The organism is Micromonospora sp. RHAY321, assembly GCF_023896955.1.
Taxonomy (GTDB): Bacteria; Actinomycetota; Actinomycetes; order Mycobacteriales; family Micromonosporaceae; genus Micromonospora.
Genome location: NZ_JAMHIW010000014.1, coordinates 113,697 through 165,743, shown reverse-complemented (window position 1 = coordinate 165,743; position 52,047 = coordinate 113,697). Strand labels below are relative to the sequence as shown.

At 72.8% G+C, this 52,047-nt stretch carries 47 protein-coding genes (1 of these 47 cut by a window edge); 21 read left to right on the top strand and 26 right to left on the bottom strand.

Annotation, left to right across the window (positions count from 1 at the left end):
* Positions 1 to 909, bottom strand: a 909-nt coding sequence (locus M8C17_RS24745) for an NUDIX hydrolase (protein ID WP_252418947.1), incomplete at its 3' end; no start/stop codon positions are given.
* A 143-nt stretch (positions 910 to 1,052) separates the two neighbouring features.
* Between M8C17_RS24745 and M8C17_RS24740 the strand changes: the two genes are divergently transcribed.
* Positions 1,053 to 1,418, top strand: coding sequence for a PspC domain-containing protein (locus M8C17_RS24740; RefSeq protein WP_252418946.1), 366 nt, complete (start codon positions 1,053 to 1,055; stop codon positions 1,416 to 1,418).
* A 7-nt stretch (positions 1,419 to 1,425) separates the two neighbouring features.
* Here M8C17_RS24740 and guaA read toward each other — a convergent pair whose 3' ends face one another.
* Positions 1,426 to 2,982, bottom strand: a complete 1,557-nt coding sequence (gene guaA / locus M8C17_RS24735; RefSeq protein ID WP_252418945.1) for a glutamine-hydrolyzing GMP synthase — start codon at positions 2,980 to 2,982, stop codon at positions 1,426 to 1,428.
* 146 nt (positions 2,983 to 3,128) lie between these two features.
* Positions 3,129 to 4,826, bottom strand: a complete 1,698-nt coding sequence (locus M8C17_RS24730; protein WP_252418944.1) for an FAD-dependent oxidoreductase — start codon at positions 4,824 to 4,826, stop codon at positions 3,129 to 3,131.
* Positions 4,827 to 4,969: 143 nt separating this feature from the next.
* Between M8C17_RS24730 and M8C17_RS24725 the strand changes: the two genes are divergently transcribed.
* Positions 4,970 to 6,091, top strand: a complete 1,122-nt coding sequence (locus tag M8C17_RS24725) for an LCP family protein (RefSeq protein ID WP_252418943.1) — start codon at positions 4,970 to 4,972, stop codon at positions 6,089 to 6,091.
* A 7-nt stretch (positions 6,092 to 6,098) separates the two neighbouring features.
* On the opposite strand, the gene M8C17_RS24720 is transcribed toward M8C17_RS24725, so the two are convergent.
* Positions 6,099 to 7,556: a M1 family metallopeptidase gene (locus tag M8C17_RS24720; protein WP_252418942.1), complete on the bottom strand. Its 1,458-nt coding sequence runs from the start codon at positions 7,554 to 7,556 to the stop codon at positions 6,099 to 6,101.
* A 108-nt stretch (positions 7,557 to 7,664) separates the two neighbouring features.
* Positions 7,665 to 9,020 carry a M1 family metallopeptidase gene (locus M8C17_RS24715; protein ID WP_252418956.1) on the bottom strand — a complete coding sequence of 452 codons (1,356 nt, stop codon included), beginning with the start codon at positions 9,018 to 9,020 and terminating at the stop codon, positions 7,665 to 7,667.
* Positions 9,021 to 9,481: 461 nt separating this feature from the next.
* Between M8C17_RS24715 and M8C17_RS24710 the strand changes: the two genes are divergently transcribed.
* On the top strand, positions 9,482 to 10,603 hold the full coding sequence (locus tag M8C17_RS24710) for a sugar phosphate isomerase/epimerase (RefSeq protein ID WP_252418941.1): 1,122 nt from the start codon (positions 9,482 to 9,484) through the stop codon (positions 10,601 to 10,603).
* Between the two features lie 211 nt (positions 10,604 to 10,814).
* A complete protein-coding gene (locus tag M8C17_RS24705) occupies positions 10,815 to 14,132 on the top strand; it encodes a ThuA domain-containing protein (RefSeq protein ID WP_252418940.1) in 3,318 nt (1,105 codons plus the stop codon).
* 68 nt (positions 14,133 to 14,200) lie between these two features.
* On the opposite strand, the gene M8C17_RS24700 is transcribed toward M8C17_RS24705, so the two are convergent.
* Entirely contained in the window at positions 14,201 to 15,319 is a 1,119-nt protein-coding gene (locus tag M8C17_RS24700) for a GuaB3 family IMP dehydrogenase-related protein (RefSeq protein WP_252418939.1), read from the bottom strand.
* Positions 15,320 to 15,346: 27 nt separating this feature from the next.
* On the bottom strand, positions 15,347 to 16,909 hold the full coding sequence (gene guaB, locus M8C17_RS24695; RefSeq protein WP_252418938.1) for an IMP dehydrogenase: 1,563 nt from the start codon (positions 16,907 to 16,909) through the stop codon (positions 15,347 to 15,349).
* Positions 16,910 to 17,094: 185 nt separating this feature from the next.
* Here guaB and M8C17_RS24690 point away from each other — a divergent pair, with 185 nt between their 5' ends.
* Complete coding sequence (locus M8C17_RS24690; RefSeq protein ID WP_252418937.1) at positions 17,095 to 17,508, top strand: DUF5319 family protein; 414 nt, start codon at positions 17,095 to 17,097, stop codon at positions 17,506 to 17,508.
* A gap of 21 nt (positions 17,509 to 17,529) precedes the next feature.
* Here the strand turns inward: M8C17_RS24690 and M8C17_RS24685 are convergent, their stop codons facing one another.
* A complete protein-coding gene (locus M8C17_RS24685; RefSeq protein WP_252418936.1) occupies positions 17,530 to 18,348 on the bottom strand; it encodes a helix-turn-helix transcriptional regulator in 819 nt (272 codons plus the stop codon).
* 252 nt (positions 18,349 to 18,600) lie between these two features.
* Here M8C17_RS24685 and M8C17_RS24680 point away from each other — a divergent pair, with 252 nt between their 5' ends.
* Complete coding sequence (locus M8C17_RS24680; RefSeq protein WP_252418935.1) at positions 18,601 to 18,984, top strand: WhiB family transcriptional regulator; 384 nt, start codon at positions 18,601 to 18,603, stop codon at positions 18,982 to 18,984.
* A gap of 269 nt (positions 18,985 to 19,253) precedes the next feature.
* Here M8C17_RS24680 and M8C17_RS24675 read toward each other — a convergent pair whose 3' ends face one another.
* The 3 genes from M8C17_RS24675 to groES form a co-directional block, all read right to left on the bottom strand.
* Complete coding sequence (locus M8C17_RS24675) at positions 19,254 to 20,837, bottom strand: molybdopterin-dependent oxidoreductase (RefSeq protein ID WP_252418934.1); 1,584 nt, start codon at positions 20,835 to 20,837, stop codon at positions 19,254 to 19,256.
* 126 nt (positions 20,838 to 20,963) lie between these two features.
* On the bottom strand, positions 20,964 to 22,604 hold the full coding sequence (gene groL, locus M8C17_RS24670) for a chaperonin GroEL (protein ID WP_252418933.1): 1,641 nt from the start codon (positions 22,602 to 22,604) through the stop codon (positions 20,964 to 20,966).
* Between the two features lie 70 nt (positions 22,605 to 22,674).
* On the bottom strand, positions 22,675 to 22,989 hold the full coding sequence (groES, locus tag M8C17_RS24665) for a co-chaperone GroES (RefSeq protein ID WP_084757526.1): 315 nt from the start codon (positions 22,987 to 22,989) through the stop codon (positions 22,675 to 22,677).
* Positions 22,990 to 23,343: 354 nt separating this feature from the next.
* Between groES and M8C17_RS24660 the strand changes: the two genes are divergently transcribed.
* The 10 genes from M8C17_RS24660 (at position 23,344) to M8C17_RS24615 (ending at position 31,894) form a co-directional block, all read left to right on the top strand.
* On the top strand, positions 23,344 to 24,123 hold the full coding sequence (locus M8C17_RS24660; protein ID WP_252418932.1) for a helix-turn-helix transcriptional regulator: 780 nt from the start codon (positions 23,344 to 23,346) through the stop codon (positions 24,121 to 24,123).
* Complete coding sequence (locus M8C17_RS24655; RefSeq protein WP_252418931.1) at positions 24,114 to 24,302, top strand: DUF397 domain-containing protein; 189 nt, start codon at positions 24,114 to 24,116, stop codon at positions 24,300 to 24,302. Before M8C17_RS24660 ends, M8C17_RS24655 begins: the two co-directional genes overlap by 10 nt.
* A gap of 43 nt (positions 24,303 to 24,345) precedes the next feature.
* Entirely contained in the window at positions 24,346 to 25,542 is a 1,197-nt protein-coding gene (locus M8C17_RS24650) for a methyltransferase domain-containing protein (RefSeq protein WP_252418930.1), read from the top strand.
* 10 nt (positions 25,543 to 25,552) lie between these two features.
* Positions 25,553 to 26,032, top strand: coding sequence for a Cys-tRNA(Pro) deacylase (gene ybaK / locus M8C17_RS24645; protein WP_252418929.1), 480 nt, complete (start codon positions 25,553 to 25,555; stop codon positions 26,030 to 26,032).
* A 178-nt stretch (positions 26,033 to 26,210) separates the two neighbouring features.
* Positions 26,211 to 27,305, top strand: coding sequence for a sugar ABC transporter substrate-binding protein (locus M8C17_RS24640; RefSeq protein ID WP_252418928.1), 1,095 nt, complete (start codon positions 26,211 to 26,213; stop codon positions 27,303 to 27,305).
* Between the two features lie 112 nt (positions 27,306 to 27,417).
* Positions 27,418 to 28,242 carry an ATP-binding cassette domain-containing protein gene (locus M8C17_RS24635; RefSeq protein ID WP_252418927.1) on the top strand — a complete coding sequence of 275 codons (825 nt, stop codon included), beginning with the start codon at positions 27,418 to 27,420 and terminating at the stop codon, positions 28,240 to 28,242.
* Positions 28,239 to 29,501, top strand: coding sequence for a sugar ABC transporter permease (locus tag M8C17_RS24630; RefSeq protein WP_252418926.1), 1,263 nt, complete (start codon positions 28,239 to 28,241; stop codon positions 29,499 to 29,501). Before M8C17_RS24635 ends, M8C17_RS24630 begins: the two co-directional genes overlap by 4 nt.
* A 20-nt stretch (positions 29,502 to 29,521) precedes the next feature.
* Positions 29,522 to 30,703, top strand: a complete 1,182-nt coding sequence (locus M8C17_RS24625; RefSeq protein ID WP_252418925.1) for an ROK family protein — start codon at positions 29,522 to 29,524, stop codon at positions 30,701 to 30,703.
* 18 nt (positions 30,704 to 30,721) lie between these two features.
* Positions 30,722 to 31,030, top strand: a complete 309-nt coding sequence (locus tag M8C17_RS24620) for a DUF1707 domain-containing protein (RefSeq protein ID WP_252418924.1) — start codon at positions 30,722 to 30,724, stop codon at positions 31,028 to 31,030.
* Between the two features lie 123 nt (positions 31,031 to 31,153).
* Positions 31,154 to 31,894: a DUF4142 domain-containing protein gene (locus tag M8C17_RS24615; protein WP_252418923.1), complete on the top strand. Its 741-nt coding sequence runs from the start codon at positions 31,154 to 31,156 to the stop codon at positions 31,892 to 31,894.
* On the opposite strand, the gene M8C17_RS24610 is transcribed toward M8C17_RS24615, so the two are convergent.
* From M8C17_RS24610 to tsaB, 6 genes are all read right to left on the bottom strand, one after another.
* Entirely contained in the window at positions 31,870 to 33,690 is a 1,821-nt protein-coding gene (locus M8C17_RS24610; protein WP_252418922.1) for an ABC transporter ATP-binding protein, read from the bottom strand. The genes M8C17_RS24615 and M8C17_RS24610 overlap by 25 nt on opposite strands.
* Entirely contained in the window at positions 33,690 to 35,390 is a 1,701-nt protein-coding gene (locus tag M8C17_RS24605) for an ABC transporter ATP-binding protein (RefSeq protein WP_252418921.1), read from the bottom strand. Before M8C17_RS24605 ends, M8C17_RS24610 begins: the two co-directional genes overlap by 1 nt.
* Positions 35,391 to 35,481: 91 nt before the next feature.
* Positions 35,482 to 35,736, bottom strand: a complete 255-nt coding sequence (locus tag M8C17_RS24600; protein WP_074314499.1) for a hypothetical protein — start codon at positions 35,734 to 35,736, stop codon at positions 35,482 to 35,484.
* Between the two features lie 14 nt (positions 35,737 to 35,750).
* Complete coding sequence (gene tsaD / locus M8C17_RS24595) at positions 35,751 to 36,797, bottom strand: tRNA (adenosine(37)-N6)-threonylcarbamoyltransferase complex transferase subunit TsaD (RefSeq protein ID WP_252418920.1); 1,047 nt, start codon at positions 36,795 to 36,797, stop codon at positions 35,751 to 35,753.
* The gene (gene rimI / locus M8C17_RS24590; RefSeq protein ID WP_252418919.1) at positions 36,790 to 37,272 is read right to left on the bottom strand and encodes a ribosomal protein S18-alanine N-acetyltransferase; all 483 of its coding nucleotides are present in this window, start codon (positions 37,270 to 37,272) and stop codon (positions 36,790 to 36,792) included. The genes tsaD and rimI overlap by 8 nt, the downstream gene beginning before the upstream one ends.
* Positions 37,273 to 37,327: 55 nt before the next feature.
* Positions 37,328 to 38,005 carry a tRNA (adenosine(37)-N6)-threonylcarbamoyltransferase complex dimerization subunit type 1 TsaB gene (gene tsaB, locus M8C17_RS24585; protein ID WP_252418918.1) on the bottom strand — a complete coding sequence of 226 codons (678 nt, stop codon included), beginning with the start codon at positions 38,003 to 38,005 and terminating at the stop codon, positions 37,328 to 37,330.
* A gap of 237 nt (positions 38,006 to 38,242) precedes the next feature.
* Between tsaB and M8C17_RS24580 the strand changes: the two genes are divergently transcribed.
* Positions 38,243 to 38,398, top strand: a complete 156-nt coding sequence (locus tag M8C17_RS24580; protein ID WP_252418917.1) for a hypothetical protein — start codon at positions 38,243 to 38,245, stop codon at positions 38,396 to 38,398.
* Positions 38,399 to 38,418: 20 nt separating this feature from the next.
* Here the strand turns inward: M8C17_RS24580 and ung are convergent, their stop codons facing one another.
* From ung to M8C17_RS24550, 6 genes are all read right to left on the bottom strand, one after another.
* Entirely contained in the window at positions 38,419 to 39,120 is a 702-nt protein-coding gene (gene ung, locus M8C17_RS24575) for a uracil-DNA glycosylase (RefSeq protein WP_252418916.1), read from the bottom strand.
* 69 nt (positions 39,121 to 39,189) lie between these two features.
* A complete protein-coding gene (tsaE, locus tag M8C17_RS24570) occupies positions 39,190 to 39,672 on the bottom strand; it encodes a tRNA (adenosine(37)-N6)-threonylcarbamoyltransferase complex ATPase subunit type 1 TsaE (RefSeq protein WP_252418915.1) in 483 nt (160 codons plus the stop codon).
* Positions 39,669 to 40,772: an alpha/beta fold hydrolase gene (locus M8C17_RS24565; RefSeq protein ID WP_252418914.1), complete on the bottom strand. Its 1,104-nt coding sequence runs from the start codon at positions 40,770 to 40,772 to the stop codon at positions 39,669 to 39,671. Before M8C17_RS24565 ends, tsaE begins: the two co-directional genes overlap by 4 nt.
* Complete coding sequence (alr, locus tag M8C17_RS24560; RefSeq protein ID WP_252418913.1) at positions 40,769 to 41,887, bottom strand: alanine racemase; 1,119 nt, start codon at positions 41,885 to 41,887, stop codon at positions 40,769 to 40,771. Before alr ends, M8C17_RS24565 begins: the two co-directional genes overlap by 4 nt.
* An 89-nt stretch (positions 41,888 to 41,976) precedes the next feature.
* Entirely contained in the window at positions 41,977 to 43,446 is a 1,470-nt protein-coding gene (locus tag M8C17_RS24555; protein ID WP_252418912.1) for an NAD(P)H-hydrate dehydratase, read from the bottom strand.
* 52 nt (positions 43,447 to 43,498) lie between these two features.
* On the bottom strand, positions 43,499 to 43,867 hold the full coding sequence (locus M8C17_RS24550; RefSeq protein WP_252418911.1) for a holo-ACP synthase: 369 nt from the start codon (positions 43,865 to 43,867) through the stop codon (positions 43,499 to 43,501).
* Positions 43,868 to 44,040: 173 nt separating this feature from the next.
* On the opposite strand from M8C17_RS24550, the gene M8C17_RS24545 reads away from it, so the two are divergent.
* Complete coding sequence (locus M8C17_RS24545; protein ID WP_252418910.1) at positions 44,041 to 44,337, top strand: type VII secretion target; 297 nt, start codon at positions 44,041 to 44,043, stop codon at positions 44,335 to 44,337.
* Positions 44,334 to 45,926 carry an alpha/beta hydrolase gene (locus M8C17_RS32215; protein WP_252418909.1) on the top strand — a complete coding sequence of 531 codons (1,593 nt, stop codon included), beginning with the start codon at positions 44,334 to 44,336 and terminating at the stop codon, positions 45,924 to 45,926. The genes M8C17_RS24545 and M8C17_RS32215 overlap by 4 nt, the downstream gene beginning before the upstream one ends.
* A gap of 94 nt (positions 45,927 to 46,020) precedes the next feature.
* Here the strand turns inward: M8C17_RS32215 and glmS are convergent, their stop codons facing one another.
* Complete coding sequence (gene glmS / locus M8C17_RS24535; protein WP_252418908.1) at positions 46,021 to 47,934, bottom strand: glutamine--fructose-6-phosphate transaminase (isomerizing); 1,914 nt, start codon at positions 47,932 to 47,934, stop codon at positions 46,021 to 46,023.
* 238 nt (positions 47,935 to 48,172) lie between these two features.
* Between glmS and M8C17_RS24530 the strand changes: the two genes are divergently transcribed.
* Positions 48,173 to 49,036: an MmpS family transport accessory protein gene (locus M8C17_RS24530; RefSeq protein ID WP_252418907.1), complete on the top strand. Its 864-nt coding sequence runs from the start codon at positions 48,173 to 48,175 to the stop codon at positions 49,034 to 49,036.
* A gap of 40 nt (positions 49,037 to 49,076) precedes the next feature.
* A complete protein-coding gene (locus M8C17_RS24525) occupies positions 49,077 to 50,270 on the top strand; it encodes a pyridoxal phosphate-dependent aminotransferase (protein WP_308209586.1) in 1,194 nt (397 codons plus the stop codon).
* 41 nt (positions 50,271 to 50,311) lie between these two features.
* Here the strand turns inward: M8C17_RS24525 and glmM are convergent, their stop codons facing one another.
* On the bottom strand, positions 50,312 to 51,667 hold the full coding sequence (gene glmM / locus M8C17_RS24520) for a phosphoglucosamine mutase (protein ID WP_252418906.1): 1,356 nt from the start codon (positions 51,665 to 51,667) through the stop codon (positions 50,312 to 50,314).
* A gap of 116 nt (positions 51,668 to 51,783) precedes the next feature.
* Positions 51,784 to 52,047, bottom strand: the 3' portion of a protein-coding gene (gene rpsI / locus M8C17_RS24515; protein WP_252418905.1) for a 30S ribosomal protein S9. 222 nt of this gene lie beyond the right edge of the window; only the last 264 of its 486 coding nucleotides appear in the window; its start codon lies beyond the right edge, outside the window; the stop codon is at positions 51,784 to 51,786.

Below are 52,047 nucleotides of genomic sequence, written 5' to 3'. Positions count from 1 at the left end.
GGTGAGGTGGTGGGTGGGGAGGGCGCCCAGTTCCTCGCGGGCGAACCAGCGGGCCTCGCAGGTGGAGCCACCCACGTCGGCCACGGTCAACGGGTCGGGCTTGTCGACCACCACGCGGTAGAAGGCGCGTACGCCGTGCCAGTCGATCGGGTAACCCTCCGGGCCGAGCGAGGCGGCGTCGCGGTGGCTGGCCACCCCGAGCAGCTCCACCAGTCGACCGGTCTGCCCGGTCTCCTCGACCAGTTCCCGGATCAGCGCCGCGCCGGGCTGCTCGCCGTAGTCGGTGCCGCCGCCGGGCAGATGCCAGCAGCCGGCACCCGGATAGCCGTCGGACACGCGGGTGAGCAGCACCCGGCCCGCCGGGTCGGTGCAGACCGCGTACGCGGCGAAGCGCTGCGCCCGGTGCAACCCGTCCGGGCCGGGCACCGCGTAGAAGGACGGGAACTCGGGCGCCTCGTCGGGCACCACGTCGGCCGAGGAGGCGGGCAGCCCCAGGGCACGCGCGGTGAACGAGCGCAGCGGCAGCTCACGCGCCTCGTCGAGCGTGTACCAGCGGGCCAGGTCGGTGGGACGGTCGCCGACCCGGTCGGCCAGCGTGCCGCCGCGCACCGCCACCCGGTAGATCAGCCGGTCGGTGTGGATGGTGATGCCGCGCTCCGGCAGCGCCCGCATGTCGGCGAGCACGTCGGCCAGGCCCGAGACGGCGACCGAGAGGCCCGTCTCGGTGGCGGTCTCCCGGACGACCGTGTGGTTCGGGTCCTCACCGTGGTCGACCGCCCCGCCGGGCAGCGACCACGCGCCGGGTGTGCCGGAGCGCTCCGATGCGCGGACCAGCAGGAACCGGCCATCTGAGTCAGCACAAACTGCGTATGCCGCGATCCTGCGGAGCGGCTCCAGCAAGGTGGTCACGGAAGCAAATTCTCCCCGGACCGGGTTACCGCAACGGAAAAGAGTCGGATTCCTGACTGTCCGACCCCGATCAGGGATCGGTCAGGGTAAGGATCCGGGCGGTCACCGAGGGCGGGCCGGCCACCGGCGCGGACCGTGGAGGCATGACATCGACCACCGCTCCCCGCGCCCCGTACAAGCAGCTCCGGCGACCCACCACCGACCGCATGGTCGCCGGGGTCGCCAGCGGTCTCGGCCGCTACTTCGCCGTCGACCCCACCCTGGTCCGAGTGATCTTCGCGGTCACCGGCCTGCTCACCGGCGGGCTCGCGCTGTTCGCGTACCCGATCATGTGGTTCCTGATGCCCGAGGAGCCCACCGGCGCGCCGGCGTGGCCGCACCCGGCGGGCGCCGCGCCGCAGGGGCCGCCGCCCACCGCCGGGCCCGCGCCCGGCGTGCCCGAGCCGGGGTACGCCCCGACCCCGCCCTACCCGCCGACGACCCCGTCCAGCACGCCGCCGGTCGGCTGAGGGGCGCTCACTCCCACTCGATGGTGCCCGGCGGCTTGCTGGTGACGTCCAGCACCACCCGGTTGACCTCGGCCACCTCGTTGGTGATCCGGGTGGAGATGCGGGCCACCACCTCGTAGGGCAGCCGTGACCAGTCGGCGGTCATCGCGTCCTCGCTGGAGACCGGGCGCAGCACCACGGGATGCCCGTAGCTGCGCCCGTCGCCCTGCACGCCGACGCTGCGCACGTCGGCCAGCAGCACCACCGGGAACTGCCAGACGCCCCGGTCCAGGCCGGCGGCGGTCAGCTCCTCCCGGGCGATCAGGTCGGCCTGGCGCAGCAGGTCGAGCCGCTCCTGGTCGACCGCCCCGATGATCCGGATGGCCAGGCCGGGCCCCGGGAACGGGTGCCGCCAGATCATCGCCTCGGGCAGGCCCAGCTCCAGGCCGAGCGCCCGGACCTCGTCCTTGAACAGCGTGCGCAGCGGCTCGACCAGCGCGAACTTCAGGTCCTCCGGCAGGCCGCCGACGTTGTGGTGGCTCTTGATGTTGGCGGTGCCGGTGCCGCCGCCGGACTCCACCACATCCGGGTAGAGGGTGCCCTGGACCAGGAACTCCACGTCGCCGTGCGAGGCGACCTCACGGGCGGCGGCCTCGAAGACCCGGATGAACTCCCGCCCGATGATCTTGCGCTTCTGCTCCGGGTCGGTGACCCCGGCCAGCGCGCCGAGGAACCGCTCCGCCGCGTCGACCACCTTCAGCTTGATGCCGGTGGCCGCCACGTAGTCCTTCTCCACCTGCTCGGCCTCACCGGCGCGCAGCAGGCCGTGGTCGACGAAGACGCAGGTGAGCTGGTCACCGACCGCCTTGTGCACCAGCGCGGCCGCGACCGCCGAGTCCACCCCGCCGGACAGGCCGCAGATGACCTCCTTGTCGCCGACCTGGGCGCGGATCCGGGCGACCTGCTCGTCGATGATGTTCTCGGGCGTCCAGGTCGGCTCGATGCCGGCGATGTCGTACAGGAAGCGGGTCAGCATCTCCTGGCCGTGCGCGGTGTGCCCGACCTCCGGGTGGAACTGCACCCCGGCGCGGCGACCGGCCAGGTCCTCGAACGCGGCCACCGGCGCGCCCGCCGACTCGGCGGTCACCGTGAAGCCCTCGGGCGCCTCGGTCACGCAGTCGCCGTGGCTCATCCAGACCGGCAGGTCGGCCGGCAGGTCGCGGAGCAGCACACCCGGGTCGAGGAGACGGGGGCGCAGCGGGGTGCCGCCGTACTCCCGGTTGCCGGTCCTCGCGACCGTGCCGCCGAGCGCCTGGGCCATCGCCTGGAAGCCGTAGCAGATGCCGAAGACCGGCACGTCGGCCGTGAACATGGCGGCGTCGATCTGCGGGGCGTCCGGCGCGTAGACGCTGGACGGGCCGCCGGAGAGGATGATCGCGGCCGGGTTCTTCGCCAGCATCTCGGCGACCGGCATCGAGTGCGGCACGATCTCGGAGTAGACCCTCGCCTCGCGGACCCGGCGGGCGATGAGCTGGGCGTACTGGGCTCCGAAGTCCACCACGAGGACGGGGCGAGGCAGGCTCATGTGGGCAAAGCCTACCGACAGTCACCGCCATCGCGGGCACCGGCTCACCGCCCAACCCCCTCCCCCCGCGATCTTGCAGTTGCTGCCCGCGCAAAAGCGATATTTCGCTCCTAACGGCGACCGAAACTGCAAGATCGCCGAGGTGGTCAGGGACGCAGCGCCGCCGGGGCGTCCGCCGGGACCGCCGGGTGGTGCGGGGGTACGGGTGGCAGGCGGCGGTACGGGGAGGCGAGCGGCGGGCGGGGGTCCTCCTCGCCCCTGTTGGGCCAGAACGACATGGCACGCTCGGCCTGGGCGGTGATGGTCAACGACGGGTTGACGCCGAGGTTGGCGGACACCGCCGCGCCGTCCACGACGTGTAGCCCGGGGTGCCCGTACACCCGGTGGTAGGGGTCGATCACCCCGTCGGCCGGGGTGGCCCCGATCGCCGCTCCGCCCAGGATGTGCGCGGTCATCGGGATGTCGAACGGCTCGGTGAGCGACCCGCCGGGCGTACCGCCGATCTCCTCGGCGAGCAGCCGGGTCGCCGTGTTGCCCGCCGGGATCCAGGTCGGGTTCGGCATGCCGTGACCCGGGCCGGTGACCAGCCGGCGGCCGAACACGCCGCGCCGCCACCGGGTGGTCAGCGAGTTGTCGACCGACTGCATCACCAGGGCGATCACCGTCCGCTCCGACCAGCCGCGCACCGACAGCATCCGGGCGGCCAGCCCCGGTTGCCGCACGATGCTGCCCAGCCAGCGCCGCACCCGGTGCGGGCCACCGTCGACCAGCAGCGACTGGAGCAGCCCCATCGCGTTGGAGCCGCGCCCGTAGCGCACCGGCTCGATGTGGGTCTGCGGGTCGGGGTGGAAGGAGCTGGTGATGGCCACCCCCTCGCTGAAGTCCAACCGCTCGGCCCATGCCCGCTGGCGCGGCACCGAGGCGCCCAGGATCGCCTCCGAGTTGGTCCGGGTCAGCTCGCCGAGGCGGGACGAGAGCCCGGGCAGCGCGCCGTCGTCCTTCATCGCGTGCAGCAGCCGTTGGGTGCCGAGCGCCCCCGCGGCGAAGACCACCTGGTCGGCGTGGATCACCTGGCGGCGGTGACGCAGCCAGGCGCCGGTGCGGACGGTGTGCACCTCGTACCCGCCGCCGGCCGCCGGCCGCACGGCGGTCACCGTGGTCAGCGGGTGCACCGTGGCACCCAGCCGCTCGGCCAGCCACAGGTAGTTCTTGACCAGCGTGTTCTTGGACCCGTGCCGGCAACCGGTCATGCACGAGCCGCAGTGCAGGCAGCCGGTGCGCTCCGGGCCGGCGCCGCCGAAGTACGGGTCGGCGACGCGCTGGCCGGGACGGCCGATGTGCACGCCCACCGGGGTGGAGTGGAAGGTGTGCGCCACCCCCATCCGCTCGGCCACCGCCCGCATGGCGCGGTCCGCGCCGGTGCTCAGCGGGTACGTGGTGACGCCGAGCATCCGCTTGGCCTGGTCGTAGTGGCGGGCCAACTCGTCGTGCCAGTCGGTGATGTCACGCCACTGGGGGTCGTCGTAGAAGGCCGGCAGCGGCTCGTAGAGGGTGTTCGCGTAGACCAGGGACCCTCCGCCCACCCCCGCTCCGGACAGCACGAGCACGCCGCCGCCGGATCGCCCGTCGGCCGGGCGGAGGAGGGTGAGCCGCTGGATGCCGTAGCAGCCCAGCCTGGGCGCCCACAGGAACCGGCGGAGGCGCCAGGACGTCTGCGGGAACTCGTCGTCGGCGAAGCGCCGGCCGGCTTCCAGCACGCCGACCGAGTAGCCCTTCTCGGCCAGCCGGAGCGCGGTGACGCTGCCGCCGAAACCAGACCCGATGACGACCACGTCATACCGCATGGACGCATCATTACCCGTGAGTAGCGCTCGCGCCAGCGGCAGTTTCACGCGATCATGCACCGGCCGACCGACCGCGCGCCTCCCGGCCGCAACCTGGAGCACCCGTCGGAGCGTTGTTCCGATACGGGTGGAAGGAAGCCAACATGAACCTCGGGTCCATGGCGCCGCGCCGACGGTGGCTGCTGCTGGGGTTGACGGCCCTCGCCATCGTCGCGCTGGTCGCGGCCGGAGCGGTGGTGGTCACCCGACTGACCGGTGACAGCAAGCCCGACCGGACGCCACCGGTGGCCGGCTCGCCGAGCGCGTCGCCGGTTGCCACGCCCACCCCCAGCCCCTCCGGTCCGCCGCCGGGCGCCGACATCACCGGTCCGCTCAACCTGCTGCTGGTCGGGGTGGACACCCGGGTAAGCGTGCCCGGCTGGGAGCCGCACGCCGACTCCGTGCTGGTGCTGCACGTACCCAAGGGTCTGGGCCGGACGTACCTCTTCTCACTCCCCCGGGACCTGCTGGTGGACATCCCGGCGTTCCCGAAGGCCGGCTATGCGGGTGGCAGGACCAAACTCACCCACGCGATGAGCTACGGCAGTCGCGTGCCGGGCAAGCCCAAGCAGCCGAACACCGCCCAGGGGTACGAGCTGCTCCGCAGCACGGTCAGCGGGTACACCGGGCTCCGCATCGACGCCGGCGCGGTGCTGACCTTCACCGGGTTCGACCGGCTGGTGAACGCCCTCGGCGGGGTGGACATCTACGTCGACCAGCGGGTCGCCTCCCTGCACCGCCGGCCGGACGGCCGCTACCGGGAGAGCGTGCCCGGCGGCTACACCGGGCCGCAGATGGTCTACGAGAAGGGCAACCGGCACCTCAACGGCTGGCAGGCCCTGGACTACGCACGGCAGCGCTACATCACCGGCGGCGACTACGCACGGCAGCGCCACCAGCAGCAGCTGATCCGGGCGATGACGCGCAAGATCCTGGACGAGGGCCTGGCCCGGCAGCCGGAACGGGTCGACCAGGTGGTCGCCGCGCTGGGCGACACCCTGATCTACGCCGGCGGCCGCCGGATCGTCGACCTGGCGTACGCGCTCAGCAAGGTCCCGGAGGACCGCTTCGTGCTGGTCGGCCTGCCCGGCTCCGGCGTCGGCAAGGGCAGCGCCTACCGAGGCGAGCAGCTCACCAGCGCCGGCCGGAAGTTCCTCACCGAACTCCGCGCCGGTCGCGCCGATGCCTACCTGGCCGCCAACCCCACCCTGGTCGTCAGGAACTGACCCCCGCTCAGAGCTTCTTCGGTGCGGCGGGCTTCTTGGTGCCGTACAGCCAGGCGTCGAAGAGCGCGTCGAGTTGCTTGCCGGAGATCCGCTCGGCGAGGGCCACGAACTCGGCCGTGGTGGCGGTGCCGTTGCGCTTCTCCGCCGCCCAGGTCTTGACGATCTCGAAGAACGCCTTGTCGCCGACGGCAACCCGCAGCGCGTGCAGCGTCATCCCGCCACGCTGGTAGACCGACTCGCTGAACAGCTCCTTCGCGCCCGGCTTGCCCGGCGGCGTCTTCCACACCGAGGCCGGCACCTGGGCGTACCGGACGTCGAACGCCTGCTCGGCCGTGAACTCCTTGGTGTGCTCGGCCCAGAGCCACTCCGCGTACGTCGCGAAGCCCTCGTTGAGCCAGATGTCCTCCCACTTGGCCAGCGCCACGCTGTCGCCGAACCACTGGTGCGCCAGCTCGTGGGCGACCACCTCGGTGTTCTCGCCGCGCCGGAAGAAGCCGGCGGAGTAGACGGGACGGCTCTGCGTCTCCAGCGCGTACCCGATCCGGCTGTCGGAGACCACCACGCCGCCGTACGCGTCGAACGGGTACGGCCCGAACACGCTCTCCAGGTAGTCGGCCACCTTGACGGTCTGGGCGATCGACCGGTCCGCGGCACCCTTGGCCACCGCGGTGGTGACCGCGCTGTAGACCGGCCGTCCCTTGTGCTCGGCGGTGGTGATCCGGAACTTGCCGATCACCATCGTGCTCAGGTAACTGGCCATCGGCGACTTCTCCGACCACTTCCAGGTGGTCCAGCCGTCCTTGCTGGCCTTGCCGCCCGGCACGCCGTTGCTGATCGCGGTCAGACCGTCCGGGACGGTGATCTCGAAGTCGTACGCGGCCTTGTCGGAGGGGTGGTCGTTGACCGGGAACCAGGTGCTCGCCGACTCGGGCTGACCCAGCGCGATGGCACCGTCGGAGGTGTGCAGGAAACCGCCCTCGCCGAGCGCCTCGTTCTTGAGCGGCTTCGGCACCCCCTCGTAGGCGATCTCGGCGACGAAACCGTTGCCCGTGATCAACCCGGCCGCCGGCTTGATCACCAGCTCGTTCTTCTCCCGGGTGTGGGTGGCCGGGGCGCCGTCCACGGTGACCGTCCTGACGGTCAGGCCGGCCAGGTCGAGGTTGAACGTCGACAGGTCGGCCGTCGCGGTGGCCTGCACGGTGGCCGTGCCGGTGAGCTGGTCCTCCGCCGGGTCGTAGCGCACCTTCACGGTGTACCGGCCGACGTCGTAACCGCCGTTGCCGTAGCTCGGGAAGTAGGTGTCGCCGACCCCGGCCGCGCCCGCGGTGAAGGTCCGCGACGGCGTCGGGGACGCGCTCGGCGACGGCGCCGCCTCCGGGGCGGCCGAGTCGCATCCGGACAGTGCGAGCGCCCCGGTCACCAGCAGACCGGCACCAACCCGCAGCCTGAACCGCGTCACCCGCATCACGAGCCTCCCCCGTACGGTGGCGGAGGCAGCCAGCGCCGCTCCGCACGAACGGCGACTTCCGGCCGATCGCAGGCGGCAGCCTATCGACCGATCATCACGGCCTCGTCACGGCAGGGTGGGTGCCGCGCCGCCCACCAGCCAGGCGTCGAAGAGCGGCCGCAACTGCCTGTCGGCCACCCGCTCGGCCAGCTCGACGAGGTCCGAGGTGGTGGCGCTACCGGCGGCCCGCTCGGTGGTCCAGGTCCGCAGGATGCGGAAGAACGCGTCGTCGCCGACGGTCCTGCGCAGCGCGTGCACGGCCAGCGCACCACGTTTGTAGACGGCGGTGCCGAACATCCGCTCCCGTCCCGGCTCGACCGACGGCTGTGACCAGTCGGTCGCCGCGTACTGGAGCTCGAAGTTGCGCTGGGCGGTCCGGCCGCCGTCGTGCTCCTCCCACAGCCACTCGGCGTAGCTGGCGAAGCCCTCGTTGAGCCAGATGTCGCCCCATTTGCTGAGCGACACGCTGTCGCCGAACCACTGGTGGGCCAGCTCGTGCACGACCACCCCGAGGTTGGGCCGGTCGCCGGTGAAGAAGGCCGGTCCGTAGACCGGCCGGGACTGGGTCTCGAGCGCGTAGCCGACGCGGTCGTCGGCGACCACGATCCCGCCGTACGAGTCGAACGGGTACGGGCCGAAGCGGGTGGCGAGGAAGTCGGCGATCTCGCCGGTGCGGGCCAGCGAGCGGGCGGCGCCACCGGTCGCCGGCAGGCTCGCCGCCACGGCGGTGACCATCGGTTGGCCGGCGTGCGTGCCGGTCACCACCCGGTAGTCGCCGATCACCAGTGTGCTCAGGTAGCTGGCCATCGGGGTGCGCTCCGACCAGCGCCAGGTGGTCCAGCCGCCGGCGCTGCTCCTCGGCCCGGGCACCCCGTTGCTCAACGCGGAGAGGCCGTCCGGGACGGTCACCGCCAGCTCGTAGCTGGCCTTGTCCGACGGGTGGTCGTTCACCGGGAACCAGGTGGCGGCGGAGTCGGGCTGGCCGAGCGCGACCGCGCCGTCGGCGGTGTGCAGGAAGCCGCCGCTGCCCAACTCGCCGTCGGTGACGGCGGTGGGCACGCCCGCGTAGTCGACGGCCACGGTGAACGGCCGGCCGCGCGGCAGCCCCTCGGGCGGGGTCACCACCAGCTCGTCGTCGGCGCGGCGGTGCTCGGCCCGGGTGCCGTCGACGGTGACCGCGTTGACCTGCAGACCGGCCAGGTCCAGGTTGAACCGGGACAGGTCCTGGGTGGCGGTGGCCGTGATGGTGGCCCGGCCGGTCAGCCGGTCGGTCGGCGGGTCGTAACGGACGTCCAGTTTGTAGTTCTTGACGTCGTACCCGCCGTTGCCGCGCCCCGGGACGTACGGGTCGCCCGCGTCGGCGGCACCGGGCCGGAACCCGTCGCGTCCGTCGCCCGTGCAGCCGGCCGCGCTGACCGCCATCGAGCAGGTGAGCGCGGTGACGGCGACTGCCAGCCAGCGCCGGGCCGGTGTCCGTCCGGTCAGGACCATGCACACTCCTCCTGCGACTCCCCGGTCACGCAGAGCGTAGCCAGCACCGCAGGCCACGAGGCCCATATCGACGATCATCAGTCACTTTCGTCGATACAAACAAAAGTTGGCGCTGATTCAACCTTTCTTTTGGCTTCGACCGACGTTAGTGTCTGACTCCAAGATGTAACGCGTTCGGAACATTCAAGCCGACCGCTACCGGAGACGGGGCCACCCCCGACGCGACACGCCGTGGCGGCGGCGTTGACCTGCCCCTTCGACTGCGCGGCACCGCACCGTCCCGGCGCTGCCGGGCACGCGGAACGGGCGCTCGGCGGCGCCCGCGACCTGACCCTCGTCGCACCTCTGCTGATCGTTATCGACGGCAAACCGCCGTCGCGAAAGGTGGAACAATGCCCGACCACACCGCACCCGACGCCTCCTCCACCGGCCGGCTCAGCCGCCGGTCCCTGCTCGCCGCATCCGCCGGCGCCGCCGCCGCGCTGGGCGCGGCCGGCCTGCCGGTCCTCGCCACCGGCACCCCCGCGCTCGCCCAGCCCAAGGACAAGGGGAAGAGCAGGCTGCGGGCCGAACCGCTGATCCCGTCGCGCAACCGCGGCATCATCCTCTACAGCGTCCGGGACCGGATCACCGCCGCGCCCGACGACAGCGGCGTGCCGTACGGCTTCGAGCGCGTCCTCGCCCGGCTCGCCGAGATCGGCTACAAGGAGATCGAGTTCGCCGGCTACACCCAGAACACCGCGATCCTCGGCCGGCAGATCACCCCGCGCGAGATCCGCAAGATCCTCGACGACAACGGCCTGGTCGCCAACGGCACCCACGCCTCGATCCAGGCGGCAACCTTCCAGCAGCAACTGGACATCGCCGAGGAACTCGGCATGAAGAACATCGGCACCGGCAGCGACCCGACCAACAGCGCGTACAAGGCCGACTGGGACGCCGCCGCCGACACCTGGAACGAGCTGGGCCGGCAGGCCCGCGCCCGGGGCATGCGGCTCTACACGCACAACCACGACGTCGCGTACAGCTTCCTGCTCGACTCCGGCCCACTGGACGCGCAGGGCCGCCCCACCCGCTCCTCCGGCATCCGCCGGCTGGAGTACTTCTTCGGCCGGACCGACCCCCGGTACGTCTTCTTCGAGTTCGACATCTACTGGGGCTACGTGGCGCGGTACAAGCACCAGAAGTACGTCGACCCGTCCGGCCGCGAGGTCACCGACCTGTTCGACCCGATCCTCAACGTGGCCGACCGGACCACCCGGTTCCCGCTCTTCCACGCCAAGGACGGCGACCGGGACACCAGCGTGCCCAACGGCCACCAGATGACCCCGCTCGGCGAGGGCGACATCAACTTCCAGCAGTTCTTCCAGACCATCGGCGAGCGGGACTTCCACCACGCCAACTGGGAGATGGACACCGCCCCCGGCGGCACCGCCAACCGGGCCCAGTCGCTCGACTTCGCGGCGCTCAGCTACCGCAACATGTCCGACCTGACCATCTACCTCAAGAAGTGACCTCCGGCGCGGCCGGCGTCCGCCCGACGCCGGCCGCGTCCCACTCCGCCGGCCACGCCGCCGGCGGCCGGTGACGGGCCCGTCGACACCGGCCCGGTCACCCGCGCCTCCCGTACGGCGACGGGACGCGCCCGGTCCATCCCCCACGCAGTCGCGCAGCCGGCCCGCTCGGGCCGGGGATGCCGCGCGCCTGCCGACCACCGGAGGAACGATGACCCGACAGACCGGACGACGATGGTTCGCCGTCGCCGCTGGACTCATCCTCACCATCCCCCTCACCTCCGCCGTCCCCGCCACCGCCGCACCGACCGACGACGCGCCCCCGACCGCGCCGGCCGCGGTGGAGAACGGGCCGGCCGCGCTGCGCTCCGCCGCCCGCGCCCCGCAGACCTACCGGGTGCTGGTGTTCACCAAGACCGCCGGGGAACGCCGGGCGTCCATCACCGACGGCGTCGACACCATCCGGCAGCTCGCCCGCGCGAACGACTTCACCGTCACGGTCAGCCGGGACGCCGCCGTGTTCACCGCCGCCGAGCTCGCCAGGTACCGGGCGGTGGTCTTCCTCAACACCACCGGCGACGTGCTCAACAGCAGCCAGGAGGCGGCCTTCGAGGCGTACGTCAAGGCCGGCGGCGGCTACGTCGGCGTGCACGCGGCGGCGGAGACCGAGCCGGACTGGGCCTTCTACCAGGACCTGGTCGGCGCGAAGGTGGCCGGCGCCTCGCCGGTCGTCCGCGGCGTGGTGGACGTGGCCGACCGCGCCCACCCGGCGACCGAGACGCTGCCGCGCACCCTGACCCTCACCGAGGAGTGGTACAACTTCAGCCGCAACGTGCGGGGCAGCGCCCACGTGCTGGCCACCGTGGACGAGAAGACCTACGCCGGCGGCGCGATGGGCCACGACCACCCCGTCACCTGGTGCAAGGACCACCAGGGCGGCCGGTCCTTCTACACCGGTCTCGGGCACAGCATCGAGACGTACCGCTCGGCGAAGTTCCGTGAGCACCTGCTCGGCGGCATCCAGTGGTCCGCCGGCGTGGTCGAGGGCGACTGCGGCGCCACGGTGCTCGGCAACTACGAGAAGGTCACCCTCAACGACGACCCGGGCGAGCCGATGTCGCTGGCCGTGCTCCCGGACGGCCGGGTGCTGCACAACACCCGCGGCGGCGAGGTACGCCTCTACGACCCGGCCACCGGCGCCAGCCCGGTGATCACCACCGTCGACGTGTACCAGCACGACGAGGACGGCCTCCAGTCGGTGGCCATCGACCCGGACTTCGCGACGAACAAGTGGGTCTACATCTACTACGCGCCGAAGCTGAACACCCCGGTCGACAACCCGGCGACCCCGGGCGTCAACGAGGGCGACGCGCCGGCCACCTCCACCGACCCGACGGTCTGGGACAAGTTCAAGGGCTACAACCAGCTCTCGCGGGTCAAGCTGGTGGACTCCCCCACCCCGCACCTCGACATGAGCACCGAGCAGCAGATCCTCCGGGTCGACGTGGACCGTGGCATCTGCTGCCACGTGGCCGGTGAGATCAAGTTCGACGGCAAGGGTCTGCTCTACCTGATCACCGGGGACGACACCAACGCCGGTGGCTCCGACGGGTACACCCCGATCAACGAGTCTCCGACCCAGGGCCCCGGCTACGACGCCCAGCGCTCCTCGGCCAACACCAACGACCTGCGCGGCAAGCTCCTGCGCATCAAGGTGCGGGCCAACGGCACGTACACCGTCCCCAAGGGCAACCTCTTCCCCGAGGAGCAGGACACCGCCGGCAGGACGCGGCCAGAGATCTTCCTGATGGGGTTGCGCAACCCGTTCCGCTACGACGTGGACGCTCGCGGCATGGTCTACGTCGGCGACTACTCACCGGACTCCCGCGTACCCAGCGCCACCCGCGGGCCGGACGGCACCGGTCGCTGGTTCGCCACCGACAAGGCCGGCAACTACGGCTGGCCGTACTGCTACTCGCCGAGCCTGCCGTACATCGACTTCGACTTCGCGACCCGGACCTCCGGCGCCCCGTTCAACTGCGGCGCCCCGGTCAACGACTCGCCCCGCAACACCGGCCTGCGGGTGCTGCCGAAGGTCGAGCAGCCGCAGTTCTGGTACACCTTCGACGCACGCACCCCGTGTGCTGGGTCGTACCTGGAGAACCCGCCGGTCGGCTGCGACTTCAGGTGGCCGGTGATCGGCACGGGCGGCGTCGGCCCGATGGGCGGCCCGATCTACTCGTACGACCCGGCGTCGACCTCCGAGGTGAAGTTCCCCGAGTACTACCAGAACGCGGTGGTGTTCGGTGAGTTCACCCGGGACAAGATCTTCATGATGCGGACCGACGGCCGGGGCACCCTGACCGGGGTCGAGCAGTTCCTGCCGGGCGTCGTCTTCGACAACCCGATGGACATGGAGTTCGGCCCGGACGGCTCGCTCTACCTGCTGGAGTACGGCGACGGCTTCTTCCGGGCCAACCCGGACGCGCAACTGTCCGTGATCCGGTACGTGAAGGGCCAGCGGTCGCCGGTGGCGAAGCTCGACGCCACCCCGACCTCCGGGACGGCGCCGCTGACCGTGCGGTTCTCCTCGGCCGGCAGCTACGACCCCGACCCGGGCGAGTCCATCTCGTACGCCTGGGACTTCACCAGCGACGGCACGGTCGACTCGGCCGACCCGAGCCCGTCGTTCACCTACACCGCGAACGGCACGTACACCGCCAAGCTGACGGTGACCGACTCCAGCGGCAGGACCGCCGTGCTCACCAAGGAGATCGTGGTCGGCAACACCGCGCCCACGGTGACCGTCACCTCGCCGGTGTCCGGCAGCTTCTTCACCTGGGGTGAGAGTGTGCCGTTCACCGTCACGGTGACCGACCCGGAGGACGGGCCGGTGGACTGCTCGCGGGTGACCGTGACGTTCGTCCTCGGGCACGACAGCCACGGCCACCCGGACAGCTCCACCACCGGTTGCACCGGCACCCTCGCCACCCCGGCGGACGGCGGCGACCACGCCGGCGGTTACCTGTACGGCGGGATCAGCGCCTCGTACACCGACCTCGGTGGCGGCGGCCAGGCCCCGCTCACGACGGTCGGCCAGGCGATCATCCAGACGCCCCGGCAGCAGGCCGAGAACGCCCAGGTGAAGCAGGGCGTCGAGGTGGCCACCACCGGTGACACGGGCGGCGGGCAGCACGTCAGCGGGATCGACCCGGGCGACCACGTCGCCTTCGACCCGATCAACCTGGGCGGGGTGTCCGCCGTGACACTGCGGCACTCCGGCGGCTCGGCGGCCACCGCCGGCACCGCCAGGGCCGGGGTGGAGCTGCGGCTCGACTCGCCGACCGGGCCGGTCGTCGCCACGGCGACGCTGAACGCGACCACCGGCAACGGGGCCTTCACCAGCACCACGGTCCCGGTGGACCAGCCCGCCGGGGCGCACCGGCTCCACCTGGTCTTCACCGCCGTACCCGGCGGGCCGACCAGCGGCCTGGTCAACCTGAACTGGGTCGAGTTCACCGAGGGCTGACACCCCCGGTACGACGGAGGCCGGCCCCGCGCAGTGCGGGGCCGGCCGTCCGGCGTGTACAGGACGGATCAGCGGTCGAGGACCAGGCCGACCTTCTGGAACTCCTTGAGGTCGCGATAGCCGCACTTGGCCATCGCCCGGCGCAGCCCGCCGAACAGGTTGAGCTGGCCGTCGGCCTCGTCGGCCGGGCCGAAGAGCAACTGCTCCATCGACCCGATCGGCTCACCGGAGACCTCGAACGCACCGCGCGGCAGCGACGGGTGGCTGGCCGCCGAGTGCCACCAGGCACCCCCTGCGGGCGCCTCCTCGCAGAGCGACAGCGGCTCGCCGAGCATCACCGCGTCCGCGCCGCAACCGAGCGCCTTGGCGATGTCGCCCGAGGTCTGGATGTCACCGTCGGCGATGAGGTGCACGTACCGGCCGCCGGTCTCGTCGAGGTAGTCCCGCCGGGCCGCCGCGGCGTCGGCGATCGCGGTGGCCATCGGCACCCGGATGCCCAGCACCGACTCGGTGGTCGACCACTCGTCGCCACCGATGCCCACGATCACGCCGGCCGCGCCGGTGCGCATCAGGTGCAGCGCGGTCTTGTAGTCCGTGCAGCCGCCGACGATCACCGGCAGGTCGAGGTCGGCGATGAACTCCTTGAGGTTCAGCGGCTCGTCGGTGGTCGAGACGTGCTCGGCCGAGACGATGGTGCCCTGGATGACCAGGATGTCCACCCCGGCGTCCAGGATCACCGGGGCCAGCGCCAGGGTGTGCTGCGGCGAGACCCGCACCGCGACCGTGCCACCGCCGGCGCGCAGCTCGCGCACCCGCTCGGCGATCAGGTCGGGACGGATCGGCTCCGCGTACACCTCCTGGAGCCGCTTGGTGGCGCGGGCGTTCTCGTCGAGACCGGCCAGCTCCTCCAGCACCTTGGTCGGGTTCTCGTAGCGCGTCCACAGCCCCTCGACGTTGAGCACGCCGAGGCCGCCGAGCTCACCGAGCCGGACCGCCGACGACGGGCTCATCGTCGCGTCGGAGGGGTGCCCGACGCACGGGATGCCGAACGGGTACGCGTCGAGCTGCCAGGCGGTGGAGACGTCGTCGACGTCCCTGGTCCGTCGGCTCGGCACGATGGCGATGTCGTCCAGGTGGTAGCCGCGCTGCGCGGTCTTGCCCAGCCCGATCTCGACCACGTCACGCATGGGGGACTCCAGGTTGTTGGGGGATGGTCAGCGGGAGTGGTAGTTGGGCGCCTCGACGGTCATCTGGATGTCGTGCGGGTGGCTCTCCTTGAGCCCGGCCGCGGTGATCCGGATCAGCTGGCCACGCCGGTGCAGCTCGGGGATGCTCTCCGCGCCGACGTACCCCATCGCGGCGCGCAGCCCGCCGATGAGCTGGTGGGCGACCGCGGACAGCGGGCCCCGGTAGGGCACCTGGCCCTCGACGCCCTCGGGGACCAGCTTGTCCTCGGCGAGCACGTCCTGCTGGAAGTACCGGTCCTTCGAGTACGACTTGGCCTGCCCCCGGGACTGCATCGCGCCGAGCGAGCCCATCCCGCGGTACGCCTTGTACTGCTTGCCGTTGATGAAGATCAACTCGCCGGGGCTCTCCTCGCAGCCGGCCAGCAGGCTGCCGAGCATCACCGTGTCGGCACCGGCGACCAGCGCCTTGGCGATGTCACCGGAGTACTGGATGCCGCCGTCACCGATCACCGGCACGCCGGCCGGGCGGGCGGCCCGGGCCGCCTCCATGATCGCGGTGATCTGCGGAACGCCGACCCCGGCGACGATCCGGGTGGTGCAGATCGCACCCGGACCCACGCCCACCTTGATCCCGTCGGCGCCGGCGTCGACCAGTGCCTTCGCGCCGGCGTACGTGGCCACGTTGCCGCCGACGATGTCGATGGCGACGTCCTTCTTGAGCTGGCGCACCATGTCCAGCACGGCCCGCTGGTGACCGTGGGCGGTGTCCACGATCAGCACGTCCACGCCCGCGTCGACCAGGGTGCGGGCCCGCTTGTACGCGTCCTCGCCGACGCCCACGGCGGCGGCGACCCGCAGCCGGCCGGCGTCGTCCTTGGTGGCGTTCGGGTACTGCTCGCTCTTGGTGAAGTCCTTCACGGTGATCAGCCCGCGCAGGCGGCCGGAGTCGTCGACGATCGGCAGCTTCTCGATCTTGTGGCGGCGCAGCAGCTCCAGCGCCTCGTCCTTGCTCACCCCGACGCGGGCGGTGACCAGCGGCGTGCGGGTCATGATGTCCCGGACCGGCGTGTCGGGCTCGGAGACGAAGCGCATGTCGCGGTTGGTGACGATGCCCACGAGCTGGCCGTCGCCGTCCACCACGGGCACCCCGGAGATCCGGTACCGCCCGCACAGCTCGTCGACCTCGCGCAGGGTGTCGCCGGGGCTGGCGGTCACCGGGTTGGTGATCATGCCGGACTCGGAGCGCTTGACCAGGTCGACCTGGAGGGCCTGGTCCTCCAGTGAGAGGTTGCGGTGCAGCACGCCGATGCCACCCTGGCGGGCCATGGCGATCGCCATCCGCGCCTCGGTGACGGTGTCCATGGCGCTGGAGAGCAGCGGAACGGTCAACTCGATCCCGCGGGTGAGCCGGGTGCGGGTGTTGACCCGGCTCGGAACGACGTCCGACTCGCCCGGCTGCAACAGCACGTCGTCGAAGGTGAGCCCGAGCGGAACCACCCTGGCGGAGCCGGCGGGCAGCTCGGGCAGGTGGCCGCCCAGGTCGGCGTGCTCGGCGCCGGCCGGAAGATCGGTGCTGGGCGAATTTTCCACGATTGCTCCCCTGAGCTGCTCGAATGGGCTTCAGCGAGGTGGCGCGGGCGGGCACCGGAACGCGCCACGGTGCCGGCACGTCGTCTTATCGTACCCAGTGAGCTGGGCAGCTCCTGCGGTGGCGGGCCGGCCCGGCGCGGGGCCGGGGGCGGACGTTCCCGCCGCGTTGGGTCTACGGTGAGGGGGTGCACGACGAGCCCATCGACCCGTTCAACGGCGACCCGGCCGACCCGACCGCGGGGCTGGACGATCCGGCCGACGACGCGACGCCGGATCCGCTGACCGACGTCGAGCGGCAGGACGTGCTGGAGGACCTCGCCGACCTGGAGATCTACCAGGCTCTGCTGGCGCCGATCGGGGTCCGCGGGCTGGTCATCGAATGCGAGGACTGCCGCGAGCCGCACTACTTCGACTGGGACCTGCTCCGGGGCAACCTGCGCCACCTGCTCAACTCGGGCCGTCCCCGCGTGCACGAGCCGGCGTACGACCCGGACCCGGACCACTACGTGACCTGGGACTACGCCCGCGGGTACGCCGACGGGGTGCACGACACCCTGACCGAGGGCACCGAGGACGAACCGGGCACCTCGACGGATTGAGCCCGGCCGGCGGTTCGGGTGTCAGGCGACCAGGCCGGCGCGGAAGCCGGCGGCCACCGCGTGGGCGCGGTCCCGGGCGCCGAGCTTGCGGAACAGCCGGCGAGCGTGGGTCTTGACGGTGTCCTCCGAGACGAACAGCTCCCGGCCGATCTCCGCGTTGCTCTTGCCCTCGGCCATGCCCAGCAGCACCTGAAGCTCCCGCTCGGTGAGCCCGATCGACACCCGGGCGGGCCGGGCGGCCGGCGCGGGGCGTGTCTGGTCGCTCTGGTCGCTCGCCGGGTCACCGGTCGCCGCGTCGGCCTCGTCGTCGCCGCGCTGCACCGGCACCGACGGCACACCCGCCGGCCCCTCACCAGGCGTGGCCGCCCAGCCCGGCTCGGCGGGGCCGCGCAGCGATGGCCCGGGGCGGGCCGAACCACCGACCGCCGCCGTGTCCCGGGCCGGGTCGGTGGTCCGCTGCCGGGTGGCCCGGCCGGGTGCGGTGAGCAGCAGCAGGGCCTTGGCCACCGCGCTGGTCAGGTCGTGGTCGACGTTCTGGATCAGGCCGCGGGCGCCGGCGCTGATGGTTGCCGCCGCGGCCTCGGATTCCTCAGTGCCCAGCAGCAGCACCGCGGCCTGCGGCGCGCGGGCCAGCACCCGCCGCACGAAGCCGGCGCTGTCCGGCCGGGTGAGGGCCGTGTCGGCCAGCACCACGTCGGCAGGACGCTCGGCCAGCCGCAGCATCACCTCGGGATCGGAGACGGCGGTACGGACGATCGCGGACAACCCCAGCCGCGCGGCCGCGGAAGTCAGATGCTGGGCCGCGAGTGGTGTCCGAACGCACACAAGAACGGTACGCACTGTGGTCTCCTCTCCGCCAACGAGCAGACCATGACGGGGTCGGCTGGGGAGGGGGTTCCCGGCAATCCTCCGAACTTTTCCGACAGATAGGGCAAAAGCCGCAAGTTACGGGGCGTTCTCGATCACAGACGTGTGAGCCGGGGAAAGCACGGGTACCGGGAAGTCCAGGCCGGGAACGGTGCGCCTGCGCGGCCCGCCGCCCGGAAGCCGGCCACAAGGATCTCGCGGTGCCGCGCGGGAGGAGGGGTGCTGATGTCGAACGTACGTAGACTGCCCGGACCCATCGTCGATCTCTGGGACTGGCAGCGTCTCGGTGCCTGCCGAGGGCGGGACAGCGCCCAGTTCTTCCACCCCGACGGCGAGCGGGGCTCCTCCCGACTGCGTCGGGAATCCTCCGCCAAGGCGGTCTGCCGTACCTGCCCGGTCCGCGCCGAGTGCGCCGCGCACGCTCTGTCGGTCCGCGAGCCGTACGGCGTGTGGGGCGGCTTCAGCGAGTCCGAGCGGCTGCGCCTGCTCGCCGTCGGCTGGGAGGATCTGGCCGACCGCCGACAGGCCCGCGTCGACGTGTCCCGCCTGGAGGCCCGGCTGGGTCGTCCGCACAAGTCGACGGTCCCGGCGCAGCGCAACGTCGCCTGACCGGCCACAGTCCCGCGACACCGCGAACCGCGCCCCCATGATGGGGGCGCGGTTTCCGCGTCCCGTCGCACGGGTGCGTCCGGCGTCTCGTCGCCGGGACACCGTGGTCGACACGGGCACGCGGTCCGGAGGGCGGACGCGGCAACGAGCGTGATACCTGAGAGGCATATTTATGCCTCACAGGTATCGCACCCATGGCACCGAGCGCCCCGAGCCGGACGCGGCGGCCGTTTCGCGCCACCCGGCGAGGTCGCTCCGTCCGGGCAGGGTCAGCGGACGGTGACGGTGACCGTGTGCCAGCCCGTGGCGCCGTCCGGGACGACGCCCTGCGTGCGCTCGGTCTGGGTCTCGCCGGTCGTGTCGGTCGCCCGGACCTGGAGCCGGTGCTCTCCCGGTGTGGCGTCCCAGCGCCACGACCACTGCACCCAGGTGTCCACCGACACCGACGGGGCGAGCTGCGCCTCCTGCCAGGGGCCGCCGTCGACGCGTACCTCGACCCGGCGGATGCCCCGGTGCTGCGCCCAGGCCACTCCGGCCACGGTCACCGGGCCGGCGGTCAGCCGGTTGCGCGAGCGCGGCGTGTCGATCCGCGACTGGGTCTTGATCGGCCCCTGGACGGACCAGCCCCTCGGCACCCAGTACGCGTCGAAGTCGACGAAGCGGGTCAGCTCCAGCTCGGTGACCCACTTGCACGCCGACACGTAGCCGTACAGGCCGGGCACCACCATCCGCACCGGGAAGCCGTGCTCGACCGGCAGCGGCTCGCCGTTCATGCCGACCGCCAGCAGCGCGTCCCGCCCGTCGCGCAGGGCCGCCGTGGGGGTGCCGCAGGTCCAGCCGTCGACGGACCGGCCGACGACCTGGTCGGCGTCCTCCTCCGGCTGGACCTCGTCCAGCAGTTCCCGCAGGGGCACGCCGAGCCAGCGGGCGTTGCCGATCAGATCCCCGCCCACCTCGTTGGAGACGCAGGCCAGGGTGACGTACCGCTCGACCAGCGGCCGGGCCAGCAGGTCGGCGTAGGTGTAGGTGCGCTCGTTGCGGACCTGCCCGTGGATCCGCAGCCGCCAGGTCGCCGGGTCCACCTGCGGCACCACCAGCGCGGTGTCGATCCGGTAGAACCCGAAGTTCGGGGTGACGTACGGGGCGAGCTGGGCCAGGGACAGGTCGGCGCCCGCCGGCACGGCCGGTGCGGGGGCGACCGGAGCGGGCAGCCGGATCGCCTCCCGGGCAGCGGACACACCGCGCCGACCGGCGAGCCAGCGCCCACCGAGACCGGCCACCGTGGCCGTGCCGAGCAGCACCCCGGCGCCGGTGAGGAACCGCCGCCGCGACTCCGGGTCGACACCCTCCCCCGGCGCCGATTCACTCGGCGCGGCCGGCACCGTGGTCGGAGTGGGTGGGGACCACGGCCACGGGTCCAACTCCAGCGGACCGGCGATGAGCAGCCAGAGCACCAGGGCGCCGAGCCCGCCGCCGACCAGCGACGGCAGCGCGTCGGCGGCATCCGCGCCGGCACGGGTCAGCGCGGCGGCCACGCCGACGGCGGCGAACGCCGCGATGCCGGCCAGGCCGAGGGCCAGGCGGCGCACCGCCAGCACCCCGAGCAGCGCGGCGAACGCGCCCAGCAGCAGGGCCGTGCCGACCAGCAGGGCGATCTTGTCGGCGGTGCCGAAGATGTCGATGGCGAGTTGCTTCAGCGACTCCGGGACGGCGTCGACGACCACCCCGCCGACCGCGACCAGTGGCGCCGACCGGGGCCCGGTCAGCACCGCCACCGGTTCCGCGATTCCGATCGCGACGGCGGCGGCGGTGACTCCGGCCAGCGCGGCGTAGCGCCGCGACGTGGTGCTCATCGGCCCAGTGTGCGCGATCATTCCGCCCGGTCGCCAACAACGTCAGCGCTCGGTAATGACCGGAGAAGACGGACCGGGGCACACCGCCGTACGACGGTGTGCCCCGGAACGGGTGTCGCTACCGGGTCAGAAGCCCGGGCCGTGCTGGTGGCCGTGACCGTGGCCGTGCCCACCGGCGGCGGCCGGCTCGGCCTGCTCCGGCTTCTCCACCACGAGGCTCTCCGTGGTGAGCAGCAGACCGGCGATCGAGGCGGCGTTGGTGACCGCGTTGCGGGTCACCTTCACCGGGTCGATGATGCCGGCCTTGACCAGGTCGACGTACTCGCCCTTGGCGGCGTCGAGGCCGTTGCCCCACTTCAGGTCGGCGACCTTCTGGGTCACGACGTAGCCGTCGTGACCGGCGTTCTGCGCGATCCAGCGCAGCGGCTCGACGAGCGCCTTGCGCACGATCGAGACGCCGACCTTCTCGTCACCGGTGAAGCCCAGGTCGTCGTCGAGCACGGAGAGGATCTGCACCAGGGCGGCGCCGCCGCCGGGGACGGTGCCCTCCTCGACCGCGGCCTTGGTCGCCGCGATGGCGTCCTCGATGCGGTGCTTGCGCTCCTTCATCTCGACCTCGGTCGCCGCACCCACCTTGATCACGGCGATACCGCCCGAGAGCTTCGCCAGCCGCTCGGCCAGCTTCTCCCGGTCCCAGTCGGAGTCGGAGGCCTCGATCTCCTTGCGGATCTGGGCCACCCGGTCCTCGACGTCGGCCTTCTGGCCGCCGCCGTCGACGATCGTGGTGTTCTCCTTGTCGACCACGACGCGACGGGCGGTGCCGAGCACCTCCAGGCCGACCTGGTCGAGCTTGTAGCCCAACTCCGGGGCGACCAGCTCGGCGCCCGTGGAGATCGCGATGTCCTGGAGCATCGCCTTGCGCCGGTCACCGAAGCCGGGGGCCTTCACGGCGCAGACCTTGAGGGTCTTGCGCAGCGAGTTGACCACCAGGGTGGACAGCGCCTGGCCGTCCACGTCCTCGGCGATGATCAGCAGCGGCTTGCTGTTCTGGAGGACCTTCTCCAGCAGCGGCAGCAGCTCCTCGATCGCCGAGATCTTCTGGGTGGTGACCAGGATGTACGCGTCCTCGAGGACGGACTCCTGGCTCTCCAGATCGGTGACGAAGTTCGGCGAGATGAAGCCCTTGTCGAACTGGAGACCCTCGGTCACGTCCAGCTCGGTGGTGAGCGCGGAGCCCTCCTCGACGGTGATGACACCGTCGCGGCCGACCCGCTCCATCGCCTCGGCGATCAGCTCACCGATGGTGGAGTCCTGCGCGGAGATCGTCGCCACGTTCGCGATCGACTCCTTGCCGGTGACCGCCTCGGCGCGGCCGAGCAGCGCCTCGGAGATCTTGGTGGCCGCCGCGTCGATGCCCCGCTTGAGGCCGGCCGGGTTGGTCCCGGCGGTGACGTTGCGCAGGCCCTCGCGGACCATCGCCTGGGCCAGCACGGTCGCGGTGGTGGTCCCGTCGCCGGCGACGTCGTTGGTCTTGGTCGCCACCTCCTTGACCAGCTGCGCACCGAGGTTCTCGTAGGGATTGGTGAGCTCGATCTCCTTGGCGATGGTCACACCATCGTTGGTGATCGTCGGCGCACCGAATTTCTTGTCCAGGACGACGTTGCGCCCGCGCGGGCCGAGGGTGACCTTGACCGCGTCCGCGAGGGCGTTGACACCGTGCTCCAGCAGGTGCCGGGCGTCGTCCGAGAAGCTCAGGATCTTCGCCATGGATGTCCCTTCGAAGCGCCACTGCCCCGGCCCGGCGAGCCGGACCGGGGCAATGACACTGATCGGTTGCTTACTTCTCGATGACCGCGAGGACGTCGCGGGCGGAGAGCACCAGGTACTCCTCGCCGGCGTACTTGACCTCGGTGCCGCCGTACTTCGAGTAGAGAACGGTGTCGCCGACCTTGACGTCGAGCGGAACACGGTTGCCGTTGTCGTCGATCCGGCCCGGGCCGACAGCGAGGACAGTGCCCTCCTGCGGCTTCTCCTTGGCGGTGTCGGGGATCACGATGCCCGACGCCGTGGTGGTCTCAGCCTCGTTCGCCTGGACCACGATCCGGTCCTCGAGCGGCTTGATCGCAACCTTGGTCGCGGTAGTCACGGGCATACCCTCCTGGGGTACTGGTTTCGTTGCCGGCCGGCGTGGCCGGCCAGCGTCAATCTGCCTCATGCCACCGGGCGGGGCCGTCGTCGCGGGTGCCGGTCCGCCTGGCGTTGCGCACCCGGGCCGAGACCCGGGAGCTGGCACCCTCAGGGTGAGAGTGCTAATCGCAGGTTATTCCGTGGCTAGCACTCCGTCAAGGAGAGTGCCAACGCGTCGTCCGTCGTGTCGCCACAGTTCCGCCAGTCGTTACCGCGACACGCCGGCAACGCCTCGCCTCACCGTGGCCATCTCCCTACCTTCGGTCACCACCACCGGATGCCGCCGAAAGGGGATGTGAGTGCCCGGATACCGACCCTGATGTTCCTGCTCGAACAGCTACGCCGCGCACGCCAGGCGCGCGGGCTGAGCCAGGAGGAGCTGGGCAAGCTGATCAACTACTCGTCGTCGTACGTGAGTGCGGTCGAGACCGGCCAGAGCCCGGTCAAGCCGGACTACGTCGCCCGGATCGACTCGACCCTGGACACCGGCGGTCTCTTCGTCGGCATGCTGGAGCTGATCCGCTTCCACGCCGCGCCCGACTGGTTCCGCCCCTGGGACGAGAACGAGCGGGAGGCGGCGGCGCTGCGCTGGTACGACCCGACGGTGATCCCCGGCCTCCTCCAGTCCGAGGGGTACGCGCGGGCGATGCTCGGCGTGGGCGGCGAGCTGACCGCCGAGGAGGTGGAGACGAGGGTGGTGGCCCGGCTCGCCCGGCAGGCTGTGCTGACCGCCGACCCGCGTCCGCACCTCGTCGCGGTGCTGGAGGAGCACACGCTGCGCCGACAACTCGGCGACCGGGAGATCATGCGCGAGCAGCTCCAGCACCTGCTGGCCGTGGGCACCGAGCCGAACGTCCAGGTCCGGGTCGTGCCGGCCGACACCCCCTGGCACGTCGGGCTCAACGGCCCGTTCATCCTGGCCCGGCTTGAGAGCGGCGCCGAGCTGGTCCACCTGGACAACCAGCTCCGGGGGCAGACCGTGGACAGCCCGAACGACGTTGCCGCCCTGGAGCGGCGCTGGGAGACTGTGACCGGCGAGGCGCTGCCGTGCCGGCAGTCCGCCCGGCTGATCGAGGAAGTGGTGCAGACATGGACCTGACCCACGCCATCTGGCGCAAGGCCTCCCGCAGCAACAGCAACGGGGGCGCCTGCGTCGAGGTCGCCGACAACCTGCCCGGTGTGGTCGCCGTGCGCGACAGCAAGGACCCGGCCGGGCCGGCGCTCACCTTCACCCCGGCGAGCTGGCGGGCCTTCGTCGCCGCCACGCCCACCCACTGACACCACCGTCCGACCGGTCGGGCCGGCCCGGGACAATGACCGGGTGGATCTCGACCAGCTGGCTGCTCTACGTACCCCCGAGGGGTCGGCCGCGCTCGCGGCGGCGGCCGGGCTGGCCGGCGGTGACCCGCTGGCCGCGGCGTCGGCCCTGCGCGCGACCGGCGTGCCGCCGGCACTGGCCTCGGCGGCACTGACCCAGGCCGAGCTGCGCCACCGGGCGGCCGGCAAGTTCGGGCCGGCCGCCGCCGGGATGTTCCTCACCCGTGCCGGGCTGGAGCAGGCCACCCGCCGGGTGGTCGCCGACCGCCGCGCCGACCGGCTGCGCGCGGCCGGTGTGCGCACCCTCGCCGACCTCGGGTGCGGGCTCGGCGCCGACGCGCTCGCCGCCGCCCGCGCCGGCATCCGGGTGTACGGGGTCGAGGCCGACCCGGTGACCGCCGCGATGGCCGCCGCCAACGCCGCCGCGGCCGGGCTGGCCGACCTGTTCACGGTCGAGTGCGGCGACGCCACCACGTTCGACGTCTCCCGCGTCGACGGTGTCTTCTGCGACCCGGCCCGCCGGCGTGCCGGGACCGGGCGGCGGATCTTCGACCCGCGCGCCTACTCGCCGCCGTGGGACTTCGTCACCGGGCTGGCCGAGCGGGTGCCGCGCACCGTGGTGAAGGTCGCGCCGGGGTTGGACCACGCGCTCATCCCGGCCGGCGCGGAGGCGGAGTGGGTCGGCGTGGACGGCGACCTGGTCGAGGCGGCGTTGTGGTGCGGTGAGCTGGCGGAGGTGCCCCGCCGGGCCACCGTGTACCGCCAGGAGGGCGCCGGGACCCGCCGTCACCAGCTCACCGGCTCCGGTGCCGCCGAGGCGCCGGTCGGGCCGCCGCGCCGCTACCTGTACGACCCGGATCCGGCGGTGGTCCGCGCGCACCTCGTCGCCGAGCTGGCCGGCGAGCTGGATGCCACCCTCGGCGACCCGAGCATCGCCTACCTCTACGCCGACCGCCCGACCCGCACCCCGTACGCGCGCTGCCTGGAGATCACCGACGTGCTGCCGTTCTCCCTGAAGCGCCTGCGGACGCTGCTGCGGGACCGCCGGGTGGGCCGGGTGGAGATCCTCAAGCGAGGTTCCGCGCTCACCCCGGAGCAGCTTCGTCGCGACCTGCGGCTGGCCGGTGACGCGTCGGCGAGTCTGGTGCTCACCCGGGTCGCCGGGGCACCGACCGTACTCATCGGCCGTCCGGTCGACTAGGTTCATCGCTGTGGCGGGACAGGGCACACCGGCGACGGCACTGCTGGTCAAGCGCGGGATCGCGCACCACACCCATCCGTACCGGGTGGCGCCGGACGCACCGAACTACGGCGCGCTGGTGGCGGCGGCGCTCGGTGTGCCGCCGGAGCGGGTGTTCAAGTCCCTGGTGACCGAGGTCGACGGGGCGCTCACCGTGGCGGTCGTTCCGGTGACCGGCGAGCTGGATCTCAAGGCGCTCGCGGCGTCGGTGGGTGGCAAGCGGGCGGTGCTGGCCGACCGGGCGGTCGCCGAGCGGGCGACCGGCTACGTGCGGGGCGGGATCAGCCCGCTCGGGCAGCGCCGGCGGCTGCCCACCGTGCTGGACGAATCCGCGCTGGATCTGCCGACGATCTATGTCTCCGCTGGCCGGCGGGGTCTGCAACTCGAACTGGCCGCGGCGGATCTGGTGGCGCTGACCGAGGCGCGCACAGCGGCGCTGCAGACCCGCTGACCGCTGCCGCCCATGGTCATCTCCCCTGGATGACCGGGGAGTGACAGTCGCGTTGCTGAATTGTTATCGCTCCCAACAAACTTGACGCACCGCCGGTCTTGTGGATTCGGTGTGATGCGAAATACGTTGCCGGGCACAACAAAACAACACCTCCCCCACCTCCGAAAGGACCCTGCACATGCGTAAGGGGCTCCTCACCATCGCCGCCGTGGGCCTGCTCACGACCGGCAGCATGACCGCCTGCGGCGGCGACTCCGGCGACGACCAGGCCAGCTCCGCCAAGACCCCCAAGATCGGCGTGATCCTCCCGGACAGCAAGTCCTCGGCCCGCTGGGAGAGCGCGGACCGTCGGTTCCTGGAAGAGGCGTTCAAGGCCGCCGGCGTCCAGTACGACATCCAGAACGCCCAGAACGACAAGACCGCCTTCCAGACCATCGCCGACCAGATGATCACCAGCGGCGTCACCGCCCTGATGATCGTCAACCTGGACTCCGGCACCGGTAAGGCCGTGCTCGACAAAGCCAAGTCGCAGGGCGTCGCCACCATCGACTACGACCGGCTGACCCTGGGCGGCTCGGCCCAGTACTACGTCAGCTTCGACAACGAGACGGTCGGCAAGCTCCAGGGCGAGGGCCTGGCGAAGTGCCTGACCGACCAGGGTGCCAAGAACCCCGTCGTGGCGTACCTGAACGGCTCCCCCACCGACAACAACGCCACCCTCTTCAAGAACGGCTACGACTCGGTGCTCAAGCCGAAGTTCGACGCCAAGGAGTACACCAAGGGCCCCGAGGACGCCGTACCGGCCTGGGACAACGCGCAGGCCGCGACGATCTTCGAGCAGCAGCTCACCAAGGCCAACGGCAAGATCGACGGCGTGCTGGCCGCCAACGACGGTCTGGGCAACGCCGCCATCTCGGTGCTGAAGAAGAACAAGCTCAACGGCAAGGTGCCGGTGACCGGGCAGGACGCCACCCCGGAGGGCCTGCAGAACATCCTCGCCGGTGACCAGTGCATGACCGTCTACAAGGCCGTCCGGGAAGAGGCCAAGGCCGCCTCCGACCTGGCCATCGCGCTGGCCAAGGGCGAGAAGAAGGACACCGGCCAGACGGTGAAGGACCCCGAGGGCAACCGGGACGTCCCCTCGGTGCTGCTCACCCCGAAGGCCATCTACAAGGAGAACGTCAAGGACGTCATCGCCGACGGCTACGTGACCAAGGAAGAGGTCTGCACCGGGGCGTACGCCAAGCTCTGCGCCGACGCCGGCATCAGCTGACCGACGCCGCAGTACCCGCCGGGACGACCATCGCCGCCCGGCACGGGAGCCTGATCCCGTGCCGGGCGGCGCCCGCCGGACGAGCCCCGACCCTCCCGTAAGGAGACCCCCCGTGTCCGCGACCCCCCTGCTGGAACTACGCGGGATCGACAAGAGCTTCGGTCCCGTCCAGGTGCTCCGCGACGTCGCCCTGACCGTCCACCCCGGCGAGGTGACCGCGCTCGTCGGCGACAACGGCGCCGGCAAGTCGACCCTGGTGAAGTGCATCAGCGGCATCCACCCCACCGACGCGGGCGAGTTCCTGTTCAACGGCGAACCGGTGCACATCAACAGCCCCCGCGACGCCGCCGCACTCGGCATCGAGGTCGTCTACCAGGACCTCGCGCTCTGCGACAACCTGGACATCGTGCAGAACATGTTCCTCGGCCGGGAGAAGCGCAGCGGCATCGTCCTGGACGAGCCGAGCATGGAACAGCTCGCCGCCGAGACGCTGGCCGGGCTCTCCATCCGCACCGTCACCTCACTGCGCCAACACGTCTCCAGCCTCTCCGGAGGCCAGCGCCAGACCGTGGCCATCGCCAAGGCGGTGCTGTGGAACAGCAGGCTGGTCATCCTCGACGAGCCGACCGCCGCGCTCGGCGTGGCGCAGACCGCCCAGGTGCTCGAACTGGTCCGCCGTCTCGCCGACAACGGCCTGGCCGTGGTGCTGATCTCCCACAACATGAACGACGTCTTCGCCGTCGCCGACCGGATCGCCGCGCTGTACCTCGGCCAGATGGTCGCCCAGGTGAAGACCACCGACATCACCCACGCCCAGGTCGTCGAGCTCATCACCGCCGGACGCTCCGGCGCGCTCGGCCTCACCGACGACTCCGGCGGGGGCGGCAACGGCAACGGCACGCAGCCGGCCGACTCGATCTCAGGAGGCCACCGATGACCACCACCGCCGTGCGGAAGGACGGCCCCGCGGCCGTCACACCGCCGCCGACCGTCGGGGGCCACGTCCGCACCTACTGGAGCCGGGTACGCGGTGGCGACGTCGGCGCGCTACCGGCCGTGCTCGGGCTGATCGTGCTCTGCACCGTCTTCGCGGTCATGCGGCCGTCGTCGTTCCTGTCGGCCGGCAACTTCGCCAACCTCTTCACCCAGGGCGCGGCGGTCACGCTGATCGCCATGGGCCTGGTCTTCGTGCTGCTGCTCGGCGAGATCGACCTCTCCGCCGGCTTCGCCAGCGGCGTCTGCGCGGCGGTGCTGGCCAATGTGGTCACCGTGCTCGGCTACCCCTGGTGGGTCGCCGTGCTCGCCGCCGTCGCCACCGGTGTGCTCATCGGCACCAGCCTCGGCCTGCTGGTCGCGAAGATCGGCATTCCGTCCTTCGTGGTCACCCTCGCCGGCTTCCTCGCCTTCCAGGGCATCGTGCTGCTGCTCGTGAAGGAGGGCACCAATATCTCCGTCCGCGACGAGGTGCTGGTCGCCATCGCCAACCGCAACCTCGCCCCCACCCTGGGCTGGGCGCTGACCGCCATCGCGGTCGTCGGCTACGCGGCGGTGCAACTGCTGCGCCACCGCAACCGGGTGGCCCGCGGTCTGATCACCGACCCGATCGCGGTGGTGGCCCTCCGGATCGGCGGGCTCGCCGTCATCCTCGGCACGGCGGTGTACGTCCTCAACCTGGAGCGCAGCCGCAACGTGCTGATCGTCTCGCTCAAGGGTGTGCCGATCGTGGTGCCGGTCATCGCCGTGCTGCTGATCGTCTGGACCTTCGTGCTGCAACGCACCAGCTACGGCCGGCACATCTACGCCGTGGGCGGCAACCGGGAAGCGGCCCGCCGGGCCGGCATCGACGTCGACCGGATCCGGATCTCGGTCTTCGTCATCTGCTCGTCCATGGCCGCCATCGGTGGAATCGTGGCGGCCAGCCGGGCCAACTCGGTCGACCCGAACACGGGGGGCAGTAACGTACTGCTCTACGCGGTCGGCGCGGCGGTGATCGGCGGCACCAGCCTCTTCGGCGGCAAGGGCCGCGTCCTCGACGCCGTGCTCGGCGGGGCGGTGGTCGCGGTCATCGAAAACGGAATGGGCCTGATGGGGTACAGCGCGGGAGTCAAGTACGTGGTCACCGGCGTCGTGCTGCTGCTCGCCGCCAGCGTCGACGCGCTCTCCCGCCGCCGCGCGGCAGCCACCGGCACCCGCTGACCGCGGGAGGTAGCACCACGATGCGCCCGGCACCGAGCCAGGACGAGGTCCGGCGGCAGAACCTCGGGGCACTGCTGCGACACGTGCACGTCCACGGGGCGACCACACGTGCCGAGCTGACCACCACGCTGGGCCTGAACCGGAGCACCATCGGCGCTCTCACCGCCGACCTGGCCGGTGTGGGGCTGGTCAGCGAGGGCGCACCGAGGGAGACCGGCCGGGCCGGCCGCCCCTCGCTGGTCGTCCGACCCGAGTCGGAGCGGGTGTACGCGTACGCGTACTCCGTGGAGGTGGACCGGCTGCGGGCCGCCCGGATCGGTCTCGGCGGCGCGGTGCTCGACCGCCGTGAACTGGACCGGCCACGGGGTCTCACCGCCGCCGAGGCCGCGCCGCTGCTGGCCGGCGCGGTCAAGGAGATGCAGCAGGTGGTGCCACCCGACGCCATCTGCGTCGGCGCCGGCCTCGCGGTCTGCGGCATGGTCCGCCGCCACGACGGCCTGGTCCGGCTCGGCCCGACCACCGGCTGGGTGGACGAGCCGATCGGCGCGGCGCTCAGCGCCGAACTGGGCATCGGCGTGCCGATCACCGTCGGCAACGTGGCCGACGTGGCCGCGTTCGCCGAGCACGCCCGGGGCGTGGCCGCCGGCTGCGACAACGTCATCTACCTGTACGGCGACGTCGGTGTCGGTGCCGGCATCATCGCCGGTGGGCGCCGGCTGACCGGGCACGGCGGGTACGGCGGCGAGGTCGGCCACATGAAGGTGGTCCGCGACGGCAAGCCCTGCGAGTGCGGCTCCCGGGGCTGCTGGGAGACCGAGATCGGCGAACACGGGCTGCTCCGTGCCGCCGGCCGCTCCGACGCCCGGGGCCGGGACGCCCTGCTGGCCGTCTTCGACGCCGCCGACCGGGGCGACGCCCGGGCACAGACGGCGGTCCGCCAGGCCGGCGACTGGCTCGGCTTCGGCGTCGCCAACCTGGTGAACGTCTTCAACCCGGAGATGGTCATCTTCGGGGGCACCATGCGCGACCTCTACCTCGCCGCAGCGGCCCAGATCCGCAGCCGGCTCAACTCCAACGCGCTCGGCGCCTGCCTGGAGCACGTCCGGCTGCGCACCCCCAAGCTGGGCGCGGACGCACCCCTGATCGGCGCCGCCGAACTGGCCTTCGAACGGCTCCTCGCCGACCCCCTCGACGTGGGCTGATCCGCGTACCCTGTCGGCGTGGATGTCGAGCTGCGCGCCTCCGACGACGACCGCCACCGGGTGGTCGCCGAGCTGCACCGGCACACCACCGCCGGCCGGCTCACCCTCGACGAGTTCTCCGACCGGGCCGGCGCGGTGTGGGCCGCGCGCACACTCGGTGACCTGGCCGCGCTGACCCGCGACCTGCCGGCTCTGCCCGACCCCGCCACCGCGTCGTCGACCGGCGGCGACCCGACGGGCCACGGTCGCCAGGAACTGCTGGTGCTCTTCGCCGTCGCCGCGCTCACGCTGCTGCTGCTCGGCGGCTTCATCGCCGTCACCCGCTGACCCACCCCAACCGGTGAACTGATCGGGCGGTCAGTCCGTATCAGTGGACGGACGGGCAGCCGGCACAGGTGCGGCTGCCCGGTTCGGACGCGTTTCGGTCGGCACCGAGGAGGCACCGCAGACATGGCACCGCTCAGATCCGCCCGTCGCCGGCTGGGCAACCGGACCCACCGGGCGGCGATGCTGCTCATCGCCGTCATCGCGGGAGTCGGTGTCCTGCCCGGCGTGGCCGTCGCCGCGCCCGCCGGCGGGCAGCAGCTCAACGCCGCCGACATGACCCTGCTCAACGGGGTGCGGCTGGCCGGACTGTGGGAGATGCCAGCCGGTCAGATGGCCGCCGAGAAGGGCCAGTCGGCCAAGGTCCGGGAGATCGGCGCGGGCATCGCCAACGAGCACCAGCGGCTCGACCAGCTCGTCGTGGACGCCGCCAACAAGCTGGGCGCGACCATCCCGAGCGAACCGACCGCCGAGCAGAAGGGCTGGCTGTCGGAGATGCAGAACGCCTCCGGCGCCCGGTTCGACCAGATCTTCGTCACCCGGCTCCGGGTGGCACACGGCAAGATCTTCCCGGTGATCGGCGCGGTACGGGCCAGCACCCGGGACGCCACGGTGCGCAAACTCTGCGACGACGCCAACGGGTTCGTGATGCACCACATGCAGATGCTGGAGAGCACCGGGCTGGTCCGCTGGCCCGAGCTGCCGCCGGCGGCGCTGCCCGCCCCCGGCAACGACGGCCTGCTCGCCGCCGCCGCCGCGAACACCGGCCCGCAGGTCGGGGTCAGCAGCACCGTCGTCTGGCTGGTGTTCCTCGCCGCGCTGGGCACCGGCGGGATCGCCACCTACCGGATGCTGCGCCGCAGCTGACCGTCGACCTGGCTGGTGGCGGGCCGGTCGGCGGGCTCGTCGCTGTGGTGCCAGGAGCGCCACAGTGACGCGTACGAGCCGCCGGCCGCCACCAGCTCGTCGTGGGTGCCCAGCTCCGTGATCCGGCCGTCCTCCACCACCGCCACCCGGTCCGCGTCGTGCGCCGAGAAGAGCCGGTGCGCGATGGCGATCACGGTGCGGCCGGCCAGCACGGCGGCCAGGGAGCGTTCCAGCTCCCGGGCCGCGCGCGGGTCGATCAGCGAGGTCGCCTCGTCCAGTACCAGCGTGTGCGGGTCGGCCAGCACCAGCCGGGCCAGCGCCACCTGTTGCGCCTGCGCCGGGGAGAGCGGGTGTCCACCGGCACCGACCACCGTGTCCAGCCCTTCGGGGAGCGCCTCGGCCCACTCCAGGGCGGCCACCGCGGCGAGCGCCGCCCGCACCTGCGCCAGGTCGGCGCCCGGACGGACCATGGCCACGTTCTCGCGCAACGGACCGATGAAGACGTGGTGCTCCTGCGTGACCAGGGCGACGTGCGAGCGCAGCTCGTCCAACGGCAACTCGTCCAGCCGACGCCCGCCCACGGTCACCGAGCCGCTGCGCGGGGCGTGCACCCCGGCCAGCAGCCGGCCCAGCGTGGACTTGCCGGCGCCGGACGGCCCGACCATCGCCAGCTTCTCCCCCGGCCGCGGCACCAGCGTCACCCCGTGCAGGACGTCCCGCCCCGTGCGGTACGCGTACCGCACGTCCCGGGCGACGAGCTGCTCCGGGCCGCCGTCGGAGGGCGCGGCAGGCGCCGACGCGCCGGCGGTGGGAGTCTCGCCGGTGCGGGCCACCCCGAGCAGGCGTGCCATCGAGGCGCCCCCCACCTGGAGTTCGTCCAACCAGGAGAGCAGCCGGTCGACCGGGTCCACCAACTGCTGCACGTAGAGGGTGGCCGCGGTGACCTGACCGAGAGTGGCCCAGCCCCGCAGGTAGAACCAGCCGCCGATCAGCAGCGTCGCGACCACCGGCACCACGTACCCGATCTCGGCCACCGGGAAGAAGACGGTCCGCAGGTTCAGCGTGTACCGCTCGGCCGCGTACGACCGGCGGATGTCCACGTCACTGCGGGCCCGGCGGCGCGCCTGCTGCCGCAACGCCTCCGTGGTCCGCGAACCCTCCACGGTCTCGCTGATCCCGTCGGTGATGTCCGAGTAGGCGGCGTTCTCCCGCAGGTAGCCGGCCGGCGCGCGGCGCAGGTACCAGCGGGTGCCGGCCAGGAGCAGCGGCACCGCCAGCAGGCAGGGCAGCGCGAGCAGCGGGCCGATCAGCAGCAGCGCGCCGACGATGAAACCGGCGGTGACCACCGCGATCAACGTCTCGGGCACCGCCAGGCGGACGGTCCGCGACAGCGCGGAGACGTCCCGGGACGTACGGGTGAGCAGATCCCCGGTGCCGGCCCGCTCGACGGTCGCCAGCGGCAGGTCGAGGATGCGGTCCACGAACTCCTCGCGCAGCTCGGCGAGGACACGCTCACCGAGCCGGGACGACGCCAGGTGAGCGAACCGCACCAGCACCGACTGGGCCACCACGAACCCGCCGATCAGCAGCGCGACCCGGTCCACCGTGGACTGCACGACACCCTGCGAGATGCCCTGCACCAGGTCGCCGAGCAGCCGGGGGGCGACCAGCCCGGCGGCGGCGGCCAGCGCGTGCAGGCCCAGCGCGACGGCCAACGCACGAGGGTGCCGGCGGACCAGCGTCCGCGCGTACCGGCGGACCTGCCGCGCGTCGGCGACCGGCAGTGCGGTGGCCATCAGTCCTCCTCCCGGCTGACCGTCGCCCGGTAGCGCGGCTCGCCGTCCAGCAGCTCGGCGTGCGTCCCCTCGGCCACCACCTTGCCGTCCTCCACGAAGAGCACCCGGTCGGCCCGGCCGAGCATCAGCGGGCTGGTGGTGCAGACCAGGGTGGTCCGGCCGGTGCGGGCGTCAGCCAACCGCTGCGCGATCCGGGCCTCGGTGTGCGCGTCGACCGCGCTGGTCGGCTCGACCAGCAGCAGTGTCTCCGGGTCGGCGACCAGCGCGCGGGCCAGCCGCAGCCGTTGCCGCTGCCCGCCGGAGAACTCCCGACCGCGCTCGGCCACCGGGCTGTCCAGCCCGTCGGGCAGCGCCTCGACGATGTCCGTGGCGCTCGCCGCCGCCAGGGCCGCGCCGAGCACCTCGTCGTCGGCCCGATCGTGCGGGTCCAGCTCCGTGCGGAGCACGCCGGTGAACAGATGTGCGTCGTTGTCGGCCACCAGGATCCGCTCACGCACCGTCGCCAGCGCCAGCGCCCGCAGCGGTACGCCGTGCAGCGTCGCGTCCGAATCGGTGTACCGGCCGAGCCGGTCCACGATCGCCGCCGCGTCCTCGGGGGCGGTGGCCGCCAACGCGGTGAACCGGCCCGGTCGCAGCACCACCCCGGACTCGGAATCGGCCAGCTCCCCCGGCCCGTCCGGCACCGTCGCCGGCCGCGCCGGGTCGACCAGCTCCGGAGTGAGCCGCAGCAGCCGGACGACCCGGCGGGCCGACACGTGCCCACGGGTCAGCTTGTCGACCGCCTCGGTGAGGTTGCGCAACGGGTTGACCAGGAACGCGGTGTAGCCGTAGAAGGCGACCAGTTGCCCGGCGCTGATCTGGTCACGCAGCGCGAAGCGGGCGCCCAGCCACGTCACCAGCACCAGGAAGGCACCGGGCAGCAGCACCTGCGCCGCCTCCAGCAGCGACTCCACCCGGGCCACCCGCAGGCCACGTGTCCGCAGCTCCTGCGACCGGCTGCGGTAGTGGGCGGAGAGCACCGGCTCGCCGCCGACGCCACGCAGCACCCGCAACCCGGAGACGATGTCGCCGGCCCGGGCCGTCAGCGCCCCCTCCGCGTCCCGGTACGCCTGCTGCTGGCGGTGCAGCGGCCGGATGAGCAGCGCCACCACCGCCATCAGCAGCGGGACGCCGAGCACCACGACCAGCCCGAGCGGCATCGATGCGTTCAGCAGGATCACCGCGACGGTGGCGATGGCGACCAGCGAGCCGGCACCGCGGGCGGTGATGTCGATGGCGTGCCCGATCTGCCCGATGTCGGACGTGCCGATGCTCACCACCTCGCCGGCGGCCACCCGGCGGGGCAGCGCCGCACCGAGGCGGTTCGCCGCCTCGACGGTCAACTGCACGGTCCGGTACGCCCCGGCCAGCCAGTTGTGCACGGCGCACCGGTGCCGCAGGATCCCCGCGACCGCCTGGAGCACGCCCAGCCCGAACAGCACCAGACCCCAGGTGAGAAGGGTGTCCTCGTCGCGACGGGCCAGACCGTCGACGGCCCGGCCGACGGCGGCCGGCATCAGCGCCTGCGCCACCATCCACACCACACCGAGAGCGATGCCGGCGGTGAACAGCCGTTTGTGCCGGGCGGCCAGCCAGATCAGGTAGCGGGTGGCCGACCGGGTATCGGGAACGCCGGGGTCGCCGGCCGGTGAGAAGCGCATGACGGCTCGACGCTAGGGGGCCGGCACCCGACCAGCGAACCAATTAGCGCCCGGACGTGCCGCAGCTCACGGCGAACACGGGCCCGACAGGTCAGCGGTCGACCTGGGTGAAGTCCCAGGAGTGCGGAGCGCGGGCCACCAGCAGGGCGGGCGGCTCGGGCAGTGGGCGCGGGTTGCTGCGCCACTTGGAGATGACCACCACCCGGTGGTCGGTGGAGGAGAAGACCTCACTGGACACGTGCAGCGGGTCGTGCTCCAACTCGGGCAGGGCGGTGTCGCACACCCAGGTGATCAGGTCCGCGACGCCGTACGCCTCCGCGCGTGCCTCCCACATCCGCACGATCATGTCCGTGGCCCCCGTCACACGCTGACCGTGGTCAGCGGCAGCGCCGAGTCGGCCGGCAGGTCCAGCCGGCTCGGCGCGACCCCTGCGGCGACCAGGTGCGAACCGAGCGCGGCCACCATCGCCCCGTTGTCGGTGCACAGTTTCGGTCGGGGCACACGGACCTGGATGCCGTACTTCTCGGCCCGCTGCTCGGCCATCGCCCGCAGCCGCGAGTTCGCCGCCACTCCCCCGCCGATGACCAGGGTCTCGATCCCGTTCGCCCGGCAGGCGGCCAGCGCCTTGGTGGTCAACACGTCACAGACCGCCTCCTGGAAGGACGCGGCCACGTCGGCCACCGGCACCGGCTCGCCGGCGCGCTGCCGCGCCTCCACCCAGCGGGCCACCGCCGTCTTCAAGCCGGAGAACGAGAAGTCGTACCGGTGCGCGGCCAGGTCCTTGGCGGCGGTCAGGCCACGCGGGAACGCGATCGAGGCGGCGTCCCCCGCCCGCGCCTCGCGGTCGATGGGCGGGCCGCCCGGGAACGGCAGTCCGAGCAGCCGGGCGACCTTGTCGAACGCCTCGCCGGCCGCGTCGTCGATGGTGGCGCCGAGCGGCGTGACGCCCCGGGCCAGGTCGTCGACCAGCAGGAGGGACGAGTGCCCACCGGAGACCAGCAGCGCGATGGCGGGCTCGGGCAGCGGGCCGTGCTCCAGGGTGTCCACGGCGACGTGCGCGGCCAGGTGGTTGACGCCGTACACCGGTTTCTCGGCGGCCAGCGCGTACCCCTTGGCGGCGGCCACGCCGACCAGCAGCGCGCCGGCCAGCCCGGGGCCGGAGGTGACCGCGATCGCGTCGATGTCGGCGAGGGTGACGCCTGCTTCGCGCAGCGCCCGGTCCATGGTCGGCACGATGGCCTCCAGGTGGGCCCGGCTGGCCACCTCGGGCACCACGCCCCCGAACCGGGCGTGCTCCTCGACGCTGGAGGCGAGCGCGTCGGCCAGCAGGGTGTGCCCCCGCACGATGCCGACGCCGGTCTCGTCGCAGGAGGTCTCGATGCCCAGGATCAGCGGTTCGTCAGCCATTGTCGTGTGGTCCGTCCCCGGTCGGTTCGGTGTCGCGCTGCATGACCAGCGCGTCGGTGTTGCTCGATTGGTAGTAGCCGCGCCGCACCCCGATCGGCTCGAAGCCGTACATCGCGTAGAGCCGCTGGGCGGGTGCGTTGTCCGCGGCGACCTCCAGCAGGGTGCTGCGGGCGCCGCGCCGGGTCGCCTCGGCGAGCAGCTCCTCCAGCAGCGCACGGCCGACGCCGCGCCGCTGGGCGTCCCGGCGGACGGCGATGTTCTGCACCCACACCTCGTCCGGCGGAGCCCCGGCGAGCCCGGCGTAGCCGAGCACCGTCCCGTCGTCGTCGGTGGCGACCCGGTAGTGGTGCCCGTTGGCCAGCTCGTTCCAGAACATCGCCGGCGACCACTGTTCGGCGCCGAAGACGTCCGCCTCGATGGGCAGCACCTGGTCGATGTGCCACCAGCGGAACCGCTCCAGCCGGACAGCATTCACGGTGTCATCACTGTTCGCGACTGCGGGGCTCGCAACCCCGGCTCACTCCTCGCGCTCACGGGAGGACCGGTTTGCGGGCGGTGGCCGCCACGGCGTCGGGGCGGCGCAGGTAGAGGGGGGTGAGCCGCTCGGTGGGCGCGGCGGCCCGGATCCGCTCGGCGGCGAGCAGCGCCAGCACGGTGGCGTCCGGGTAGCGCGGCTCCACCCGGACCGGCAGGCCGAGCGTGTCCGCGTACCGGTGTGCGCCGTCACCCACCGCAACCGTCGCCCCCAGCTCACGGGCACGTGCGGCGGCGACCGCCGGCGTGGATACCTCGGGGCCGACGATCCGCTGGCCGGCGCCGTCGTAGACGGCCCAGTAGAGCTCCTTGCGGCGGGCGTCGCTGGCGGCCAGCACCGGGTCGCCGGTGGCCGCCGGGTAGCCGATCCCGTCCAGGGAGCAGACGCCGTACGTGGGGATGTCGAGAACCTGGCCCATGGTGGCGGCGGTGACCAGGCCGACCCGCAGCCCGGTGAACGGCCCGGGGCCGAGCCCGGCGACGACCGCACCCAGGTCACGCGGGCGCGCGTCGGCGTCGGCGAGGACCGCGTCGACCTGGGGCGCGAGCAGTTCGCCGTGCGCGCGGGCGTCGACCGTGCACCGGTGCGCCCGAAGCGCCACGTCGTCCGCCGAGACCTCCACAAGCGCGGCGGTCACCGCGGGGGTCGAGCTGTCCACCACGAGTACGAGCACGGTAAGCCAGCCTAGCCGCCCCGCCCGCCGCCCCGGTCACGCCCCGCCCCGCCCCACAGCCACCGGCCCCGGGTCGGCGGCACATTCTCCGAAGAGCGTGATACCTCTGAGTCATATTTATGCCTCAGAGGTATCACGCTCATCAGGGCGAGGCCCGCCGTCCGGAGGCAGGCGACCATCGAGCCGGCGCAGGGCCAGCACCTCTGGTCGACCCGCTACGGCGCGATCAGGGCGACGATGTGCGACGACCTGCCCGAGACGATCGAGGTGCGCCACGCTGGGCGCGGCTACCGGGTCGTGCCCCTCGCCGAGCTGGAGCTGACCGAGCCGCGGGCCGGCGACCTGCTGCGCCGTTACCGGGACAGGCAGCTCGCCGGCGGGCGAAACCCGTAGCCAGGTGGGCCGGCGCCCGGTCAGCCGGCGGTGCGCTCCCAGTCGATGGTGGGCAGGCCGGCGTCGGCGAGCGCCTTGTTGGCCGCGCTGAACGGGCGGCTGCCGAGGAAGCCGCGCGGGTTCATCGGGCTGGGGTGGCCGGCCTCCAGCACCACGTGCTGCGGGTTGGTGACGAGGGCCGCCTTCTTGCGGGCGTACCCGCCCCACAGCAGGAAGACCACCCGGTCCGGCGACGCGTCCAGCGCCCGGATGGTGGCGTCGGTGAACTCTTCCCAGCCGGCGTTCGCGTGCGAGCCCGGGGTGGCCTGACGGACGGTCAGGACCGCGTTGAGCAGCAGCACTCCCTGCGCGGCCCAGCCGTTGAGGTTGCCGTTGGGCGGCTTGGGAACGCCCAGGTCCTCGCCCAGCTCCTTGAAGACGTTGCGCAGTGACGGCGGCACGGCCACCCCGTCGCGGACGCTGAAGCTCAGCCCGTGCGCCTGCCCGGCCCGGTGGTAAGGGTCCTGCCCGAGGATCAGCACCCGGGTGGCCTGCGGCGGGCAGAGCCGGTAGGCCGAGAACAGGTCCGTCAGCGGCGGGAAGACGGTCTGCGTCGCGTACTCCCGGGCGACGAACTCGGCGAGCGCGGCGGTGCGCGCCGCGTCGAGGTGCGGGGTGAGCACGGCACGCCACTGCTCCGGCAGCAGCGCCAGCAGATCCAGGGCGGGGGCGTCGTCGGGCATCAGGAACCTCTCACACGGCGGGTCGGACCCCCGCACTCTAGGCATCGGGTACGACAGCGGCCCGCCGGCCTAACCCAGGTCGGCCAACCGCCGGGCCCAGTCGCCACCGACCGGGTCCAACTCCACGACGCGGGTGTCGTCGTCGCGGCGGTCGATGCGGACCCGCAGATGCGCGTCGACCAGCTGCTCCACCAGCCCCTCGCCCCACTCGACAACCGTCACGGACTCGTCGACCGAGGCGTCCAGGTCCAGGTCGTCGATCTCGGCGCGCGGATCGGTGGCGTCGCCCAGCCGGTACGCGTCGGCGTGCACCAGGGCCACCCGACCGCCCCGGGTCGGGTCCGGTCGGTGCACCCGGGCGATCACGAACGTCGGCGAGGTGACGTCCCCGAGCACCCCGAGCCCGGCCCCGATGCCCTGGGTCAGCGCGGTCTTGCCGGCGCCCAACGGGCCGGTCAACAGCACCAGGTCACCGGCGCGCAGCAGCCCGGCCAGCCGGCGACCGAACTCCCGGGTGTCCTCGACGGTCGACAACTTGACGACGTGACTCACCGTTCCTCCACGCTCTGCAATGACTCGAGGAACCGCGCCAGCGCGGCGTTGACCTCGTCCGCATGCTCCAGCATCACCACGTGCCCGCTGTCCTGGATCTTCACGAACTCGGCGTGCGGCAGCCGCCGGACGATCTCCTCGGAGTGGGTCACCGGAGTGATCATGTCCTTGTCGCCGACCACCACGAGCACCGGCGTGGCCGCCAAGGCCGCGAGCGCCGGGAAACGCGAGTGGGTGGCCAGGGTCCGCAGGTAGCGCGTCACCGTGTCGGCCGACGTCCGGGAGTTCATCATCTCCACGTAGGACACCAGCGCCGGGCTGGGCTTGCGGGTGCCGAAGCCGTACTTGCGGGTGAGCAGCCAGGCGACGTTCGACGTCGACTTGCGCGCCCTGTCGATCACCGGCCCGCCGTACCGGGTGGCGTTGCTGACCATGAACAGCACCGGACCGCCGACCCGGCCGAGCAGCGCCGGTGCCACGAGCTTCGTCTCCGCGACCAACCCGCCTGACGTGGCCATCAGCACCGTGCCCACCACCCGGTCACCGAACAGCTCCGGGAACAACTCGGCGAACGCCATGATGGTCATGCCGCCCATCGAGTGGCCTACCAGCACCAGCGGCCCCTCCGGGGCGGTCTCGTCGATCACCCGACGCAGGGTCCGGCCGAGCACCGCGAGGTCGTACTCGCCGGTCTCCAGCCGCCCCGACCGGCCGTGACCGGGCTGGTCGTACGCCACGACCCGGTAGTCGCCGCGCGCGGCGAGCATCTTGCGCTGGAAGTGGAACGTGCCCATGTCCAGGCAGAAGCCGTGCACCAGCACCACCGTCGGGTGCCCCGGCACCGGCCGGGTCGGCTCGACCACCTCGACGTGGATGTCCGTGCCGTCCGGCAGCTCCAGCCGGAACGCGTCGTCGTACCGCTGCTCGCCGAACATCTCGTGCGCGTAGCGGTCGGTCGGGTCGTCCTTGAGCCGGCGGACCAGGGTGCGCTCGGTCGCGACGCCCGCGGCCAGGCCGGCCGCGGCCACGCCGACCGCGGCACCGACCAGACCGGCGACCTTGCCCGCCGCGGTCCGCGGGCGTGGAATGCGGTAACTCATGGTTTCTCGCCGTCATAGACCCTCGGCACCCGCGTGCTGCCGAACCGGGTGACGATCTCGTAGTTGATCGTGCCGACCGCCTCGGCCCAGTCGTCGGCGGTCGGCTCGCCGTCGGCGCCGCTGCCGAAGAGCGTCGCCACGTCGCCGTCGGCCACCGGGTCGTCGCCGCAGTCGAGCACGAACTGATCCATACAGACCCGCCCGGAGATGGTCCGCCGCGCGCCGGCGAGCTGCACCGGCCCACTGTTGGACGCGTGGCGGGGCACCCCGTCGGCGTACCCGAGCGGCACCACGGCCAGGTTGGCGTCGGTCTCGGTCGTGTAGGTGTGCCCGTAGGAGACACCGGTGCCGGCCGGCACCCGCTTGCTGAGCATCACCCGGGCTCGCGCGGTCATCGCCGGCCGCAGCCCGTACGTCTCGCCGGCCACCGGGGAGAGCCCGTAGATGGCCAGCCCGGGGCGGACCAGGTCGAAGTGGGTGTCCGGACGGGTCAGGGTGGCCGCGGAGTTGGCCAGGTGCCGCCAGCGCGGGCGCAGGCCGGCCTTCTCGACCATCGCCAGCCCCTCGTGGAAGACGGCCAACTGCCGGTCCGTGGTGGGGTGGCCGGGCATGTCCGCGTACACGAAGTGGCTCCACACGCCGACCACCTCGATCAGGCCGTCGGCCTGCGCCTTGGCGGCGGCGTCCAGCAGCGCCGGCCAGTCGGCGACGGTCGCCCCGCCCCGGGACAGCCCGGTGTCGATCTTCAGGTGCAGCCGGGCCGGGCGCTCGGCGCGCCGGCTGGCCTCGACCATCTCGTCCAGTTGCCCCAGGCTGGCGGCGGCCAGGTCCACCCCGGCGCTGACGCCCTCGTGCAGCGGCAGCCCGGGAGCGAGGAGCCAGGCCAGCACCGGCGCGGTCACGCCGGCCCGGCGCAGGGTGAGCGCCTCGTCGAGGGTGCAGACACCGAGCCAGTCCGCTCCGGCGTCGAGTGCCGCGCGGGCGGCCGGGAGCATGCCGTGGCCGTACCCGTCGGCCTTGACCACCGCCATCAGCTCGGCGGTGGTGCCGGCGCGGAGTCGGCTCACGTTCGCACGGATCGCGTCAAGATCGACGCGTACCTCGGCCTGCCACATGCGCCAAGCCTACTTTCCGCCGTGATCACCGTGGGCGGCGACGCACGTCCCTACCGCCGATCCGGTCGGCCGGCTCGATACCGGCACGTTCAGCCCAACCGGGCGATGACCGGGCGCAGGGCCGTCGCCACGTCCGGCGCGGTCACCGGCCCGCCGCGAGCCGCCTCCCGGCCCGCCAGCCCGTGCAGGTACGCCGCCGCGGCCGCCGCCCGCTCGGGGGCCAGGCCGGCCGCCAGCAGCGAGCCGAGCAGCCCGGCCAGAACGTCACCGGTGCCGCCGGTGGCCAGCGCCGAGGTGCCGGTCGGGTTGACGTACGCCCGACCGTCCGGGGTGGCGATCACCGTGCGGTCCCCCTTGAGCAGCACCACCGCGTTCATCCAGGCGGCCAGCCGCAGTGCCGCGCCGACCCGGTCGGCGCCGGGTTCCTCCCCGCAGAGCCGGCTGAACTCCCGGTCGTGCGGCGTGACCACGATCGGCGCGTCCCGGCCGCGCAGCCGGTCGGCGAGCGAACCGTCCACGAGCAGCGTCAGCGCGTCGGCGTCGAGCACCACCGGCACCGGTGCGGCGAGCACGGCGCGCAGCTCGGCCGCCGCATCCTCGCCGGTGCCCAACCCGGAGCCGCAGACCCAGGCCTGCACCCGGCCCGCCTCGGCGACCCGCCCGGTGGCGATCACCGAGGGGTGCTGGTGCAGCACCTCCGCCCGGGCGCCGCCGGCGTAGCGGACCATGCCGGTCGGCCCGGCCAGCGCCCCACCGACGGAGAGCACCGCCGCTCCCGGGTAGACCGCCGAGCCGGTGGCCACGCCGACCACGCCCCGGGTGTACTTCTCCGACGCCGGACCCAGCCTCGGCCACCAGTCGACCAGGTCGGACCACTCGGTGACCCGCAACGCCGGGGTGCCCCGCAGCCACGGCCGCAACCCGATGTCGACCAGCTCCACGTGCCCGGCCAGGACGGCGGCCGGCCCCACGACCAGGGCGGGCTTCAGTGCGCCGAAGGTCACCGTCACGTCGGCGCGGACCGCGGTGGGCCGGCCGGACGCGGCCAGCGGCACGTGCCCGGTGTCCACCGCCACCCCGCTCGGCACGTCGACCGCCAGCACGGTGGCCCGACGGCCGTCCCGCCCGTGCAGCTCACCGAGCCGCTGCACCACCTCGTCGGCGTTCGTCCGCAGGCCACCACTGCCGCCGATGCCGACGATGCCGTCGAGGACCACGTCCACCGGCCCGACCGGTCGGTCCACCAGCCGGCCTCCGGCGGCCCGCAGCGCGGCCAGCCCGGCGGCGTGCGCCCGACCGGGAGTGAGCAGCAGGGCGGTCACGGCGACGCCCCGGCGGGCCAGCCGCTCCCCGGCGTACAGCGCGTCGCCGCCGTTGTCACCGGAGCCGACCAGCAGCAGGGCCCGCCCGCCGTACAGCCCGCCGCGCTCGGCGAGCAGCAGCGCGGCCCGGCGGGCCAACCCGGCGGCGGCCCGCTGCATCAGCGTGCCCTCCGGCAGCGTGCCCATCAGCCCCGCCTCGGCCGCCCGTACGTCGGCCACCCGCCACACCGGTCTCATGCGTGTCCCAATCCGTTTCTCGGGCGGGCCGCGACGGCCCACCCGGCCGACGTCATTGTTCCGCGACCACCATCGCCGACGCGATCCCGCCGTCGTGCGACAACGAGAGATGCCAGTGGTTGACCCCACGCTCGACCGCCACCGCCGCGACCGTGCCGGTGACCGTCAGCCAGGGGCGGCCGTCCGGGTCGGGCACGATCTCGCAGTCGTGCCAGCTCAGCCCGGCCGGCGCGCCGAGCGCCTTGGCGACGGCCTCCTTGGCGGCGAAGCGGGCGGCGAGCGATTCCGGTGAGCGCGGGCTGCCGGAGCTGGTGTGCCGCTCGGCCTCGGTGAAGAGCCGGTCGGCGAGCAGCGGCGTCCGCGCCAGTGCCCGGGCGAACCGGTCCACCAGGACGACGTCGATGCCGACAGCGACGATCACCAGACCACCCTACCGGCGGTGGAGGCGGCAGATTAGCCGTCGGGACCGCGGTGGACAACGCCTGTGGACAGGCCGGGGTACGCCCGCCGCCGGCTGTCCACAGGGAACTCCCGGCCGCCCCTGCCACGCCTAGCGTCGGCGCGTCGATGTCGATCGTCCACGGGGGTGTGGTCATGACCGAGGAGCCGTTCACCGTTCAACCGGAGGAGCTGCGCGCCGTGGCCGTCGCGCTCGACGGTGAGGCGCACCGTCTGGCGCTGGGCCTGGCCGGGGTGCCCGGGCTGCTGGTGCCGGCGCCGGGCTGGCGGGCCTCCGCCGCCCTGGCCGGGCTGGAGGCGGCCGGCCACGCCTGGCTCTGCCGGCTGGGCGCCCGGGTGGCGACGACCGCCGGTGGGGTCCGGGCGGCGGCGGAGGCGTACGAGACGGTCGACGACCGGGCCGCCGCTCGGTTCGCCGGTATTCCCCGGTGACCACCGTCGGCTACCGGCAGCTCTGGGCCGCCGATCCGGCCGGGTGGCGGGCCGCGGGGGCTGCCTGGGCGGGGTTGACCGGGCCGGTCGAGCGGCGTGCCGGTGAGGTGGGTGGGGCCGCCGGGCGGCTGCGGGGCGGCTGGTCCGGTGCGGCCGCCACGGCGGCGGACGCCCGGCTCGTCGGCCTGCGCGACGAGCTGACCTCGGTGGCGCCAGCCCTGATCGAGGCCGACCAGGTGCTCGCCGAGCTGGCCGGCCGGCTGGTGGTGGCGAAGGCGCGGCTCGGTGAGGCGGTCGCCCTGGCCGACGCGGCCGGCCTGGTGGTGGACCGGACGGGCGGCGTGCACGTTGATCCGACCCGGGTCCGGCCGACCGAGCGGGCCGGCACGGCGGCGGCGCGGGTGGCGGCGGCGCTGCGGGACGCGCTCGACCGGGCCGGCGCGGCCGACCGCACCGCTGCCGACCGGTTGGACGAGCTGGCCCGGGCCGCCGGGTCCGGTTGGGCGTCCCCGCCACCGCCCGGCCGGCCGGCTCCCGGTGCCGCTCCCGCGCTGGTCCGCGCCTGGTGGTCCGGGTTGACACCGGCGCAGCGACGGTGGCTGGTCGGGCACGAGCCGGCCCTGGTCGGCCGGCTGGACGGAGTGCCGGTGGCCGCCCGCGACCAGGCCAACCGGCTGCGTCTCGGTGCCTGGCGCGAGGAGTTGCTGGCCGAGCGCCGGCGGCTGCTGGCCCGGGTGCCGCCGGGGCCGGCCGCGTCGGTGCGGCTGCGCGCGGTGGCGGCGCGGCTGGCCGGTCTGGACACGCTGACCGGGCGGCTGGCGGCGGCCGGGGAGCCCCGGGCGTACCTGCTCGGGCTGGACCCGGCCGGCGAGGGGCGGGCGGTGGTGGCGCTCGGCGATCCGGACCACGCCGACCGGGTGCTGACCTACGTGCCGGGGATGACGGCCGGGTTGGACGACGCTCCCGGCGAGTTGAGCAGGGCGGCGCGGGTCCTGGACCGGTGCGCCGCGCTCGCCCCGGGTGAACGCAGCTCGGCGGTGCTCTGGCTCGACTACGACGCACCGGACTTCCTGCCCGAGGCGGCCTCGGCCGACCAGGCCCGGGATGCCGGGCCGGCGCTGCACCGTTTCCAGGAGGGGCTGCGGGTCAGCCACGAGGGGCCGCCGGCACGGCAGACCGTCCTCGGGCACAGCTACGGCTCGCTGGTGGTGGGCACGGCGGCCCGGGAGCACGGGTTGGCCGCCGATGCGCTGGTCTTCGTCGGTTCGCCCGGGGTCGGCGCGACGCACGCCGCCGAGCTGGGTGTGCCGCCCGGGCAGGTCTGGGCCAGCAGCGCCCCCGACGACGTGATCCGGCTGGCCCGGCCCGCCGACGAGCTGGCCCGGCGGGCGCTGCTCGGCGCGGCTCCGCTCGCCACCGTGCTGGGCTGGCCCGACCGTACGGGGCACGAGCTGTGGTTCGGCCATGATCCGGCCGATCCCGGGTTCGGCGGGCGGGTCTTCCCCAGCGACCGGCGCGGGCACGCCGGCTACTGGGACCCGGGCAACCCGGCACTCGACGGTATGGCCCGTGTCGTGCTCGGCCGCTGAGGGCGACAGCCGCGCAGCCGGTGTCCGCCCGCCCCACGACGAGGCCCCGGCCACCGCGGGTGCGATGACCGGGGCTCAGAACATCGACGGAGGGCTACTCGACGGTGACCGACTTGGCCAGGTTGCGGGGCTGGTCCACGTCGTGACCCCGGGCCGCGGCGATCTCGGCGGCGAGCACCTGCAACGGCACCGTGGTGACCAGCGGGGCCAGCAGCGTCGGCGTACGCGGCACGTAGATCAGGTCGTCGGCGTACCGGACGACGGCCTCGTCGCCCTCCTCCGCGATCACGATGGTCCGCGCGCCGCGCGCCCGGACCTCCTGGATGTTGGAGACGACCTTGTCGTGCAGCATGCCCCGGCCGACCGGTGAGGGCACCACGCAGATCACCGGGGTGCCCTCGTCGATCAGCGAGATCGGGCCGTGCTTCAACTCACCGGCGGCGAAGCCCTCGGCGTGCATGTACGCCAGCTCCTTGAGCTTCAGCGCACCCTCGAGGGCCACCGGGTAGCCGACGTGCCGACCGATGAACAGGATGGTCGGCTCGGACTTCAGCTCGCGGCCCAGCTCGCGGACCGGCTCGATCCGGTCCAGCAGCTCGCGCAGCTTGCCCGGCATCTCCTGGAGCTGGGCCACCACCGCGCCCACCTCGTCGGCGAACTTGATGCCGCGTACCTGGGCCAGGTGCAGGCCGATCAGGTAGCAGGCGACGAGCTGGGTGAGGAACGCCTTGGTGGAGGCGACGGCGATCTCCGGGCCACCGTGGGTGTAGAGCACGGCGTCGGACTCGCGGGGGATGGTGGAGCCGTTGGTGTTGCAGATGGCCAGCACCCGGGCCTTCTGCTCCTTGGCGTGGCGCAGCGCCATCAGGGTGTCCATGGTCTCGCCGGACTGCGAGATGACCACGATCAGCGTGGAGCGGTCGAGCACCGGGTCGCGGTAGCGGAACTCGCTGGCCAGCTCCACCTCGCAGGGGATCCGGGTCCAGTGCTCGATGGCGTACTTCGCCACCATCCCGGCGTGGTAGGAGGTGCCGCAGGCCACGATGAAGATCTTGTCGACGTCGCGCAGGTCCTGGTCGCTGAGGCGGACCTCGTCCAGGGCGATCTCACCGGTCTCGGTGAGCCGGCCGAGCAGGGTGTCGGCGATCGCCTGCGGCTGCTCCGCGATCTCCTTGAGCATGAAGTAGTCGTAGCCGCCCTTCTCGGCGGCCGAGGAATCCCAGTCGATGTGGAAGTCCTTGCCGGCGGCGGGCTGGCCGTCGAAGTCGGTGATCTCGATGCTGTCACCGGTGATCAGGACGATCTGGTCCTGACCCAGCTCGACCGCTTCCCGGGTGTGCTCGATGAACGCGGCGACGTCGCTGGCCAGGTAGTTCTCCCCCTCGCCGCGACCGACCACCAGCGGCGAGTTGCGCCGGGCGCCGACGACCGCGCCCGGGATGCTGGCGTCGACGGCGAGCAGCGTGAACGCGCCCTCCAGCCGCTGGCAGACCACCCGCATGGCGGCAGCGAGCAGGTGCGGGCTGTCCGACTGGCCGGCGGCGCGCAGGTCGGCCAGAGCGGCGGAGAGCAGGTGCGCGGCGCACTCGGTGTCGGTGTCGCTGGTGAACTGGACGCCGTCGTCCTCGAGCTCGGCGCGGAGCTTGGCGAAGTTCTCGATGATGCCGTTGTGGATCACCGCCACCCGGCCGTCGGGGGCGAGGTGCGGGTGGGCGTTGCGGTCGGTCGGGCCGCCGTGGGTGGCCCAGCGGGTGTGCCCGATGCCGGTGGTGCCGTCACCGATGCCGATCGGACTCGCCGCGCAGGAGGTCGGATCGTCGGCGGCCCGCTCGGAGAGCACCTTCTCCAGGTTGGCCAGCTTGCCGGACTTCTTCTCGGTCAGCAGTTGGTCGTCGCAGACGATCGCGACGCCCGCCGAGTCGTAGCCGCGGTATTCCAACCGCCGCAGCCCGTCGAGCACGATGCCGAGTGCGGGGCGCGCGCCCGCGTATCCCACGATTCCACACATGGCCCGCAGCCTAACCCAGTTTCGCTCACCATGGTTGCTCGAAAGTCGCCTAAACAATCACTGGATCTGAGCGATCGGTGGCTACCAGGTCGGAACGGGGACGAGTTTCCGGCCCCGTCGCACCGCCCCGGGGCGACGGGGTTGCGGACGGGCCTGCGGGTGCGACAGTCTCTCGGCGGGTGCGGCGCGTCCCTTCCCTGGCCCGTTCGTCCCATACCCCCTCTCGTCCGGAGCAGCCATGTCCGACGCGTCCCCGCCCGATCCGTCCCCGACGCAACCCCCGGACCCGACGCCGTCCCCGGACCCATCCGCTGCGGGCAGCCAGCCGACGAACCCGACATCCGACTGGACCTCGCCGGGCGCGTATCCGGCGCCCGACCCGCTGGCCCCCGGCCAGCCCTGGGCACCACCGCCCCCGTGGACGCCCGGGCCGCTGCCCCCGTCGACCGGCACCGACCCGTCTCCTGCCGGCTATCCACCGTCGGGCTGGGCGCCCGCCGGCCACGGACCGTCCGGCTGGCCGCCACCCGGCTACCCGCCGCCCTACCTCTACCCCGGGTATCCGCAGGGCGGTCCCCCGTCGGGCGGCAACGGCCGGATGGTCGGGATCGTCGTCGCGGTCGTCGCGGCGGTCACCCTCGCCCTCTGCGGCTGCCTCTGCGCGGCCGGCCCGCTGATCGGCCTGTTGGCCCCGGACCCGGTCGCCGAAGACCCGTACGACGATGGTCCCTTCGACGACGACCGCTGGTCCCCGCCGACCACCGCACCGACCACCACCGCGCCGACACCCAGCAAGAAGCCGATCACCCGACCGACGTCGGGGCCGGCACCCGTGACCGTGGTCTACGAGATCACCGGGAACGGGGAGGCGGACATCTCGTACTACGACGCCGAGAGCGACCTCATCCACGTCGACCGCGCGAAGCTGCCCTGGCGCACCACCATCCGAACCAGCGGCCAGAGCCGGGTGATGGTGGAGGCCATCTGGTCCGACATCGACAACAACGGCCCGCTCGACTGCACGCTCACCATGACCGGCAGCGGCAGCCCGGTGGTCGACCGGACCCTGGGTTACTGGATGACCACCTGCACGCCCGAGTGAGGCTGGGTTGCGGCCGGTGGGTGCCCGTAGGCTGGCGCAGGTGACGACGAGCACCGATGTCGACCCGCTGGTGGCCCGGATGCGGCCGTTCGGCACGACGATCTTCGCCGAGATGTCCGCCCTCGCCGTACGGACCGGCGCGGTCAACCTCGGGCAGGGCTTCCCGGACACCGACGGCCCACCGGAGATGCTGGCCGCCGCGGCCGAGGCGCTGCGTGGCGGGCAGAACCAGTACCCGCCCGGGCCGGGGATCCCCGCCCTGCGCGCGGCGGTCTCGGCCCACCAGCAGCGGTTCCACGACCTGGCGTACGACCCGGACGGCGAGATCGTGATCACCGCCGGGGCGACCGAGGCGGTCGCAGCCAGCATCCTCGCCCTCTGCGAGCCGGGCGACGAGGTGGTCTGCTTCGAGCCGTACTACGACTCGTACGCCGCCTCGATCGCGCTGGCCGGCGCGGTCCGGCGGCCGGTCACCCTGCGTCCCGCCGTGGACGGTCGGTACGCCTTCGACCCGGCCGCGCTGCGGGCCGCGTTCGGGCCGCGTACCCGGCTGGTGCTGCTCAACTCGCCGCACAACCCGACGGGCAAGGTCTTCACGCCGGCCGAGCTGGCGCTGATCGCCGAGCTGTGCCAGGAACACGGCGCGTACGCGGTCACCGACGAGGTGTACGAGCACCTGGTCTTCACCGACGCGGCGAGCCCGCACGTGCCGCTGGCCGGCCTGCCCGGCATGCGGGAGCGCACGTTGCGCATCTCCTCGGCGGGCAAGACGTTCTCCTGCACCGGTTGGAAGGTCGGCTGGGTCAGCGGTCCAGCGGCGCTGGTCTCGGCGGTGTTGCGGGTGAAGCAGTTCCTCACCTTCGTCAACGCCGCACCGCTGCAACCGGCGGTCGCCGTGGCGCTGGCCCTGCCGGACGACTACTTCACGGGCTTCCGGGACGGGCTCCAGCAGCGACGCGACCAGCTCGTCGGCGGTCTCACCGACGCCGGCTTCGACGTGCTCGCACCGGAGGGGACGTACTTCGTCACGGCCGACGTCACGGCCCTCGGCGGCCGGGACGGGGTGGAGTTCTGCCGCTCGCTGCCGGAGCGCTGCGGTGTGGTGGCGGTGCCCACCCAGGTCTTCTACGACGACGCCGAGGCCGGCCGGCGGCTGATCCGTTTCGCCTTCTGCAAGCGCCCCGAGATCCTGACCGAAGCGGTGACGCGCCTCCGCCGACTCTCGACCTCCTGACAACCCACCCGCCCCCGCGTACGGGGGCGGGTGGCCGGTGGTTACGCCGTGGGGCTGGCGGTACGGACCTGCTCGGCGATGCGCTCCGCGACAGACCGGGCGGTCTGCTCGGTGGCGGCCTCGACCATCACCCGGACCAGCGGCTCGGTGCCCGACGGGCGCAGCAGCACCCGGCCGGTCTCGCCCAGCTCTGCCTCGGCCCGCTCGGCCTCGGCGCGGACGGCCGGCGCGTTGGCGCCGACGGTCCGGTCGCCGACCGGCACGTTGATGAGCACCTGGGGCAGCTTGGTGACCACCGAGGCCAGCTCGGCCAGGGACTGGCCGGTGGCCGCCATCCGGGCCATCAGGTGCAGGCCGGTGAGCACCCCGTCGCCGGTGGTGGCGTGGGCGGGCATGACGATGTGGCCGCTCTGCTCGCCGCCGAGCGCCAGGCCGGAGCCGCGCAGCTCCTCCAGCACGTACCGGTCGCCGACCTTGGTCTCGATCAGCCGGATGCCCTGCGCGGACATGGCCAGCCGCAGCCCGAGGTTGCTCATCACGGTGGCGACCAGGGTGTCCTTGGTGAGCGTGCCGGCGTCCCGCATGGCCAGCGCGAGGATCGCCATCACCTGGTCGCCGTCGACCTCGTCGCCGTCGGCGGTGACCGCCACGCAGCGGTCGGCGTCACCGTCGTGGGCGATGCCCAGGTGGGCGCCGTGCTCGACCACGGCCTCGCGCAGCGCGTCGATGTGGTTCGAGCCGCAGTCGTCGTTGATGTTGAGCCCGTCCGGCTCGGCGTGGATCGCGATGACCTCCGCGCCGGCCTCCCGGTAGGCGACCGGGGCGACCTCGGCGGCGGCGCCGTTGGCGCAGTCGACCACGACCTTGATTCCTTCGAGCCGGTGCGGCACCGTGCCGACCAGGTGCTGGACGTAGTGGTCCGCGCCGTCGAGCAGGTCGTGCACCCGGCCGACGCCGGCGCCGACCGGCCGGTCCCACGCGGTGGTGGCGTTCGTCTCGACGGCCGCCTCGATCTGCATCTCGATCTCGTCGGGCAGCTTGTGCCCACCGGCGGCGAAGAGCTTGATGCCGTTGTCCGGCATCGGGTTGTGCGACGCGGAGAGCATGACGCCCAGGTCGGCCTTGGCCTCTGCGGTGAGGTACGCCACCGCCGGGGTGGGCAGGACGCCGACCCGCACGACGTTGGCGCCGGCGCTGGTCAACCCGGCCACCACGGCCGCCTCCAGCATCTCGCCGCTGGCCCGGGTGTCCCGGCCGACGACGGCGAGCGGCGGATGGCTGCGGTCCGTCTCCGCGAGTGTGTGCGCGGCGGCCACCGCGAGCGCGAGTGCCAACTCGGGGGTGAGATCCGCGTTCGCCCGCCCGCGTACGCCGTCCGTGCCGAACAACCGACCCATACCCGCCAACCTCCGATGAAACTGCCGATGAGGAGAAAGCGGAACGGCCGGCCCACCTCCCCGCTCGAGGGGAGGCGGACCGGCCGTCCGTCAGAAGTACAACGCGCTGGCGAAGATCAGCGCTTCGAGTACTGGGGAGCCTTACGGGCCTTCTTGAGGCCGTACTTCTTGCTCTCCTTGACCCGGGCGTCCCGGGTGAGGAAGCCGGCCTTCTTCAGGGCCGGGCGGTCGTCCGGCTCGTTCACGATCAGCGCGCGGGCGATGCCCAGTCGGAGCGCGCCGGCCTGCCCGGTGGTGCCGCCGCCACGCAGGTTGGCGATGACGTCGAACTGCTCGAGCTTCTCGGCGGTGACCAGCGGGTCCTTGATGAGCTGCTGGTG

Bases quoted from the DNA above. Each gene is read 5' to 3' on its own strand.
- M8C17_RS24655 (WP_252418931.1), top strand. From the start codon at position 24,114: ATGGACCTGACCCACGCCATCTGGCGCAAGGCCTCCCGCAGCAACAGC.
- M8C17_RS24710 (WP_252418941.1), top strand. From the start codon at position 9,482: ATGCCCGACCACACCGCACCCGACGCCTCCTCCACCGGCCGGCTCAGC.
- M8C17_RS24680 (WP_252418935.1), top strand. From the start codon at position 18,601: ATGTCGAACGTACGTAGACTGCCCGGACCCATCGTCGATCTCTGGGAC.
- M8C17_RS24555 (WP_252418912.1), bottom strand. From the start codon at position 43,446: ATGAGACCGGTGTGGCGGGTGGCCGACGTACGGGCGGCCGAGGCGGGG.
- M8C17_RS24565 (WP_252418914.1), bottom strand. From the start codon at position 40,772: ATGAGTTACCGCATTCCACGCCCGCGGACCGCGGCGGGCAAGGTCGCC.
- M8C17_RS24715 (WP_252418956.1), bottom strand. From the start codon at position 9,020: ATGGCGGTCAGCGCGGCCGGCTGCACGGGCGACGGACGCGACGGGTTC.
- M8C17_RS24605 (WP_252418921.1), bottom strand. From the start codon at position 35,390: ATGCGCTTCTCACCGGCCGGCGACCCCGGCGTTCCCGATACCCGGTCG.
- M8C17_RS24545 (WP_252418910.1), top strand. From the start codon at position 44,041: ATGACCGAGGAGCCGTTCACCGTTCAACCGGAGGAGCTGCGCGCCGTG.
- M8C17_RS24730 (WP_252418944.1), bottom strand. From the start codon at position 4,826: ATGCGGTATGACGTGGTCGTCATCGGGTCTGGTTTCGGCGGCAGCGTC.
- M8C17_RS24725 (WP_252418943.1), top strand. From the start codon at position 4,970: ATGAACCTCGGGTCCATGGCGCCGCGCCGACGGTGGCTGCTGCTGGGG.
- M8C17_RS24600 (WP_074314499.1), bottom strand. From the start codon at position 35,736: ATGATCGTGCGGATGTGGGAGGCACGCGCGGAGGCGTACGGCGTCGCG.
- M8C17_RS24675 (WP_252418934.1), bottom strand. From the start codon at position 20,837: ATGAGCACCACGTCGCGGCGCTACGCCGCGCTGGCCGGAGTCACCGCC.
- ung (WP_252418916.1), bottom strand. From the start codon at position 39,120: ATGCCCGACGACGCCCCCGCCCTGGATCTGCTGGCGCTGCTGCCGGAG.
- alr (WP_252418913.1), bottom strand. From the start codon at position 41,887: ATGTGGCAGGCCGAGGTACGCGTCGATCTTGACGCGATCCGTGCGAAC.
- glmM (WP_252418906.1), bottom strand. From the start codon at position 51,667: ATGGGTCGGTTGTTCGGCACGGACGGCGTACGCGGGCGGGCGAACGCG.
- M8C17_RS24700 (WP_252418939.1), bottom strand. From the start codon at position 15,319: ATGCGTGACGTGGTCGAGATCGGGCTGGGCAAGACCGCGCAGCGCGGC.
- M8C17_RS24640 (WP_252418928.1), top strand. From the start codon at position 26,211: ATGCGTAAGGGGCTCCTCACCATCGCCGCCGTGGGCCTGCTCACGACC.
- M8C17_RS24625 (WP_252418925.1), top strand. From the start codon at position 29,522: ATGCGCCCGGCACCGAGCCAGGACGAGGTCCGGCGGCAGAACCTCGGG.
- M8C17_RS24720 (WP_252418942.1), bottom strand. From the start codon at position 7,556: ATGCGGGTGACGCGGTTCAGGCTGCGGGTTGGTGCCGGTCTGCTGGTG.
- M8C17_RS24580 (WP_252418917.1), top strand. From the start codon at position 38,243: ATGTGCGACGACCTGCCCGAGACGATCGAGGTGCGCCACGCTGGGCGC.
- M8C17_RS24530 (WP_252418907.1), top strand. From the start codon at position 48,173: ATGTCCGACGCGTCCCCGCCCGATCCGTCCCCGACGCAACCCCCGGAC.
- glmS (WP_252418908.1), bottom strand. From the start codon at position 47,934: ATGTGTGGAATCGTGGGATACGCGGGCGCGCGCCCCGCACTCGGCATC.
- groL (WP_252418933.1), bottom strand. From the start codon at position 22,604: ATGGCGAAGATCCTGAGCTTCTCGGACGACGCCCGGCACCTGCTGGAG.
- M8C17_RS24740 (WP_252418946.1), top strand. From the start codon at position 1,053: ATGACATCGACCACCGCTCCCCGCGCCCCGTACAAGCAGCTCCGGCGA.
- guaA (WP_252418945.1), bottom strand. From the start codon at position 2,982: ATGAGCCTGCCTCGCCCCGTCCTCGTGGTGGACTTCGGAGCCCAGTAC.
- M8C17_RS24610 (WP_252418922.1), bottom strand. From the start codon at position 33,690: ATGGCCACCGCACTGCCGGTCGCCGACGCGCGGCAGGTCCGCCGGTAC.
- M8C17_RS24705 (WP_252418940.1), top strand. From the start codon at position 10,815: ATGACCCGACAGACCGGACGACGATGGTTCGCCGTCGCCGCTGGACTC.
- M8C17_RS24630 (WP_252418926.1), top strand. From the start codon at position 28,239: ATGACCACCACCGCCGTGCGGAAGGACGGCCCCGCGGCCGTCACACCG.
- tsaD (WP_252418920.1), bottom strand. From the start codon at position 36,797: ATGGCTGACGAACCGCTGATCCTGGGCATCGAGACCTCCTGCGACGAG.
- M8C17_RS24660 (WP_252418932.1), top strand. From the start codon at position 23,344: ATGTTCCTGCTCGAACAGCTACGCCGCGCACGCCAGGCGCGCGGGCTG.
- M8C17_RS24615 (WP_252418923.1), top strand. From the start codon at position 31,154: ATGGCACCGCTCAGATCCGCCCGTCGCCGGCTGGGCAACCGGACCCAC.
- groES (WP_084757526.1), bottom strand. From the start codon at position 22,989: ATGCCCGTGACTACCGCGACCAAGGTTGCGATCAAGCCGCTCGAGGAC.